Genomic DNA, 57,671 nt, shown 5'->3' with positions numbered 1-57,671 from the left:
GAGCCACAATAGCCTTAACCAAATCCCACAAGCTTGCCTTCTGCACGTCCATCAGCCCCCCCCCTTTTGGCGTATATCATCTGAGTTAAGCCGACCCGCGAAGCGGCTTCGGCTTGAATGTATTATTAGGCGGCAAGCTAGCCACAATCAGCTCCCCCTGGGGAAGAGCATGTCCCAAAACGCCCACGGTAGGCCCAGCATGTAACAAGCGCGATAACAAAAAAACTTTGATTCCGACCCATGGGCCATGGGTATAGCCGTAGACAAATGCCGGAATGAGGGCGACCAGAAGGAGCTATGCCTCGGTCCGCGGAAGTACGCGAAGAACCTGCTTGTTGAGCCATGCGAAGAATGACATTGCTGCCCAAATACCTAATAGTCGGGTCCTGGGTCCGGTATACGACTTATCCACAGCGCACCGCATGGTGGGCTATCTCCTTGATACAGCCCGATCTTAGGGCGACTTGGTCCGGCTAACAAGCCGACGTATAGTTGGGCCTACGGTTAGCGCGCGCCCTTAGGTTTCCCCACATTTTCATGCCGCCAGGGGCGTCTGATCAAGAATGGGCCTTGGCAGGTTGCGTAGTCGGTGCAGCCATCTGGATAGGGGTTCCAGCGGCCATAGTTGGCGTCCAAAACTCGCGCGAGCGATTTGGAGGACATTCATCTACTCAGCCACGCGCCTTATGTGGATGCCCTGTTTGTGGACAAGCGCACGCACGAGAACGTACGGCGTGTCCGGCAGAAGGATCCGAAGGTAGCCGCTTTCCTTCAATCGATCTTGCGAGCGGGGTCGTGGGAAGTGGCGCTGATGCTGGCACTGAGTTCGACACGCCATGTCAAGACCTGAGCAACGAGCAGCATAGACGCCGCAACCGACTACTCGTTCGCTCAAGCAGACTAGACCCGACGGCTGCGATCACCTGCTTTGGGTCGATAACAGACGATTCATCTCGCCGACGCATCGGTCTTTCGGATTCGCCAAAGTTGCCACGACGCATGCCTGTGGAGCCCGGGGTCGGCAGCGTACAAAAACCGACGCGTGCAACGAACTACACGGCGCGGCCGCATAGCCTTATCGGCCGGTTGCGGCTTGCCGCTCACCGCGTCACCGAAAGCAGCGCGCTGCCACTTCTATCGAATCGCCCTAGAAATGGGCACAGATGCCCGCGAAGCTTGCGCCGCGATCGTTATGAGCTGGCACAAATTGGTCTTCGCCGCCGTTCTCGTAGGCCATCCCCTTCAGCTCCCCTCCCTATACTCCAGATCCATGCCTGCCCCGCGCGATCTGGTCGAACTGCGTCCCGAAGGTCTGTACTGCCCCGCCGGCGATTTCCATATCGACCCGTGGCGGCCGGTGCCGCGGGCGGTCATCACGCACGGGCACGGCGATCATGCGCGGATCGGGATGGGCGAGTACCACTGCAGCGCGGGGTCGCTGCCGATCCTGCGTTGGCGGCTCGGCGAGCAGCGCTACCACGTGCATGAGCACGGTGCGCCGTTCGAGCTCGGCGGCGCGCGCGTCTCGCTGCATCCGGCCGGGCACGTGCTCGGATCGGTGCAGGTGCGGATCGAGGCCGGCGGCGAGGTCTGGGTCGCCTCGGGCGACTACAAGCGCCAGCCCGACCCGACCTGCGCGCCGTTCGAGCCGGTGCGCTGCGACGTGTTCATCACCGAGGCGACGTTCGGGTTGCCGGTGTACCGCTGGCCCGACACGCGCGAGGTGGTCCGCGACATCGTCGACTGGCGCGAGCGCTGTGCGGCGCGCGGCGAGGCGGCGGTGCTGTTCTGCTATGCGCTCGGCAAGGCGCAGCGGCTGCTGGCCGAACTGGCCGCAGTGACCGACCGGCCGGCGCTGCTGCACGGCGCGATCGCGGCGGGGGTCCAGGTCTATCGCGATGCCGGCATTGCGATGCTCGCGACCCGTGCGGTGGCCGAGGAGGAGAAGGGCCGCGATTTCGCCGGTGAGCTGATCCTGGCGCCGCCGTCGGCGGCCGGCAGTCCGTGGATGCGGCGCTTCCGCGGCGCGCAGACCGGGTTCGCGTCGGGCTGGATGCGCCTGCGCGGCAATCGCCGACGCCGCAACTACGACCGCGGCTTCGTCGTGTCCGACCATGCCGACTGGCCCGATCTGATGCGCACGGTGCGCGAGACCGGCGCGCGGCGCGTCATCGCCACGCACGGCAGCACCGATGCGATCGTGCGTGCCTTGAACGAGTCCGGCGTCGCCGCCGAGGCGTTTCGCACGAGCTTCGGAGACGAGGAGGCATGAGTGCCCTGCCCGTCCGAACGAGGGTCGCGCGATGAAGCGCTTCGCGGCGCTGTATCGCGAACTCGACCGCAGCACCGGCACGGCCGACAAGCGCGCGGCGCTGGTCGCGTATTTCCGCGAGGCGCCGGTCGAGGATGCAGCCTGGGCGCTGTGGCTGCTGTCGGGCGGCAAGCTGGCGGCGTCGCGCGCGCGCATCGCCAACAGCCGCGAGCTGCGTGCGTGGATCGTCGCCGAGAGCGGCCAGCCGGAGTGGCTGGTCGAGGACTGCTACGACCACGTCGGCGACCTGGCCGAGACGCTGGCGCTGCTGCTCGACGATCCGGCGGCCGAGGATGACGACCGGCCGCTGCATGTGTGGATCGAGCGCGAGCTGCTGCCGCCGGCCGGCGCCGACGAGGCGCTGCGCCGCGACGCCGTCGTGCGCGCCTGGCGCACGCTCGGCTTCGATCAGCGCCTGCTGTTCAACAAGCTGCTGACCGGCGCGTTGCGCGTCGGCGTCTCGCAGCGGCTGGTGCAGCAAGCGCTGGCCGAGATGAGCGGCATCGACATCGCGCGCATCGCGCAGCGCATGCTCGGCGCCTGGACGCCCTCGCCGCGCTTCATGCGCGATCTGTTGACGGTTGAGGAACTGCCCGGCGATCGGCAGCAGCCGTATCCGTTCTTCCTGGCCTCGCCGCTGGAACCGGCGGACGGTATCGAAGTGGCCGCGCGGCTCGGCGAGGTCGGCGACTGGCTGCTCGAGTGGAAGTGGGACGGCATCCGCCTGCAGCTGATCCGCCGCGGTGGCGAGGTCGCGCTGTGGTCGCGCGGCGAGGAGCGCCTGGAAGGGCGCTTCCCGGAGATCGAGGCCGCCGCGGGCGCGCTCGCGCGCGACTGCGTGATCGACGGCGAGCTGCTGGCCTGGGGCGAACGCGAGGATCGGCCGCTGCCGTTCACGGCTCTGCAGAAGCGCATCCAGCGGCGCAAGCCCGGCATCAGGCTGCTCGCCGAGGCGCCGGCGCGCGTGCTGGCCTATGACCTGCTCGAACTGGACGGCACCGACCTGCGTACGCTGCCGCTGCGGCAGCGGCGCGAGACGCTGGCCACGCTGGTCGATCAGCTGGCCGACCCGCGCATCGCGCTGTCGCCACTGGTCGACGCGCGCGATTGGACCGAGGCGGCGCGCCGTCGCGAAGATGCACGCGAGCGCGGCGTCGAGGGCCTGATGCTGAAGCGGCGCGAATCGGTCTATCAGGTCGGCCGCCGCCGCGGCGACTGGTGGAAATGGAAGATCGAGCCGCTGACGATCGACGGGGTGCTGCTCTACGCGCAGTCCGGCCACGGCCGGCGCAGCACGCTGTTCACCGACTACACGTTCGGGCTCTGGGACGGCGAGGCGCTGGTGCCGGTCGCCAAGGCCTACTCGGGCCTGGACGATCGCGAAATCCTCGAACTGGACCGCTGGATCCGCGCGCATACGCTCGAGCGCTTCGGCCCGGTGCGCTCGGTACCGGCCGAGCACGTGTTCGAGCTCGGCTTCGAGGCGGTCAACCGCAGCAGCCGGCACAAGTCCGGCATCGCGGTGCGCTTCCCGCGCATCCTGCGCTGGCGCCGCGACAAGCCGGCCGCGGAAGCCGACCGGCTCGACGCATTGAAGGCGCTGGCGCGGTGACGCATCGCGTCGCCGCCGCCGATGCCGAGCTGACCGCCTGGTCCGCGGCGCGCGGCCGGACGCCGGCCGCGTGCCGGCGCGAGGCGTGGGTCCGCCTAGCGGCGATTGCGTATCCGCCGGGCGCGCCGGCCGAGGTTCGCGGCACGCCGGACTGACCGGTTCGCGGACAGCCGCCCGACACCGGCACCAGGCGGCGCGCCTCACTGCCGTTCGTGCGGATGGACAAGCCGCAGCACCTTGTTCCGCCGGCCATCGATCACCGGCGATCCCGAACGCGGGCGCACCGCAAGGAATGGGACTTTCTGCGATACGATCGCCGCGCCACGGCGCAGGCCGCCCGCGGTGTCCGGAAAGCGCCCTTGAACGCCCCCACGCTCCTGCTCGTCCAGCTGACGTCGATCCTGATCGCCGCGCGCGTTTGCGGCTTTCTGCTCCGGCGGATCGGCCAGCCGCCGGTGATCGGCGAGATGGCGGCCGGTCTGCTGCTGGGGCCGATCGTGTTCGGCGCCTGGCTGCCGGATCTGCACGCGCTGCTATTCGCGCCATCGTCGCTGCCCGCGCTGTCGGGGCTCGGCACGGTCGGCGTCGCGTTGTTCATGTTCCTGGTCGGGCTGGAGCTGCGTGCGCCGGACGGCACGCGCGCGCAGCTGCGTTCGGCGCTCCTGGTCGGCGGTCTCGGCATCGCGGTGCCGCTGCTGCTCGGCCTCGCCGTCTCGCCGCTCCTGCATCCGCGCTACGCGCCGGCCGGCGTACCGTTCTGGCCGTTTGCGCTGTTCGTGGCCGCGGCGCTGTCGGTGACGGCGTTCCCGGTGCTGGCGCGGATCCTGCGCGATCGCAGCCTGACGCGATCGGTGCCGGGCCGGCTCGCGCTGAGCGCGGCGGTCATCGACGATGGCTGCGTGTGGATCCTGCTGGCCTTCGTCGTGGCGCTCGCGCGCGGAGGCGACGGTACGCAGGTGCTGCTCACCGTGTTCGGCGCGGCCGTGCTGGTCGCAGCCGTCTTCGCGGTGCTCAAGCCGCTCTACGCGCGCCTGCTGCGGCCGCGCATCGGCCACGGCGAGCTGCCGGCCGCTGCGTTCGCGTGGATCCTCATCGGCTGCCTCGCCTGCGCGGCGTTCGCCGAGTGGATCGGACTGCATGCCGTGTTCGGCGCGTTCCTGTTCGGCATCGCGCTGCCGCGCGACGACCGCTTGCTCGACGCGCTGACCACGCGCATCGAGCCGGTCGCGGTGGTGTTCCTGATGCCGATCGTGTTCGCGCTGGCCGGCCAGAACACCACGCCCGGCGCGTTCGCCGGCGCCGGCCTCGGCGCGCTGGCCCTGGTGCTGGCCGTGGCGATCGTCGGCAAGATCGCCGGCTGCGCGGCCGGCGCGCGGCTCGGCGGCCACGGCTGGCGCGACAGCCTCGCGGTCGGATCGCTGATGAATGCGCGCGGCCTGATGGAGCTGATCGTCATCAAGATCGGCTTCGACGCCGGCCTGATCGGTGCGGAGCTGTTCACGATGCTGTTCGCGATGACGCTGCTGACCACGTTCATGGCCTCGCCGCTGCTCAGCGCATTTCACCGGGGCGGCGCAGCGCTGCCGGCCGGGCGCGAGACGCACTCCTGATCGCGTAACCGGCCAGTCGCATCCACCTCGAAGCCGAACCTGTTACGCCTCAGATGGCCGGGTCGCATACGACGGGAACACCGTGCAGGCGATCCAATGGCCACGCACTGCGTATCGGCGATCCAGCGAGGGGTTTATCACGAAGCCGGTGCGGCCGTCGTACTCGGGGGACGCAGGTAGCCCACCTCGGCGATCACCGCCTGCACCTCGGGCCGGGCGATCACCGCTTTGCTGCGCTTGTCGCGCGCGGCCCTGCTCGGCGGCTTCTCTACAGCCTTGGAAGGCTGTACTTCGATCAGCGCGTCCGAACGCCACTCGGGATTGCGCAGCCGCTCGATCAGCACTGCGGCTGCCTCGTCGACACGACCCGCATGCATCAGGGCCAGCTGGTAGGTCGCGATGGCGTCTTCGCGGTGATCGCGCATGAAGGCCAGATGCCGCTGCACTGCGGATGCGTCCTCGCGCTGTACCGCCACCATCAGGTACAGCATCTCCAGTCGCATGCGACCGTACGGACTCGTTTCGCCGAGATCTTCGACTGCCTCGAGCGCTTTGTCGGCCTCACCGAGATCGGCGTAATACCAGCCCAGATTGAGCGCCTGACTGACGTTCATGCCGCCTTCTTCCGGTCGCTTTGCCGCTCGGCGTAGCTGGACGATTGCCTCCTCCCATCGGTCCAGCCCCCACAGCGCCTCGGCACGCTGATCGAGTACCCACGGATACTCGTCGTCGAAATCGACGTAGTACCTCGTCCCCTCGGCTTCCGTAATGAGCGCGATCACTGCATCGACGTCGGCCAGCGCAGCGGCGTCGCGACCGTCGTCGAGCAGCCGTCGCTGCAACATCACCCGATGACTCAGCCGAGTCGGTTCCGATTCGACGAGAGCACGTATCCGCTCGATGTCGGCCTCCACGGCAGCGCGAAGCTGGAATCGCTCCGCCGAGTCGACGACGCGATCGAACCTCCGATCGACGTGCATGGCGAGAATCGAACTCGGCGATCCGATCTTGCGCGCGACCGCGCGGGCACGCGCCACGTGATCCTGCTCGAGCGCCAGACGCACCAGCGACAGCCAGAGCGCATCGGGCGGTTCGCCGCCGACGGTGAAACCGGTATCGAACAATGCGTCCAGCAGCTCGCGATGCTCATTGGTCGCGGCGGCCTGCCGCTCCAGTCGTGTCGCGAGCCGTTGAATGGCACGCTCGTCGAGCTCGCGCATGATCGCCGGCCAGCGCCGCGCGAGCATCGTGATGCAGCGGGCCGCATCGGCATCGTCCCCCAGGGCAGCGGAAGCTTTCAGCCGCGTATACCAGACACCGCCCTCGACCTGCGGATAGCCGCTGGCACGGACCAGCAGCGGATGCGCATGCGCCGGATCGCCGAGATCGTCGGCCAGGCCACCGGCCAGAGACAGGACTTCGTACTGCTGGCTCTCGTCGAGCGCATCGAAGCCCGGCGACTCGATGATCGCCTGGAAGCTGCGCCGGGCCGCCGCGAACTCGCGCTCGCGCAACTGCGCGAACGCCGCTGGCAGCGCGGTCCGTGCGGGCTGCGCCACGGCGTCCGCTTCTGCGCCGGCCGGCGCGGGCGGCGGCGCGATCACCGGCTGAGCCACACCCGTGGAAGCCTGCGCCCAGGCCAGCACACCCGCGACGAGAAGACCCCTGATCCGCATCGACCGCTCCTCCGGTTTCGCTGACCGGAACGATCGCCCGGCCGCCGCGACGACCGTACACGGCCGGACTCGCAATCGCCAGCGGCGGCGCCGCTCGACGTGTCCGGCTTGGCCTCGATCCGGTATCGAGAGCGGACGCCGATGCAGCGTTCGATCGGTCGGGTCAGGCCTTCATCGCACCCGGCCACCGCCACCGCACACTCACCGTCAACGCGCTCAGGACGCCGGCGGCGCCTCCGGCCCGCACAGGTCGAAACCCGGCTCGACGCCGGCCGCGGCGAGCATCGCCGCGACGCGGCCGTTGGCATAGGACTCGTCGGCCGGCCGCGTCAGCGCGAGAATCGCATCGGCCTCCGCGCCCCAGGCGCACGCGAATGCGCCGGGCTCCGGATGCGCCGCGACGATCTGCGGCAGCCGGCGCTCGAGCGCATCGAGGGCGGCGACCAGATCGGCGGCGGGCGCGGGCGTGTTCATGGCGCCGATCATGCGCGCGGCTGCTTGACCGGCACCCGAACCGGCGCGCTCGGCCCGGCCGCGCGAGCCCGGCGCCGGATCCAACCGTCCGTCCCGTAAGCCTTGCGCGGCATCCCGCTCGCGGCCTGAAACGCAAGGCCCGGCATCACCCTCGCGGCGCAGCGATGAAGCGCAGGCCGACGCCGGGCTCGGTCGCGATGTAGCGCGGCGCGGTCGCGTCGTCGCCCAGCTTCTGGCGCAGCTTGCCGACCAGGATGCGCAGGTAGTGCGTATCGTCCTGATGGTCCGGGCCCCACAGCTCGCGCAGCAGCTGCGGCTGCGTGACGACGCGGCCGGGGTGCTGCAGCAGCAGCGCGAGCAGCGCGAACTCGCGGCGGCTCAGCACGACGATCCTCCCGTCCAGCCTGACCTCGCGACGGCCCAGATCCACGTGCAGACGGCCGTCGTCGAACAGCGGCATCGCCGCCTCGCTGGCGGTGATGCGCGCACGCAGCAGGCTGCGGATGCGCGCCATCAGTTCCTGCACGCCGAACGGCTTGGTCACGTAGTCGTTGGCGCCGCCGTCGAGCGCGGCGACCTTCTCGGCCTCGCCGTCGCGCACGGTCAGCATGATCACCGGCACCTGCGACCACTGCCGCAGCTCGCGCAGCACGCCGTGGCCGTCCAGGTCCGGCAGGCCGAGGTCGAGCACGACCAGATCGGCGCCGTGCGCGGCCAGTTCGGCGAGGCCGGCGCGGCCGCTGCCGGCCAGCGCGACCGCATAGCCCTGCGCGCGCAGGCTGATGTCGAGGAAGCGCCGGATCTGCGGCTCGTCGTCGATCACCAGGATGCGGGCCGGTGGTGCGGAGGCGGTGGTCGGTGGTGGGCGATCGGTCAAGCCGGTGCCTGCGGCGCGGGGGTCAGCAGCGGCAGGGTAATCCGGATCAGCGTGCCGCGGCCATCCGGCCCCGGCAGCGCCTGCACGCTGCCGCCGTGCGCGCCGACCATGCCGCGGCAGATCGCCAGTCCCAGCCCGGTGCCGGGCCCGCCGCGGTCGCCGCGCTCGACGCTGTAGAACATGTCGAAGATGCGGTCGCGCTCGTCCTGCGGGATGCCCGGGCCGTGATCGCGCACGTCGATGCGCAGCGCGCCGTCGGCCAGCCTGGCATCCACCTCCACCGCCTGGTCCGGCGGCGAGAACCGGGCGGCATTCTCGAGCACGTTGAACACGGCCTGCTCGATCAGCGCCGGATGCACCCAGACCGGCGGCACGTCCGGCGCCACCGTGGTCTGCACGCGCACCTGCGGCTGGTAGCGCTGCAGGCGGCCGACCGCCGAGCCGAGCAGCTCGTCCACGCCGATCCAGTCGCGGTTGAGCTGCAGCCCGCTATGGCCCAGCCGCGTCATGTCGAGCAGGTTCTGGATGTAGCGGTCCAGCCGCTCGCCCTCGTGCTGGATCGTCTCGAGCAGGCTGCGCCGGTCCTCGGCGGCGATCGCGTCCCAGTACGAGGACAGGCTGCTGGCCGATCCGATCATCGCGGCCAGCGGCGAGCGCAGGTCGTGCGATACCGACGACAGCAGCGCCGAGCGCAGGCGCTCGGTCTCGCTGCTGACGCGTGCGTCTTCCAGCTCGGCGACCAGGCGCGTGCGCACGACCGCCTGCGCGACGTCCTCGGCCATCGCCTCGGCCAGCCGCCGCTGCTCCGGCAGCAGACGCGGCGCGCTCGCGTCCCAGCGCAGGCCGAGCACCCCGAGCGCACCGCGGTCGCCGCGCAACGGCAGGAATCCGTACGCGGCGCCGGCCAGCGTGTCGGTATCGCGGCCGGTCGCCTGGCCGTGCTGCAATGCCCAGTCGGCGGCGGCGCGGTCGATCTCCGACAGCGCCGCCGCGGGCGGTGCCTCGTGATCGTCCACGCGCAGCCAGACCTCGGCCGCCAGTGCGCGCGCCAGCGCCTTGCGGCCGGCGGACAGCACCTGGCCGAGGTCGGCCGCGCCGGCCAGCTCACGCCCCAGCGCCTGCAGTGCGGTGGCCTGCGCATTGGCCGCGCGCAGCGCCACCACCTGCATGCGCAGGCGCGAGGCCAGACGCCCGGCGACCAGCGCCGCGACCAGGAACAGCAGTACCGTCACCACGCCCTGGCGCGCGCCGATGTTCAGCGTGAAACGCGGCTCGATGAAGAAATAGTTGTAGGCGAGAAAGCCGAGCACCGCGGCGACCACGGCGGCGCTCATGCGCGTGCGCGCGGCCACCAGCACCACGGCGACGATGAACACCATCGACAGGTCTTCCAGGCCGAGCCAGCGCTCGGCCAGCCAGGCCATGCCGACCGCCAGCAGCGAGGCCACGGCGGCGAAGCCGATGTCGCCGTACAACCAGCCGCGGCGCGGATCGTCCGCGCGGCGCCGGGCACGGGCGCGGGCGCGCGCGCCCGGCGTGCTGATGATGACCAGCTCGTAGTGCGCGCCGCGCTGCAGGATCTGCTGCGTCAGCGTGCGGTTGAACATGCGCGCGAACGGCCGCTCGCGGGTGCGCCCCAGCACCAGGGTGGAGGCGCCGTTCTGCGCGGCATGGTCGAGCAGCGCTTCGGCGATGCGCGCGCCGCGCAGCACCTCGGTGTCGGCGCCGAGTCTTCGCGCCAGCGCGAAGGCCTGGTCGATCTCGCGCTGGCGCGTCGCGTCGACCGCATCGGTCGTCTGCACCGTCACCACGCTCCACGGCGCATCGCGGCGCTCGGCGATGCGCCGTCCCGCGCGCACCAGGTACTCGGACTGCCCGAAACCGTCGATCGCCACCAGCACGCGCCGCCGCAGCCGCAGGCCGGGCAGCCCGCGCGCGGCCTGGTCCTCGCGCAGATCGCTGTCGACGCGATCGGCGGCGGTCTGCATCGCCAGCTCGCGCAGCGCGATCAGGTTGGACGGCGAGAAGAACGCCTGCAGCGCCTGTGCGGCCTGCTCCGGCAGGTAGACCTTGCCCTGGTGCAGACGCTCGATCAGCTCGCGCGGCGGCAGGTCCACCAGCACGATGTCGCGCAGGCGGTCGAACACGATATCGGGCACGGTCTCGGCGACGCGCACGCCGGTGATGCGGTGCACGACGTCGTTGAGGCTTTCCAGATGCTGGATGTTGATCGTCGTGTGGACGTCGATGCCGGCATCGAGCAGTTCGATCACGTCCTGCCAGCGGCGCTCGTGGCGGCTGCCCGGCGCGTTGCGATGGGCCAGCTCGTCGACCAGCGCGATCTGCGGCCGCCGCGCCAGCAGCGCGTCCAGGTCCATCTCCTCGAGCCAGCGGCCCTGATGGGCGACGCGCCGGCGCGGCAGGATCTCCAGGCCCTCGGTCAGTGCCGCGGTTTCGGCGCGGCCGTGCGTCTCGACGATGCCGACGACCACGTCGCGCCCCTGCCGGCGCAGCTCGCGTGCGCGCGAGAGCATCGTATAGGTCTTGCCGACGCCGGGCGCGGCGCCGAGGAAGATCGTCAGCCGGCCGCCCTGCTCGCGTTGCAGATGGTCGATCAAGGCGTCGGCCTGGCGCTCGCGCGGGACGGTCATGGCGATATTGTGCGCTCCGCGCCGCTCGCGTCGAGCGCCAGGTTCAGCTCGAGCACGTTGATGCGCGGCGCGCCCAGGACGCCGAACTGCGGCGCCTCGGTATGCGCGGCGACCAGGCGCTCGACCTCGCCGGCCGGCAGGCCGCGCGCGCGCGCCACGCGGGCGATCTGGATACGCACCGCGGCCGGCGACAGGTGCGGATCGATGCCGCTGCCCGAGGCGGTGATCAGATCGCCGGGCACCTCGGCCGGGGTCACGCCCTCGCGGGCAGCGACCGCGGCGCGCGCCGCGTCGATGCGTGCGCGCAGGTCGGGGTTCGTCCGTGCCTGGTTGCTGCCGGCCAGCGCCATCGCGTCGTAGCTCGCGGCCGAGGGGCGCGGCCGGAAGTAGCGGTCGTCGGCGAACGGCTGCGCGACCAGCGCCGAGCCGATCACGCGGCCGTCGCGCTCGATCAGGCTGCCGGTGGCCTGGGCCGGAAACAGCAGGCGGCCGGCGCCGGCGGCGACCAGCGAGTACAGCAGGCCGAAGCCGAGCAGGACGACCAGGGCCAGCGCCAGCGCAGCGCGCCAGAGGTTCGGGGTCGGGATGGATGTGTTCATGGGCAGTCCTCAGGCGCCGCTGACGGCGGTCAGCAGCAGGTCGATCAGCTTGATCGCGGCGAACGGCAGCAGCACGCCGCCGATGCCGTAGACCAGCATGTTCCGGCGCAGCAGCGCGGTGGCGCCGGCCGGACGGAAGCGCACGCCGCGCAGCGCCAGCGGGATCAGCAGCGGAATGATGATCGCGTTGAAGATCAGCGCCGCGAGCACGGCATTCGCCGGGCTGGACAGCTGCATCACGTTCAACGCGCCCATCGAGGGAATCGCGGCCGCGAACAGCGCCGGCAGGATCGCGAAGTACTTCGACACGTCGTTGGCCAGCGAGAACGTCGTCAGCGCGCCGCGCGTGATCAGCTGCTGCTTGCCGATCTCGACCACCTCCAGCAGCTTGGCCGGGTCCGAGTCGAGGTCGACCATGTTGCCGGCCTCCTTGGCGGCCTGGGTGCCGGAATTCATCGCCAGGCCGAGATCGGCCTGCGCCAATGCGGGCGCGTCGTTGGTGCCGTCGCCAACCATCGCGACCAGCCGGCCGCCGGCCTGTTCCTGGCGGATCCGCGCCAGCTTGTCCTCGGGCCGCGCCTCGGCGATGTAGTCGTCGACGCCGGCCTCGGCGGCGATCGCGGCGGCGGTCAGCGGGTTGTCGCCGGTGATCATGACGGTGCGGATGCCCATCGCGCGCATCTGCGCGAACTTGTGCTTGATGCCGTGCTTGACCACGTCGGACAGCTCGACCACGCCGAGGACGTGGCCGCCGTCGCTGACCACCAGGGGCGTCGCGCCGCTGCGTGCGACCTGCTCGACCCGCGCGGCGAGCTCGACCGGCATGACACCGCCGAGCGCCTGCACGTGCCGCAGGATCGCGTCGGCCGCGCCCTTGCGGATCCGGCGCGGCGTCGCGCCGGAATCAGCGCCGAGATCGACGCCGGACATCCGCGTCTGCGCGCTGAACGCGACGAAAAGCGCCTGCTGCGGTTCCACCGGCTGCGCGCCCTGCTCGCGCGCCAGCCGCACGATCGACTTGCCTTCCGGCGTCGGATCGGCCAGCGAGGCCAGCATCGCCGCATCGCGCAGCCGCTCGCGATCGACGCCGGCCAGCGGATGGAAGCGCGTCGCCTGGCGGTCGCCGTGGGTGATCGTGCCGGTCTTGTCGAGCAGCAGCACGTCGACGTCGCCGGCCACCTCCACCGCCTTGCCGGACTTGGCCAGCACGTTGGCGGCCAGCGCGCGGTTCATGCCGGCGATGCCGATCGCCGGCAGCAGGCCGCCGATCGTGGTCGGGATCAGGCACACCAGCAGCGCGACCAGCAGCAGCGGATCGAGCCGGGCGCCGACGAAGCCGGCGACGAACGGCAGCGTCACGACGACGATCAGGAACGTCAGCGTCATCGTCAGCAGCAGCAGGCCGAGCGCGATCTCGTTCGGCGTCTTCTGCCGGTTGGCGCCCTCGACCAGCGCGATCATGCGGTCCAGGAAGCTGTGGCCGGGCTCGGCGGTGATCCGCACCACGATCTCGTCGGACAGCACCTGGGTGCCGCCGATCACGCCGCTGCGGTCGGTGCCCGCTTCGCGCAGCACCGGTGCCGATTCGCCGGTCACGGCCGACTCGTTGATCGTGGCCAGCCCCCTGACGATTTCGCCGTCGGCCGGAATCTGCTCGCCGGCCGAGACGACGACGTGATCGCCGGGCTTCAGGTCGGCCGCGGGCACGCGGCGCTCGGCGCCGCCGTGTGCGGGATCGACGCAGCGCGCGACCAGATCCTTGCGCGCGCGGCGCAGCGAGGCGGCCTGGCCGCGGCCGCGCGCCTCGGCGACGGCCTCGGCGAAATTGGCGAACAGCACGGTCACCAGCAGCAGCGCGGTCACCGCCCAGCCGAGGCCGGGTGCGGTGGTGCCGGCCAAGGTCAGGCCGGCGGTCAGCAGCGTGCCGAGCCAGACCACGGCCATGACCGGGTTCTTGAACGCGTGCTGCGGCGCCAGCTTGACGAACGCGCCGGCGACGGCGGCCCGCAAGCCGGCGCGGTCGAGCAGGGCCGGCGCGCGGCCGGCCTGATGCGAGGAAACGATGGAAGCGGTCATGTCGAAGGTCTCAGAGCGCGCGCAGGGCCAGGTGGTCGGCGATCGGACCGAGCACCAGCACCGGCATGAACTGCAGCAGGGTCAGGATCAGCACGACGGCGATCAGCGTCAGTGCGAAGGTCGGGGTCTCGATCCGGAGCGTGCCCGGACCGTCCGGCGCGGCGCGCTTGCGCGCCAGCGACGCGGCGATCGCCAGCGGAACGATCAGCGCCGGGTAGCGGCCGAGCAGCAGCGCCAGCGTCGTGCTGAGATTCCACCAGTAGGTCGCGTCGCCGAGTCCCTCGAAACCCGAGCCGTTGTTCGCGAACGCCGAGGTGTACTCGTAGAACACCTGGCTGATGCCGTGGAACGACGGATTGGAGGTGCCGGCGATCGACGGCAGCGCCAGCGTGATCGCGGTGAAGCCCAGCAGCACCAGCGGCTGCAGCAGCACCAGCGCGGCCAGCAGCTTCACCTCGTGGGCCTCGATCTTGCGGCCGAACAGTTCCGGCGTACGGCCGGTCATCAGGCCGGCCAGGAACACGCCGAGCAGCAGGTAGACCAGGAACTGCTGCAGACCGCAGCCGATGCCGCCCCAGATCGCGTTGACCAGCATGTTGCCGATCGTGACCAGTCCGGTCAGCGGCGCCAGCGAGTCGTGCATCGCATCGACCGATCCGTTCGAGGTCTGCGTCGTCACCGCGGCCCACAGCGCCGACGGCGCAGCGCCGAAGCGCACCTCCTTGCCCTCCATCAGCGCGACGTCGCCGGACGTGCCGGACAGGCTCTCCGACCACAGCGCCGCACCCGTCGAGGCCAGCGACATCGTCAGCATCGTGCCGAACACCAGGGCAGTCAGCGCGCGCCGGCCGGTGAACGCGCCGACCATGAACGTGATCGCGACCGGGATCAGGACGATCGCCAGCATCTCGAGCAGGTTCGACAGCGGCGTCGGGTTCTCCAGCGGCACCGCGCTGTTGGGTCCGTACCAGCCGCCGCCGTTGCTGCCGAGCTGCTTGACCGCGACCATCGGCGCGACCGGACCGACCGGGATCTTCTGTTCGGCCATCTGCGCCGAGGCATCGACCGGCACCACCGCCGGGCCGCCGTGCAGCGTCGAGGGCACGCCCTGCCAGGTCAACGCCAGCGACCACAGCAGGCACAGCGGCAGCAGCACGCGGACGGCCGGACGGATCACGTCGGCCCAGTAGTTGCCGAGGTCGGCCGGATCGCGGCCGCGCCCGGCGGCATCCGCGGTTTCGCGCCCGCCGAACAGGCCGCGCAGCGTCGCGGCGAGCAGGGCCAGCCCCATCATCGGCGTCGCCATCTGCAGGCCGACGATGCCGGTCATCTGCGCCAGATGCGACAGCTGCGCCTGGCCCGAGTAGTGCTGCTGGTTGGTATTGGTCAGGAACGAGACCATCGTGTGCAGGGCCAGATCCCAGCGCAGGTTCGGCGCGCCGTTGGGATTGAGCGGCAGCCAGGCCTGCGTCATGAAGACGATCAGGGTCAGCACGCCGACGACGAGGTTGCTGGCAAGGAATGCCCCGGCATACGCCTTCCAGCCCATGCCCTGCGCCGGATCGACGCCGAGCAGACGGTAGATCGGGCGCTCGATCGTGCCGAACGGCCGGTCGCCGCGCATCGGCGCGCCGCGCATCACCGCGGCCAGATAGCGCCCCAGCGGCCAGCCCAGGACGATCGCCAGCGCGAAAACGAGAATGAACTCAGTCATGGATGTCGTCCATCGCGGCGCGCACGCGCCGCGTGATCAGCAGGAACAGAACGGCGGCACCGGCGAGCACGCCTGTCAGCGCCAGCAGCGGATGAAGAAGCGACGTCATCGCGGCGCCCTCAGAACGTGGCCTGCAGCGCCGCCTCGACGCGCGAGCCGGCCAGCCCCGGGAACAGCGTTTTGGCGGCGCTGTCGGTGGCGTGCGCGGTCAGGCGCAGCTCGAACGGCGCCCGAAACGCCCAGACCGCACCGAGCTGCACATGCGCGTAGCCGTCGCCGTCGACACCGTCCAACGCGTAGTAGCCGGCCACGGTGTCCAGACGGACCTGATCGCTCAACGGCCACTTCGCGCCGAGCTGCGCATAGACGCCGGTCTCGCCGCTCGCCAGCGCATCGTTCGAGTAGCCGAGCTGTACCCAGTAATTCTGCTTCCAGGTCAGCAGGCCGATGGCCTCGGTCCAGTCGAGGTCGAGGCTCGCGGACAGATAGCGGTAATGGGTCAGATTGAGGTCGAGCGCCCAGTCCTCGGACAGCGCGCCGCTCCAGCCGAACGTGAGGTCGAGCTCGCTGCTCGCTTCGGTGTCCGCGGCGAACTCCACGGTCGAACCCCACACGGCGCCATACCAGCCGCCGCCGGTGCCGGCCTTGAAGCCGGCCTGCGCGGCCGGATCGCCGCGGCTCTGCGTGGTGCCGCGCCAGACGTAGTCGCTGGTCAATGCGGCCGAGCCGTCGAAGCGGGCGGCCGCGCCGACGGAGCTGGCCGTCAGCAGGGCGGCCGCCGCCACGGAGGAAACCAGTCGCACGGCGCCGGGCCTGCGCGAAAACGGACGAAAGGACATCGGGGCGATCCTGGCGGAAGGGGTTCCGCCGACCGCGAAAGTCTGGTCGCGCCGCGCGTAAAGCCGCCATGCGCAAGAACGCCGGGACCGTCAATTCCGCGTAAAAAGCGCGTCGCAGCGGCGCGCCGTCCGCCGCGATGGGTGCCCAGGCCGCCGCGGGCGGCCGCGAAGCCCGGCTGCCGGCTACCGGCACGCGCCGTGCGCGCTAGACCTGCAGGCCCGCGACGACCGACGCGGCGACGCAGCCGGCCACGATCCAGATCGAGGAGACCCGTGCGAACGCGAGCAGGCCGAAGCCGATCGCGGCGATGACCGCATCGGCCGGCGCGCGCACGCCTTCGGTCCAGACCGGATCGTAGAAAGCCGCCGCGAGCAGACCGACGACGGCAGCATTGATGCCGGCCATCGCGGCGGCGGCCTGGCGCTGCCGTGCCAGCCGCGCCCAGACCGGCAGCACCGCGAGCAGCAGCAGGAAGCCCGGCGCGAACACCGCGATCAGCGCGATCGCCGCACCGACGCCGGCCGGCGCGCCGACCGGAATCTCGGCACCGAGGAACGCGGCGAACGAGAACATCGGGCCGGGCACGGCCTGCGCGACGCCGTAACCGGCGAGGAAGGTATCGGCACCGACCCAGCCGGTATCGACCACGCCGTGCTGCAGCAGCGGCAGGACGACGTGGCCGCCGCCGAACACCAGCGCACCGGCCCGGTAGAACGCGCCGGCGATGCCGGCGGCGGTCGGTGCAGCGGCAGTCGGCGCCAGCGCGGCCAGGCCGAGCCCGGCCAGGAACAGCACCAGACACACCGCGCCGCCGCGAGGACCGTAGCGCAGCGGAAACATCGCGACCGCGGCCGTGCGCAGATGCCGGCACAGCCACAGGCCGAGCACGCCGCCGAGCGCGATCGCGAGAAGCTGCGCCCAGGCGGCGCCGCTCAGGATCACCAGCGCAGTAGCGCCGGCGGCGATCAGGAGCCGCGGCAGGTCCGGCGCCAGTTGCCGCAGCATGCCGAGCAGGCCGTGCGCGACGACGACCACCGCGACCAGCTTCAGGCCGTGCAGCGCCGACGCGCCGATGCCGGCGCCGAGCCGCGGCGCCACCGCCGCGAAGCCGAGCATCAGCAGGGCCGACGGCAGCGTGAAGGCCACGAACGCGGCCAGCGCGCCCGCGGCTCCGCCGCGAAACAGGCCGATCGCGAAGCCGAGCTGGCTGCTGGCCGGTCCGGGCAGGAACTGGCAGACGGCGAGCAGCTGCGCGAAACGCGCCTCGTCGAGCCAGCGGCGACGCAGCACGAACGCGTCGCGCATGTAGCCCACGTGCGCGATCGGACCGCCGAACGAGGTCAGCCCCAGCCTCAGAAACGCCAGAAAGACCTCGCCCGCGGTACCGGGCGGCCGGGTCTTCGTGTCGGCATCGGCGGGGTGCATCGGCGTCGGCATCGATCAGGCCTGGTTTCCGGTATCCGCGCCGCCGCAGCGCACTGGGCCGGGCGATGGCCGCCGTAGCGATCGCGGCGCCGCGCCTGCTCCCGTCACGAACGAGCCGGGGCGGCGCGGCGGTGCGCCAGATCGACCGGTCCGCCGCGCCGGCACCCGCCAATCTACCCGAGGCCGCGGCACGGCGAAATGACAGGCGCCAAACGCGCCGGACGGCACGGCGCGTTCAGCGCCGCGCATGCAGCCGCGCGATCAGCGCCTGCGCGTCGACCGGTGCCCGCACCTTGGCGTCGTTGTCGAAGTAGCAGTAGACGTCGCGGCGTACGCGGCGCGGCGCCGGCGGCGCGAGGCGCCGCGCATCGCCCGGCTCGCGCCCCTGCGCCCAGGCGCGGATCCGCCCGGCCCACCGATCGAGCGCGGCCCCGCCGTAGCCGCTCGTGTAGAGCTCGGCATCGCCGTGCAGGCGCACGTAGACGAAACCGGCGGTGACGTCCTCCAGATACGGCCAGCGTCCGGCCGTGTCGGCCACGACCAGGGCGACGCGATGACGACGCAGCAGCGCGACGAAGTCCGGATCGCAGAAGCTCTCGTGGCGCACCTCCAGCGCGTGCCGCAGCGGCCGCACTCGGTCGATCGCCAGCGCGCTGCGGCCGCGCATGCGCGCGATGTCGCGCCGGCGCGCCAGCGCGAGTGCCTGTCCGCTATCGCGCGGCAGCAGGCGCAGGAACGCATCGAGCTGCGCGGCGTCGTAGCGCAGCGACGGCGGCAGCTGCCAGAGGATCGGTCCGAGCTTGGCGTGCAGGCGCAGCACGCCGGACGCGAAGAAGTTGGCCAACGCCTGCTCGGTATCGCGCAGGCGCAGGATGTGCGTGATGTAGCGCGGCGCCTTGACCGAGAACACGAAGCGCGCGGGCGTGTCCTCGCGCCAGGCGCTGTAGCGCTCCGGCGTCTGCAGCGAATAGAACGAGCCGTTGATCTCGATGCTGTCGAGCCGGCCGGCCGCGTAGGCCAGCTCGCCGCGCTGCGGCAGATCCTTCGGATAGAAGTTGCCGCGCCAGGGTGCATAGCGCCAGCCGGAGATGCCGATGCGGATGCTCATCGGCACAGCTTGGCCGCCGGCGGGTTAATCGCGACCTGCCATGCGGCCGGCAGGGGGTGGTCCGGCGCGGTTCACACGGGCCGGGAACCGCGCGCGAGCTCCGGATCGTGCAGACCGGCGCGACGCGCGGCGCCGCGGCTCGTCGGCGCGCGGCGCCGTTCGCACCGCGCAGACCGCGACCGGTCCGGCTGCGCATCCGTTGGGCCGCGGCAGCGCCGATAGTGGCCGTGCCGGCGCCTGCGCACCGGTGCCGCGCATCGCGGCCGACTCGGGGAGCCCTGCCGTCATGGTCCGAATCAAGCGCATCGTCCGTTTCCTGCTGCTCGCGGCGATCGCCGGCGTCGCCGCGCTGGTGGTCGCGATCCGCTACGAGGCGCCGTGCCCTGCGCCTTCGGCCGACGCCGAAGGGCCCGATACGATGCGCGCCGTGGTCCATGCCTGCTACGGCAGCAGCGAGGTGCTCCGGCTGGCGCGGATCGCCAGGCCGGTGCCGGCCGACGACGAGGTACTGGTACGCGTGCATGCGGCCGCGCTGAACCCGCTCGACGTGCACGAGATGACCGGCAAACCGTACGTGATGCGGCTGTCGTCCGGGTTCGGCCGGCCCGAGGAGATTCGCGCCGGCGTCGACTTCGCCGGCACCGTCGAAGCGGTCGGCCGCGCGGTCACGCGCTGGTCGGTCGGCCAGGCGGTGTTCGGCGCGCGCAGCGGCGCACTGGCCGACTACGTCCTCGTGCGCGAGCAGCGCCTGATCGCGGCCAAGCCGCCGCAGCTGAGCTTCGAGGAAGCCGCCGCGCTGCCGATCGCCGCGACCACCGCGTTGCAGGGACTGCGCGATGCCGGCGGCCTGCGCGCCGGCCAGAGCGTGCTGATCAACGGCGCGTCGGGCGGCGTCGGCAGCTACGCGGTGCAGATCGCCAAGGCGCTCGGCGCCGAGGTGACCGGCGTGTGCAGCACGGGCAACCTCGCGCTGATGCGCGCGCTCGGCGCCGACCACGTGATCGACTACACGCAGAACGACTTCACCGAGCGGCCCGAGCGCTACGATCTGATCCTCGACAACGTCGGCAATCATTCGCTGCGCGACACGCGGAACGCGCTCAAGCCGGGCGGCACCCTGGTGCTGATCGGCGGCCCCAAGCGCGATCCGTGGCTGGGGCCGCTCGGCCGCTCGCTGCAGGCGGTGCTGAGCGCGCCGTTCGTCGAGGCGAACGTGACGACGATGCTGGCCGAGCTCAAGCCGGACGATCTGCGGACGCTGGCCGCGATGGCGGGCGCCGGTAGGCTCAAGCCGGTCATCGACCGCCGCTACCGGCTCGACGAGGTGGCCGCCGCGATCGACTACGTTGCGCAGGGCCATGCGCGCGGCAAGGTGATCGTCACGCTGGAATGACCTCGATCGCCGCGCGAGCGGCGTGCGGGCTCCGGGCTCGCGACTGCGGATCGTCACGGCGCATCGCGTCGATGACCTGCTGCGTCCGGTCGCGCGCACCAGCCGCGTACAGGTGACCGCGGCGCTGCACCGATACAAGGCCGCACGCTGGCGCGCGCGGTGGCCCGGCCTGACGATTCCTGCCGCGGGCCGCGGCGCACCGCGGCCGGCCCATCTCACTCGAACGGATCGACGAACAGGTAGTCGCTCTGGTACAGCACCTGGACCGCGCCGGCGTCGGTCGCATCGGCCTCGTCGTACAGATAGGCACCGATCGCCAGATCGACGCGGCTGTCGTCGTTGAAGTCGCCCGAGGCCAGCGCCGAGCCGAACTGCGTGTTCGGAACGGGCCCGGCGATCCGCAGCGGCGGCTTCGGCAGGATCGGCCGGATCGTCGACGGATCAAGCGAGCTCTCGCCGAGCCGCGGCATGACCAGCCAGACCACGCCGGCCGCGTCGACACCGTCGACGTCGGTGAACGGCGCGCCGATCGCCAGGCTGCGCGCCATACAGACGATGAAGACGCAGTCGTAGGCCAGACGCGCGCTCAGCAGCACGTTGCCGAAACGCGCATCGGACGAGTCGATGCCGGGCCGGACCGGCGGCGTCATGCGCTGGTTGCGCTCCGCATCGAGCCCGCTGGCCGATCCGTAGATCACGTGCACGGCACCGCCGCCGGCCGTGGTCGGCGCACCGATCGCCAGATCGTCGGGCGTTCCGGTCAGGCTGTCGAACTCGCTCGCGGTGAGCGCGTTGCCGAAACCGCCGGCCGTCGCGCAGTCGCCGAGCACGCCGAGCACGCCGGGCCGCCAGATCCGCGTCGCGCTGGTGACCACACCGGCCGCCGACCCGGCCAGCACGACCACGCCGCCGCCGCGATCCGAGCCGTTCGGACAGGTCGCGTTCGGCACGCCGACGGCGAGTTCGTCGTAGCCGTCGTCGTCGAAATCGCCGGCCGCGACCGCCCAGCCGTAGCGGTCGTCCTCGCGCGGCGCGAACGTCAGGCCGTCGTTGCTGCGATCGAACAGGCGCGCGCCGGGCGCGGCAAGCCCGGCCGGCGTGCCGTAGATGACCATGACCGCGCCGGCGCCGTCCTGGCCGGCGACGACCTGGCCGCGCAGGCCGATCGCCAGATCGTCGTAGCCGTCGTCATCGAAGTCGCCGCTGGCCAGCGCATTGCCGAGATGCGCCTGCGCCACCGGACTGCCGGGAAACGTGCCGCCGGCGCGGATCGTCAGCTGCACCGACCAGGTGCCGTTGACGGCGCGGTCGAGCACGTAGACCGTGCCGGCGCCGGCGGACCCGCCGACGTTGACGAACGGATGGCCGACCGCGATCTCGTCGCGGCCGTCGCCGTCGAAATCGCCGCGCGCGAACACGCCGGACTGAAACGGCGTCGTGATCGTCGAAGGCAGGAACGGAATCACCGGCTGCGTCGTCGACAGAGTCCAGGGCGTGCCGAGCGCGACGCGCAGACGCGTGCTGCCGCTCTCGGCGATCGCCAGGTCGTCGATGCCGTCGCCGTCGAAATCGCCGCCGACGATGCCGCGGCCGAAGCCGGCGCCGGCTGCGTCCACATACGGATTGCGCAGCAGCAGATTGCGGTACGAGCCGACCTGGTCGGCGGCCGACACCGGAGCGGCGAACAGCGCTACGGCGAGCCACGCCCCGCTGCGCCGCAGCCGGACGGCGGATAGGATCGTTGCGATCGACATCGGAAGCTCCTGTGGACAGCGGATGTCGTATCCACGCCAAACGCCGCGCGCAGGGGCCACGCGACACGGACCGGGGACGATCGGCCCGGCTCGGCGCCGATCGAGGACCGCGTGCACGCCGCCTCGAGCGGCACGCGCGCGACTCCCGATGCGTCAACTTCTGTGTCTTGATCTGCTCGCCGCGAGCAAGCGTGACGGACCCGGCACATCGCCTGATGCGGCCTCTCTACGATGCGCACCGGCCGCCGCCCTGCACGACGGCCATCGGTTTCATCGCATCTGCCGTATCGAGGTATCCGCCGCGTGAAGTTTGCGGTCACGACCACCAAACTGTTCTACGACAGCGCCGAGGAGATCGAGCGACTCTCCCGTCTGGGTTTCCACTTCCAGCCGGCCCTGGCGCACGCATCCGATGCCGATACGCCGGGACCGATGCGCATCAGCGGACGGCCGACGATCAAGCTGACCGCGCTGGCGGCCCTGATCGCGTTCGCGCGCGAACATGGCGGGCGCATCACGCTCGATGCGCAGGAGCGCGAGATCATGCTGTTGAACGGCGGTTGACCGGCCCGCATCGTCCGCGGCAGACACTGCGCCGGCAGCTTCGGCCGCCGCCGGTCGCGATCGAGCGCTCGCGCTGCAGCGGCGGCGGCGTGGTCTCAGCTCAGCCAGGCCTGCAGATTGTCGATCGCCCGTTCGCGCGCGTACGGACGGTCGCCGGACGGCGCGTAGACCGTGCCCTGGTAGTCGACGATCAGATCACCGAGCTCGCCTTCGACGTCGTCGGTCTCCTCGATCACGATCTCGAGCGTCTCCAGTGCCTCGTCGACATCGGCCGCCGGGACCGGCAGCTGCAACAGCGCGACCCAGCCGGTGCTGCCGGCGGCCTGCGCCTCATCGCGGGCCTGTGCCTCGATCGCGGCCAGGCGTGCGGCATAACGTGCCTGCGCCGGCCCCTGCGCGGTGAACACCGCGACCGAATCGCCGGGCTGCTGCAGGTCCTTGCCGTTCGCGTCTTCGTGGCTGGATACGACGACGAAGGTCATGGCGAACGCTCCCGCGAATAAGAAGCCGCCAGCCTAACCGGATCGCGCGCGCTTGCCGAGCGCGGCGATCGGCGGCCGTGCCGCCGCCGTCGCGTATCGATCGGGCCCGTCATGCCGGACTGCGCCGCCGCTGCGACCGGCCCGCGCCTGACCTACAATGCCGCCCCTTCGAAAAGCCGGGCCTTCGATGTCGTCCATCGCTCCGATCGCCGCCGGCCGGCCGCGGATGCCCGCGCGTCCGGCGTACCGTTGCGGCGCGCGGGCATGAGCAGCGCCGATCTCGACGCGATCGTGCTCGGCGCCGGCGCGGCCGGGCTGATGTGCGCGATCGCAGCCGGCCGGCTCGGCCGCCGCGTGCTGGTGCTCGATCATGCCAACAAGCCCGGCAAGAAGATCCTGATGTCGGGCGGCGGCCGCTGCAACTTCACCAATACCGGCACCTCGCCGGCGCAATATCTCGGCGCCAATCCGCATTTCTGCAAGTCCGCGCTGGCGCGCTACACGCCGCAGGACTTCATCGATCTGGTCGACCGCCACGGCATCGCCTGGCACGAGAAGGAACTGGGCCAGCTGTTCTGCGACGACTCGTCCAGGCAGATCGTGCGCATGCTGCTCGACGAATGCGAGGCGGCCGGCGCGCGCGTGCAGGTCGCCTGTCCGGTCGAGCGCGTGCGGCACCACGGCGACCACTTCCGCGTCGACACGGCCCAGGGGCCGTATCGCGCACCGGCCCTGGTCGTGGCGACCGGCGGCCTGTCGATTCCGAGCATGGGCGCGTCGGGCTTCGGCTACGCGCTGGCGCGCCAGTTCGGCCATGCGGTGCGCGCGACGCGCGCCGGCTTGGTGCCGCTGACGCTGAGCGGCACGCACCAGACGCATCTGGCCGATCTGGCCGGCGTCGCGCTGCCGGTCGAGGCGCGCTGCAACGGCGCGGCGTTCCGCAATCAGCTGCTGATCACGCACCGCGGCGTCAGCGGCCCGGCGATCCTGCAGATCTCCTCGTACTGGCAGCCCGGCGACGATCTGCGGCTGGACCTGCTGCCCGATCGCGATGCGGCGCGTTGGCTGCTCCAGATGCGCCGCGAACGGCCGGCGGCCGAACTCAGGACCGTGCTCGCCGAGGTGATGCCGCGCCGGTTCGCGCAGCGCCTGTGCGAGGTCTGGCTGCCGAGCCGGCCGCTGCGCCAGTACGGCGAGGCGCAGCTGCGCGAGACCGCCGCCGTGCTCGCCGCCTGGCCGCTGATCGCCAGCGGCAGCGAAGGCTACCGCACCGCCGAGGTCACGCTCGGCGGCGTCGACACCGATCAGCTGTCGTCGAGCACGATGCAGTCGCGCCTCGTCGAGGGCCTGTACTTCGTCGGCGAAGTCGTCGACGTCACCGGCTGGCTCGGCGGCTACAACTTCCAGTGGGCCTGGGCCTCGGGCCACGCGGCGGGCCTGGCGCTGGCCGCTCGCGCCGGGTGAGTCCCGGCGCTCGACGTGCCGGTCTGCGGCGGCGGCCGAGGTGCGGGCGGCGGCGCAGACCTCGACCGCCGCACGCCGGCTGCGGCGCTCGTCGAGACCGCCGCGCAGCAGCGACCCGCAGCGCGCCGCCGGCCTCGGTCTATTCCTCGAAATCGTCGCAGAACAGCGCCTCGGCGATCAGCCGGTAGGCCAGCAGACGCCGCTCCCCGCTCTGGCTGTTGCGCACCGCGCTGCCGACCAGCACGCTGCCGCCGTCGGCGAACGCGCGCACCACCAGGTCGACGCTCGGCGTCGCGCCGCCGACGTGGCTGGTGTGGTCGATCGTCACGCGCCCGTTCTGGCCGAAGCAGCGATCGCGCGCCAGGCCCGCGGTGAGCCGCAGCAATGTGTCGTCGGCACTGCCGGTCGAGGTGCCGACTTCGAGAAACGGTGCGCCGGCACCGCCATGGGCGTGCGCCTGCCGGGCGGCGTAGCCATCCACCGCGACCATGATCGGCTCGGGCGCCGAGACCGTATAGGTGCGCGGCGCGCGGGTCAGCGTCGCCACCGCGTAGCTGCCATCACCGATCGGCGTGAACAAGCCGGGCGACAGCAGCACGTCGTCGAAGAACACCTGGTCGGCGCGCGCGGCCGGCACGACGAGGGTGATGCGCTGGTCGGTCGCCAGGCCGAACGGCGGCACCGACAGCACCACGTGCTGGCGCGCGGACCATTGCCGCGTCGCCGGCAGCAGCACCATGTCCGGATCGCCGTAGCAGTCCGGCAGACCGTGCACCGCGCAGCTGGGCGCGAGCTTCGCCGCGGCCGCCGGCCGGCTCGTCGTCACCACCGCCGGCGCGCTGCGCAGCACGTCGTAGGTCGCGCCGGCATCGAGCGTCGCCACCGCCACGCCGTCGAGCCAGACGCGGGTGTCACCCTCGTGCGCCAGCACGCGCAGATGCTCGCCGCCCGGCAGCAGCGGACTCGGCGTGAAGACGAAGCGCGTGCCCCAGCCGTCGACCGGCTGCTGCTGTTCGGCGGCGAGGTCGCAGAACTCGATGCCGGCCGGCACCTGCGCGCAGGTGTGCCCGCCGAGCACCGCGATCGGCTTGTCGCCGACGATGTGGGTGCCGGTCAGATCCTGACCGCTGTTGTTGATCCACAGATGGTAGGTCTGGCCGCGCTGCAGCGTGACCGCATAAGGCACGCCGGCGGCATGGCCGGCGACGGCGACCGCCGGCGTGATCCAGACCGTGGTCGCGTTCTCCACGGCCGTGACCACCAGCTGGCTGCCGGGCCCGAGGCCGTCGCCCCAGGCCATCAGCCGGTACTCGCGGCCGAGGCGCTCGGTCGGCGTCGCGACGAAGCTGTCCAGCGAATAGCGGCGGCCGTTCATCACCACCACGCTGACCGGCGCCTGCGCGGCGACGCGGACCGCCAGCGGCAGCGGCAGATCGTGGTCCGGGTTCTGCAGCGCGATCGGCAGCGTGATCTCGGTGGTGGCATCGGCCACCGTCGCGAACGGGATCGCGATGCCGAGCGCGGCATTGCTGATCGTGCCGGTGGTCGCCAGGCCGCTGCTGATCAGCAGCTTGACGAACTGCTGCTCGGGCTCGGTATCGGCCGTTCGCGGGAAGCCGATCCAGAAGTCGGTGCCGGTGTCGGTGATCGCGTCGGGCTGCCCGGTGACCTCGCGCGCGGCGATCAGCGCACGGCCCATGCCGTCCAGTTCGAGCGAGGCCAGCGTGGCATTCGCGCCGAGCGTACCGTCGACGTCCTCGACGCGCCGGCCGCCGCTGCCGACGCCGCCATCGGGCGAGCCGTCCGGCAGCACGCCGGCGAGCAGCGCGACCGTCATCGGCGGATCGGTCAGCGTCGCATCGCCCAGCGCCAGCAGCCGTCCGTCCGGACGCAGCACCAGATCGCGGGCGCGGTCGGCGTTGTCGGCGCCCAGATCGAACGCGAACGTGCGGATGCCGTTGCCGTTGAACGCGGCATCGAGCCCGCCGGTGGCGTCGAACTGCACCAGGCCCAGTTCGTGGTCCAGGGCGTTGCCGCTCGACAGCAGGAACTGGCCGAGCACAGCGATGCGCCGGTCCGGCCGCACGACGAGCGCCTCGTAGTGCTGGCTTGCGATGCCCGGCAGCGGCAGCGGCGCCGGCACCAGGCCGGTACCGCCGCCGAAACCGGCGTCCGGCACGCCGTCGGCGGTCAGGCGCGCGACGAACGGACGCTCGGATATATCGGCTGCCGTGCAATTGCCGACCACGGCGATCATGCCGTCCGGCGCGATCGCGGCGTCGGTGACGCGGCAGACCTCGTCGGCGGCGGCCAGCACGCGCAGCGTGCGGCAGCCGTCGCCGTCGAAGCTGACGTCGAGATTGCCCGCGGCCGCCAGACGGCAGACGATCGCCGGATAGGCACCGGTCTCGCCGGGTACGGCGCGCAGACCGCCGAACACGATCGGCTTGCCGTCGGCCTGCAGCACCGCGCCATCGAGCACCAGCGCCTCGGTCTGCGCGATCAGGCCCGCCGGCAGCACCGTGCGGCGGCGGCCGTCGCCGCCGGGTCCGAAGCTGCCGTCGGGCTGGCCGGCGCTGTCCAGGCGCCCGATGAACAGCGCGGCCGGATCGTCCGGCGCGTCGCCGAACAGCCACAGACGGCCCTGCGGGCTGCGTGCGAACGCGCGCAGCTGGACCTGATCGGTTTCGGCGAAGCCGAACGAGCGGCGGCCGGCGTCGCCGAAGGCGGCATCGAGTCCGCCGTCGGCGGCGAGGGCGGATGCCGATGCGCAGCAGGCGATCAGCACGAGGGACGACAGACGCATGGTCGGGCTCCGTAGGGGGTCCCTCCCACATACGGCGCCGGAGCCGGCCGGGGATCATCGTCCGATCGATGCGCGCGGCGGACGCAGCGAGCGCGCCGCGTACGCCGCGGCAGCGGGCCGCGGCGCGCGGCGCGCCGACGGCCTCAGTCGAAGCCGTCGGCGAACAGGCCGTCGCGGTCGAACGTCAGCACCGCGCCGTGCAGCGCATAGTCGGCATCCATGCCGTTCAGCAATACGTGGCGGCCATCGGTCGAGACCGAGTTGGCGACCAGCTCCCAGCCCTCGCCGCCGAACGCGTAGCCGGCCGCGGCGATGCGCTCGATCAGGCTTTCGGCGCCGCCTTCGCGCGTCCAGCGGAACGGCTTGTTGACGACGACGATGCCGAACGGCGTCTCGGTCTGCTCGGTATAGGTGCCGACGATCACCGCGCCGTCGGCACTGATCGCCATCGCGTAGTACGGCGCCATCGCGCCGGCCGGCAGGCCCGAGGTGTCGAGGTAGACCGCGCCTTCGGCCTCGGTCCAGTACCAGGCGCGGCCGCGGTCCGGGTGCGGGTCCGGCTCGCCGCCGTAGCCGCCGCCGATCAGCACCGTGCAGTCGGCATTGCAGGCGACGACCTGGCCGAGCGTGTGGCCGCCGCCGTCCTCGAGCAGCTCGATCGCGCCGTCGACCCAGCGCGCGCCATAGAGATAGCGGGTCGGCCAGCCCCATTCGTCGGTGCCGAGCACCGAGACGTGACCCCCGACGATGCGGCCGTCGTCCGAGGCGGCCCAGGCCTCGCCGCCGTCCATGCCGGCCGGCACCGGCAGCATCCGTTGGCCGCGATCGGCATCCCACTGCCACGGCTGGAACGGCAGGTCCGGATCGCCGCCGTAGCCGACGACCTGGCTGCCGTCGCGGCTGAGGCCCATCGCCAGTGAGCTGATCTGGTCCATGCCGGACAGGATCGTCCAGCCGAAGATGCCTTCGTAGACGCGCGGGTTGGAGACCAGCAGCTTGCCGTCCTCGCGCATGTAGTTGGCGACGACCGTGCTGCCGTCCGGATTGGCGAGCGGCGTGACGTTGATCAGGCCGAAGGTCGGGCCGCCGCCCAGATCCTCGGCGGCCGCGGCATCGGGCAGCCAGCGCAGCGTGTTGCCGCTGGTCATGTCGGCGCCGTAGACGGTGCCGTCGCCGGTGACCCGCGACGGCTGCGGTGCGCCGAGGCCGGCGTACGGCAGCTCGCGAAGCAGCAACGGCGCCTCGGCGGCGGCGGTCCCGGCCAGGCCGAGCGCCAGTGCGCAGGCCAGCACGGCGATCGCGGGTGATACGGGTCGGCACGCGGGGAATGGCGGTCGGAGCATGGAAGAGTCCTCGGACGGGGCCGGTCCCGCGGACCGGCGAGGCCGTGACGATCGCGTGACGGCGCCCCCGGCGCATTCGCATCGCGCTCCAAACCCAGCCGAAAACCATGCCTGCCCGATCGACGTCATGCCGACGCCCGCAGCGTGACGCGCATCGGTCCGGTCCGCGGCCGCGCTGGCGCCTATGGCGTCCCGGCGACCGGGATCGGCGACGTTGCCGCCGCGATTCGGCATTTTTCGGCGAAGAAGCGCGCACGCCGACTTCGCGCCGCGGCATCCCGTCCCTGCCCGCAAGCGGACACAGCGCTCGATTTTCGTCCACGGATCGTCCACGGCGCGCCGGCGATGCGCCGCAACCGGATCGCGCTGCCTACACTCCGCGCCGTTGGTCGCCATCCGCGCTCGCCGCGGATCGAAGACGAACCGCCATCGCATCGCCGGCGAATGCGGCGGGCCGCCCCGGCCGCCATCATCCGCCGGTTCCGACGTCCCGATCGGACACCCACCGCTCCACGATCCGCTCGCCGATGAACCCGACGACTCTCCGAACTCCGCCGCCGCGCTCCCCTGGCACAGCGGCATCCCTGCGGCCACGCGCCGCGATTCGACGCGCCAGCACCGATCCGCCGACCGGCTGAGGGCGTACCCGCGGCCGCTCCGCCGATCCGGCCTCCGCGCGGCTGCCCGCAGCCGCGGCGGCGAGCCGCGCCCGGCCGGCACACGACTTTTCTGCAACCCCGAAGGACCCGAGATGACCACGATCCCCCTGCCCTCCACCGGACGCCGGCTCGCCCTGGCGGCCTCCGCCCTGCTTGCCGTGCTCGCCGGACCGGCGCTCGCGAACAAGCCCGGCTACGTCGAAGCGCGGCGCGGCGACGCGCCGGCGATGACGACGATCGCCGGCAGCCCGCTGACCGTGCTGGTCGGCGCCGAGCATTCGTTCCAGATCGTCAACGACCAGGTACCCGGCTCCGGCCAGATCTTCCCGTCGCAGACCACCGGCCTGGCCGACATGGGCTGGATGGTCCGCGCCGGCGGCACGCTGTACACGCCGGACTTCGGCAGCCATCCGGCCGGCACGGCCACCTCGGGCCTCGGCAGCGTCACGCCGTACGCCGCCGGCACGATCAGCGGCCCGGCCGGCAGCGGCTCGGAGGCCGATCCGTTCGTCGTGACCGTCGAGGCCGCGCTCGGCGGCTCGGGCCTGACCAGCCGCCAGGAGGTGCGCTACGTCAACGGCAAGAACTTCTTCACGAAGCGCTTCACGCTGACCAATACCGGCGCGGCGCCGCAGACGGTGCAGATCTACCTCGGCGGCGACATCTACCTGGCCGCCAGCGACAGCGGCATTCCGTATCGCGAGGCCGCCTCGGGCAGCCCGGGCGGCAGCGACTGCGGTTCGCCGGCCAGCTACTACATCCTCTACATCCCGCAGACGCCGGCCGACCGCTACACCGGCAATGGCTACAGCACGGTCTGGTCGCAGATCGGCAGCGGCGATCTGGACGGCGCGCTGGCCAGCCCCAGCTGCATGGACAACGGCGCCGCGCTGCAGTGGAACCGTACGCTGGCCGCCGGTGCCAGCGTGACGATCCTGGCCGCGACCTCGTTCGGCGAGATTCCGTCGATCGCGCAGTTCGACGTCAGCAGCGTCACGCCGGCCAGCGGCGCGCAAGGCGCGACCGTGCCGGTCACGATCCGCGGCATCGGCTTCGCCGACGGCATGTCGGTCGCGTTCGGCAGCGGCATCAGCGTGGCCGACCTCGACGTCGTCGACGCCGCCACCGCCACCGCGACGCTGACGATCGCCGCCGACGCGACGGTCGGTCCGCGCGACGTCACCGGCACCAACGCCGGCGGCACGCTGACCGCGACGCTGCGCAACGGCTTCCAGGTCACCGGCAGCGGCGGCCCGCCGACCGATCCGTTCACGCTGACGCGGGTCACCCCGGCGGCCGCCCTGGTCGGCGCGACGCTGCAGGTCACGCTGCAGGGCACCGGCTTCGCGAGCGGCATGACGGTCGCGTTCGGCGACGGCATCACCGTGTCCAACCTCGCCGCGACCGGCGCGACCACCGCGACCGCGACGCTGGCGATCGCCGCGGACGCGGTGCCCGGCCCGCGCACGGTGACCGGCACCAACGCCGCCGGCGATCAGAACGCCAGCCTGCCGAACGGCTTCACGGTGCTGGCCGGCAGCGGCGAGCCGCCGGCCGCGCAGGCGGTGCCGTCGCTGGGTTTGTCGGGCCTGATGCTGCTGATGCTCGGCCTGGCCGCCGCGGCCTGGACGATCTTCCGGCGCTGAGATCGCACGGCGCGGCGCCGATGAGGCGCCGCGCACGGCTCGAACGGGGGAGCGGCCACGCCGCTCCCCTTTTTCGTTCAGGATCTCCGTACGCGAGCGTCTTCAGCGACTTGCAGCGATTCTTCAGCGCAGCTTCCGGCACTTCATTCGGCGCACGGCTCTACTGCGGGCTCCTCGTCCCCGCTCCGGAGCCTTCGATGCGCCTGCACCTGACCTTCCTGCTCGCCGCCCTGCTGCCGTCCGCCGCCGCCGCGGCCGACTACGCCGTGCCGGACCGCAGCGACGACGGCTGGGCCGTCGCCGACGCGCGCTCGGCCGGCTGGGATCTGGCCCCGTTCGCAACCGCCGAGCGCAACATCGCCGACGGCACCTGGAAGGGCGTCACCAGCCTCCTCGTCGTCCATCGCGGCGCCCTGGTCTACGAGCGCTACTTCAACGACGGCGCGCGCGACCGCCTCAACGACACGCGCTCACTGACCAAGAGCCTGACCGCGCTGCTGGTCGGCGCCGCGATCGACCGCGGCCTGATCCCCGATGCGCAGACACGCGTCGCGACCTACTTCGCCGACCGGCGCCCCTTCGGGCATCCCGACCCGCGCAAGGACGCGATCACGGTGGAGGATCTGCTGACGATGAGCTCGCTGCTCGAGTGCAACGACGAGAATCAGTTCTCCAGCGGCAACGAGGAGCGCATGTACGTCAGCGAGGACTGGATCGGCTTCGCGCTCGGTCTGCCGATCAAGGGCTTCGCGCCGTGGGAGAGCAAGCCGGCCGACAGTCCGCACGGGCGCGCGTTCTCGTACTGCACGGCCGGCTCGTTCCTGCTCGGCGCGCTGGTCGAGCGCGCGACGCATCAGCCGCTGCCGGCGTTCTCGCGCGAGGCGATCGAACGGCCGCTCGGCATCGCATCGGTGCAGTGGAACTTCGCGCCCGACGGCACCGCGATGGGCGGTGGCGGCACGCGCCTGCGCAGCCGCGATCTGGCCAAGCTCGGCGAACTGCTGCGCGCCGAGGGCCAGTGGCACGGCAAGCCGGTGATCTCCAGGGCCTGGGCGCGCGCGATGCTGACCGTGCGCGCGCAGGCCCGCGACGACGCCGACTACGGCTACCAGATCTGGCGCTTCCGCTTCCCGCACGGCGACAAGCAGCAGCCGGCCTGGGCGATGTCCGGCAATGGCGGCAACTACGTGTTCATCGTGCCGGAGCTCGATCTCGTCGCGGTGATCACCAGCACGGCCTACAACCAGCGCTTCGCGCATCCGCAGTCGCAGGGCATCTTCCGCGACGTCGTGCTGGCCGCGCTGCCGGCGGCGGCGCGCTGACGCATGCGCCGGGCATGTCGCAGCGACCGGCCCGAGTCTGCGCCGACTCGACGGCCGGCGGCCGCCGCCACCTGACGTTGGACGGCTGATCGCGGATCGCTCCGCTCCGGTCGATCCGCAACCGGAGCGCCGCTTCGTGCGGCGCTCCGCTCAGGGCGCGCGCGCCGGCAGCGCCGACAGCAGATCCGGCGGCAGCCAGTCCGCCGCGAGCACGCGCGTGCGCTCGGCCGCGACGTGGCGGCCGACCGCATCGATCGCGGCCGCGAATCGCGCCTCGCCGGCCAGCGGCCGCAACAGCGGCGAGTTCTGCAGATAGGCCCGGTCGCTGAAGCCCGCTGCGATCGCGGCCTCCAATGCATCGAGCGCGGCGGCGTGGTCGCCGGCGGCGAGCTGCAGTACGACGATTTCCATCTGCGTCTCCGGCCAGCGGTCGCCGGCGTCGATCTCGGCGCGGATCGAGGCGAGCCGCTTCTCGCGCCAGGCCGGATCGACGCGCCCGCCGGCATGGATCTGCGCGAGCACGGCCGGCCAGCCGGCATGCGGGCGCAGTCCGGCGGCGCGCGTGAACGCGGCCGCGGCGGGCTCGGTCTCGCCGCGCAGCAGGGCGAGCTCGCCGGCGAGCACGTACAGATCCGGATGCAGCGGCCGGCGCAGCGCCTCGTCGAGCGCGGCCTGCGCCTCGGCGTAGCGGCCCTGCAGGAACAGGCTGCGCGGATAGGCCACGTTCGCGAACACGTTGTCCGGATACAGCCGGAACACCCGCGCATAGCGCGCCTCGGCGACTGCGGTGAAGCCGAGCAGCTCGAGGTTGCGCGCGATCTGGATGTCGAGGAAGCGCAGCCGCGACGCCGCGACGCCGACCGCGAGATTGGCCTCGAGCGCCTCGGCGAGCCGGCCCTTGACCGCCAGCAGATGCGCGGCCGAGGCTAGGCTCGCGGCGCGGCCGCGCGGATCGAGCGCATACGCGCGCCGGTAGCCGGCCAGTGCCGCATCGATGCGGCCGCGGCAATCCTCCGCGTAGGCCAGTGCATTGACCGCTGCCGCGTCGCCCGCATCGCGCGCGATCGCCGCGCGCGCCAGCGCCTCGGCGCGGCCGGCCGGATCCGGCGCGCCGTTGTAGAGGCATACGCGCGCACTCAGCGCGAGGCTGAGCCCGACCTGCGCATCGGCATTGCCGGGCTCGCGCGCGAGTACGTCCTCGTACAGCGCGATCGCGCGCTCGTTGTTGTCGTGCTGGCCGATGCCGGCGTAGTGCTGCGCGCGTGCCAGCGCGTCGTCGGGCGGCGCCGCCACGCGTTCGCGCGCGGCCAGCCACACGGCCAGCGCACCGCCGATCAGGACGAGCGCGCCGGCGGCGGCGAGCTGCCGCGCACGGCGTCGCGGCGGCGGCGGCAGCGTCACCGGCTCCGGCTCCGGCGCCGATGCCGCACCGGCCGCCGGCAGCGGCTCGGCCGCGCGACACAGCTGGTAGCCGATGCCGCGCACCGAACGCAGATAGCGCGGCTGGCGGCCGTCGTCGCCGAGCGCCTGACGCAGCAGCTTGACGCGCTGGGTGACGGTGTCCTCGCCGACCACGGCCGGCGCCCAGACGCCATCGATCAGCGCGTCGAAGCTGACCACGCGATCGCCCTGCTCGAGCAGGAACGCGAGCAGCCGGAAGCTCAATCCGGCCACGTCGAGCGGCACGCCGTCGCGCTCGACGCGCTGGCGGTCGAGGTCGACGACCAGGTCGTCGAGCCGATAGCGCCGCACGGCGGCTGGAGGATGCGTCATCGGGCGGGACAATCGGTTCCGGGAAGCGCGGACAGCGGCAACGGCGCACGCCGCGCGGCGATTGTAAGCGCAGGCGCCACGCCGCCGCCCGCGCCGCGAGCGAGCCGCCGCGGCCGGCGCTAGCGCAGGACGCCCGCACCGCGCCACGCGCGGACGGAGCGATCGCGGCAGCGGCGTCGCCTCCGTCCGCGGGCCGCGGGCGCGGCCGCTGTCACCGAGGGCCAGCGGCGCGAGCGGGCCGCCCCACGCAGTCGTGCACTCAGCGCTGCTGCATCGCCTTGAACTGCTTGCGCGTCGGTTCCGGCACCACGTCGACCTGCCGCTCGCGTTCGAACGCGGCACGCTGGCCGGCCGCCAGCTGGCAGTTGCGCGACAGCGTCGCGGCGCCGTCGGCATGGCGCGCGGTCACGTCCTGCACGTGGACCACGACGGCGAGCGTATCGCCGAGCGGTTCGAGCGCGACGCAGACCCTGTCGATCGTCGTCTCGCTGCGATGCGCGGCGCCGTCGACCATGACCGCCAGATGCGTGCGGTCGAGCCAGACCGCAGACCGCACGCCGTCGACGCCGCGTGCCGCCGCGCGCGCCGATTCGCGATCGATCGGACGCCTCGCATCGGGCACGCGCGCGCTGCGCAGGACGTCGCTGGCCATCGCGTCGACGTGCTGCGCGGCGATGTCGGGACGGCCGGCCGCGGCGGCCAGCTGCGCCGCGGCGCGATGGCCGATCAGCGCCAGCGGATCGAGCGGCTGACCGGCCTGCTGCGGACGCGGTTCGGTCGAGGTCGAGGTCGAGGTCGAGGTCGAGGTCGCGGCAGCGGACGTTGCCGCCGGAGCGGGCGCGCTGCGCGTCGCGGCGCCGGCGTCGATCGACGCGACGCGCCACTGCGCGGAACCGGTGATGCTGCGCGCCAGCGCGACGACGATCGCGACGCCCGCGGTCAGTACCAGCAGGGCGCGCAGCAATGCCCACAACGGCGCGGCAGGCGATGCGCGCGGCCGGGTCCGCGGCCGATAGCCGGTCTCGGCGGCGAGCCGCGGCACCGCTGCCGCGCGTTCGGCGGGCGCCTCCGGCAGGCCGAGCATCGCCCGCACCGCGACGCCGTCGACCAGTTCGATGCGGCCGCTCTTGCGCGCGGCCTCGATCGCGGCGGCGGTGAACTCGCCGCTGGTCACCAGGATCGCGTCGTCGGCGCCTTCGGTCAGGACCAGGCCGAGCAGTTCGTGCACGGCGTTGTGCGGCACCTGGAAGGCGTTCCAGCGCTTGCACTGCACCAGGCGGCAGGTCGCGTCGCGGTACAGCCGAAGATCGATGCCGCCGTCGTAGCGGCGGCCGGTCGCGTCCGCGCCGACGTGCTCGACACGGTAGCCCGCACCGCGGTAGTACGCGGCGAGCAGCGCCTCGAAGCGGGTCGGGTCGACCTGCGCCAAGGCGTCGTCCCAGTGCCTGCGGTTGCGTCGATACCCCATGCCATCGACCGTCGTTGGTGTCCCCGTCGCTGTCGACGTCCCGACCAGCCAAGCAACAATGGGGCCAGCGCGCCGGCCGGCCGGCGATCGCGTCCACGCGCCGCGCCGGGTACCGGCCGGCCGGCGCGGGTCCGGGGCGCTGTCACAAGCTGACACGGCCGGACAGGTCCGGTCGAATACGCCGGCGTATCGGGATCGCCGGAGGCGCGCGCGGCGGGCCGCAGCCTGCGCCGGCGGCTGCTCAGCCCTCGGGCAGCGCCGGGATCGCCAGGCTGCGTGCGGCATCGCCGCTGGCGCCGGTGCGCAGCGTCGGCGCCAGATGGCCGACGTCGCCGACCGCGATCACCTTGTAGCGGCCGTCCGGCTCGATGCGGATCCGCGTGATGCTGGCGTGGCCGACCGACATCTCGAGCCAGGCCGCGGTGTCGACACCAAGCGCACGCGTCACCAGATAGCGGATCACGTTGCCATGGCAGACCAGCAGCCGGCGCCGGTCGCCGCCGCCGGCCGGCTTGAAATAGCGCGCGAACACGCGATCGAGCTGCGCCCTGCAGGCGGCCAGCGCCTCGGGCGTCTCCTCGGCGGTGACCTCGGTCCGCCGCGTCGGCGGCGTGCATTCGCGCAGATCCTCGACGACCGCGAAGCGCGCGTCCGGCATCTCCTGACCGATCGATGCGGCCGTGTCGCGCGCGCGCTGCATCGGGCTGACCAGCAACGTATCGAACGGCGCCTCGCCGCGCAGCCGCGCACCGGCCAGGCGCGCCTGCGCGACGCCGATCGGCGACAGGCCCGGGCCGAGCTGCGCATCGGCCTTCGGATCGGCGTCGTAGTGGCCATGGCGCACGAGCACGATCTCGGCCAGGACCGGCGGCTCGGCTCGCGCGGCGCCGGGCGGTGCGAAAGCGGATGCGAGCAGCAGGGCGAGCGTCGAGAGGATGCGCATGGCGCCAGTATCGCGCAGCCATGCCGCCGCCGCAGCCCCGCGCGGAACATCGACAGGCCGCTCATCCGCGTGAAGCGTCACGGCACGTAGGCGCCAAGCCGCGAACCGCCTTCTCGTACCCTGAGCTCGATCGGCGAATCGAACCGATCGCCGGACGGCTCGCGGCCGACCCGCTCCCGCAGCGCGTCGCCGACCGCGTCGAGCACCGGGGCCAGCGTGCGCACCTTCGACACGCTCAGGATCGAGAACGGCTCGCGCGCGAGCCGATCGTGTGCAGCGCGCCGTCGGGCCTGACCACGGCCATGCCGAAGCGATCGGCCGGCACCGCCGCGCGCCAAGCCGCTCAGCGCCGGCCGCGCACGGCCAGCACGCCGTCGAGCGCGGGCTGTGCACGAAAGCCGGCGCGCTCCAGGCGGCGGATCACCTCGCGCGGCAGGTCGCGGCCGCTGGTCAGGCGATTGGGCATGCCGGTGTAGTGGAACAGGCGCCCGCCCGGCCGCAGCACGCGCGCGAGCTGGTCGTAGAACGCCTGCGCGTAGAGCTCCCCGGCGATGCCGAAGCGCGGCGGATCGTGCAGGATCGCGTCGAACGATCCCTCGCCGATCGACCCGATCTCCACGGCGACGTCAGCGTGACGCAGCTGCAGCCGGCCGGCGTGCTCGGGCGCGTCCGGATCGGGCGACCACGGATCGAGCGTGCGCAGCCAGAGCACGTCGGCGTTCTTCTCGAACGAGACGATCGCGGCCGCGCCCGCTTCGAGGCAGGCCGCGGCGAAATAGCCGAGCCCGCCGCAGGTGTCGAGGATGCGCTTGCCGCGCGGCTCGATCAACGCGACCTTGCGCCGCGCATCCTCGAACGGCGACACCTGCGCGGTCGGCAGCATCTTGATGCCGTCGATCTCGAACGTCGGCGCACCCCAGTCGGTCGGCACCAGCTTGATCAGCGAACCGCCGTAGCGCGCCGCCGGCACGAAGCCGCCGCCGTCCCAGACGTAGATCGTGCGCGGCTTGAGCGCATCCGGATACGGATACTCGACCTCGCGCCACGCCCAATGCTCCGGTTCGATCCGCGCCGGCTGCTGCGAGCGGCCGAGATCGAACGAGCCCTCGCACGACGCCAAGCCGGCATCGCGAGCGGCCAGCAGCGCCTCGGCGAGCGGGCGCGTCAGCAGAGGTCCGGCGTAGTGCGGCACGTGCGCTCCGGCGGCAGGGCCACGGCATCGCGACGGCCGCGGCGTGGAACGGAGCGGCATCGTAACCCGAGCGGCGCGCGGCGCAGCGATCGGCAGCCGCACCGGCGTCGTTCAAGCCTGCTCGCGCTCGCGCAGCCGCTCGATCAGGGCCAGCGCATCGGCGCTGGCGTGCCCCAGCGCGGTGTTGTCGAAGATGCACCAGCGCGTACGGGTGCGCGTGGAGGCGCGCGCCAGCCGAGCGGCGAGCGCATCCAGCGCCGCCGGCGAATAGGCGTCGTAGTAGATCCGCGGCGCGCCGTGCAGGCGCAGATACTCGATGCGGCGATCGGCCGCCGGCAGCGCCGCGCGCGGCACCCGCGCCGGATCGGCGGCGACGCGCGCGATGTGGTGCTCGCGCAGCAGCGCCGTCGCGGCGGCCTCGAACCACGACGCGTGGCGCGGCTCGCACGCCACCGGCCCGGCATGGCGCGCCCGCAGCGCGTGGAGGAATCGCCCGACGACCGCCGCATCGAAGCGCAGGCTCGGCGGCAGCTGCAGCAGCAGCGCGCCGAGGCGGTCGCCGAGCTCGGCGACCGCCTCGAGGAACGGCGCCAGCGCGTCCTCGGCCGGTGCGCGCAGGCGATGCTCGTGGCTGATCGAGCGCGGCATCTTGACCGAGAAGTGGAAGCCGGCCGGCACCGAGCCGGCCCAGCGCCGGTACGTCTGCGGCCGGTGCGGGCGATAGAACGAGGAATTGATCTCGACCGCGTCGAACACCTCGGCATAGCGCGTCAGATGCGTGCCGGCGGCCGGAAAGCGCTGCGTCTGCGCGGCCGGGATCGACCAGCCGGCACAGCCGATGCGGAGTGCCGGCCGCCGGGCCGGCGCTGTCGACACCATCGTCGAGTCCTCGCAGCGACGCCGCAATGGCATCGGAGCGGCGATCCTACGCGGCGCCGATGCAACGCGCGGCAACGGCGCCGCGGCCGTCAGTCGAAGCCGTCGGCGAACACCCGATCGACGCCGCGGCGGACGTCCAGGACGAAACCCTCGTCGGTGCGGCCGACGATGTCCACCTGCAGCGCATCGCCGGGCGCGGTCCAGCTTTCGCCGACGACGAACATCGAACCGGCGTTGTTCGCGACGTCGGCCGGCGGCTCGTCGGCGTCGACGCTCCAGGCCGGTTCGGTACGCGTGCCGTCGACCTCGGTGATGATCACCGCGTCGCCGGCCAGCGCGCCCTCGTACAGCGGCGTGCGCAGGCGCGCCTCGATCAGATAATGGTGCGAGGCCGGTTCGCCGGGGATCGTCACCTTGATCATCTGCACGTTCGGCGAGTCGGCCAGGCTGGCGCGGTCGAGCACAATGCCTTCGTGGATGCCGGTCGCGGCGATCACCAGCTGGCGTTCGGCATCGATCCAGCCCAGATGGTCGCGTGACCAGATCCCGATGTGCTGCGGCTGCCAGCCGAAGGTCGCATCGAACGTCACGTTGTACCAGGCACCGCTCATGACGTCCCATGGATTGTCGTACGGGTCGTCGTCGCGGTCGGAGTTGTTCGCGTGCGGCAGACCGAAGCCATGGCCCATCTCGTGCGCGAGCGGCGCCTGGTTCGCATAGCCCCACGGCGGCTCCCAGGTCACGTACCAGCTGCGTGCCGGCCCGTCGAGCCCCGCCCACAGGCTGCCGCCCCAGGCGCAGCAGTCCAGATCGGCGTTGTACATCGTGTTGATGCCGACGAAGTTCGAGAAGTCGACCGTGGCGTCGGCGACACCGGTGCAGTCCTGGAACAGCGCGATCAGGTCGGCCGATTCGCCGTCCGGGATGTAGTGGCTGCGCGGATGCGGCAGCGTGAACCAGCCGAACACCGCACTGCCGGCGATGTCGACCTTGCCGTAGGACACCGTCTGCCAGTAATGATCGAGGCGCCCTTGCGCATCGGACATCAGCGTCTGGAAGTAACCGATCGGCTGCGGCTCGTCCGCCAGGTCGGCGAAGCGGCACAGCAGCGTCGCCCACGGCCTGGAACCGGTGACGCCGCCGGCCGGCAGCAGAGGGCCGTGCGGCACGATCGTCTCGGCATGCAGCTTGCCGTCCCGGACGCCGTCCTCGGCGACCGTCACGGTGACCGGGCGGCCGATCTGGCGGTACAGGTCGCCCGACGCGCGCAGCGCACTGCCGGCGTCGATCGCGTGCCGCCGGCCGCCGGCGTCGACCACGGTGACCTCGAAGCGCGCAGCCTCCACGCTGCCGGGCGGCGGATCGCCCCAGCGCATCTCCAGCGTGCCGCTGACCGGTGCGGCCGCGATCGGCAATGCGGCGAACCCGGCCGCCAGGATGACCGTTCGGATCATTCGCTTGTGCCCCCTTCTTCGTGACGGACTGCGTCGATCGCGGCGAACCCGCCCACATGGCCGCATCCGGACAGGCCTCGCCCTGCCGCAGGGCACGATACCCGACCTGCGACAGCGCCGCGCACGCCATCGGTCACGGAGCTGGGCTGGCGCGCCGATCCGATCAAGCGACGTCGGCGCCGACCGGCGCGGCCGCACCGGGCCGGCTCGGCACCGGCGAGATGCCGGCCTCCCGCACATGCGCCGCTTCGGCGAGCAGCGCCTCGTAGACCGCAGTGCGCCGGTGCACGATGGCCAGTTGCCAACCCGTCAGATAGACCAGCAGCAGCGCACCGATCAACAGCGCCTGCAGCAGGTTCACGTCGGACAGCCGCGTCCAGTCGCCCCAGCGCCAGTCGCGGAACTGCAGATAGAGCACGCCGATCACCGGCAGGATGCCGAGGCGCTCGAGGCCGCCGGTGAACAGGCTCAAACCCTGCTGCATCGACTGGCGCCGCGTGCGCAGATAGCGCAGGCGCGCCTCGAGCTGCGCGTGCGGGAAGCGTCGCAGCGCCGCCACCAGACGGCGGTAGTGGACGAAATCGGCATCGAGCTCGTGCGCGAACGTGCGCGTCGGGTGCCGGAACGAGGGCCAGTGCCGCCGCACCGAAAGCCAGCTCGAGATCCCGAGCGTCACCAGCTCGATCACGACGCAGACCAGTACCAGCACGGCGCCGGCGGCGCCCGGCACGATCTGACGTACGGTCACGGCCAGCACCGCAGCGGCCAGGCCCGCCAGCAGCAAGCCGCGCTCCCAGCGCCCGGCCTGCTCGTGCGCCGCAGCCGGCAGCGACCGGATCATCGCCTCGATCCGCTCGAAGCCGAGCCGATCCGCGTCCACGCCTGCATGCCGCTGCCGACCGTCCATCGCCGCCCCTCCCTCGCGTCCGTCGCCGCCACGATACGCAAGCCGGCGCCGATTGCCAGCAAACGGCGCACACGCTCACAAAAAAGCGGGCGGCACTCGGGCCGCCCGCAAGCGCAGCGGGGCACCGGCGCGCGGCCGGCTTCCCGATCGGGCCGCTGGGGTTAGCGGCGGCCGATCGCCCACGCGGCGCCGAGCACGCCGAGCATCATCAGCAGCAGACCGGCCGGGCTCAGCGCCGGCACCGGCTGCGCGACCGGCGGCTCGCCGGTCGATCCGGCGATCACCAGGAAGCCGGCCGGCAGCGCCGCGCTGAGCTTGCCGCCGAGCGAGGCGACCACATCGCGCGGACCGGGCACCGCATCGGCGGCAATCGCCAGCGTCAGCGTCGCCGCAGTCGGTCCGGTGACGACCAGGTTGGAGACGGTCACGCCGTCACCGAGCGTCACCGTCATGCCCGGCTGGAAACCGGTGCCCTGCAAGGTCGCCTGCAGCGTGGCGCCGACGAGACCGCTGGCCGGCACGATCCGCGTCAGCGTGAACGGATCGGGCTCGCCGGCGCTGGTGACCTGGAAGCCCTGCGCCAGAGTCGCGGTCAGGTTGCCGCCGGCCGCGATGCCGACGACGTCGCGGAAGCCGATCGGCGCGTCGGCGGCGATCGTCAGCGTCGCGGTTGCGGTGCCGGCGTCGACGACGGTCAGCGCGTCGACGGCGATGCCGTCGCCGAACGAAACCGTCATCCCGTTCGCGAAGCCGATGCCGCGGATCGTCACCGGCACGATGGCGCCCTGCGCGCCGGCGCCCGGCGTCACGCTGGTGATGTCGAACTGCGCGATCGACGGAATCTCGCCGAACGAAGTCGTCGCCAGGATCGTCACGCTGGCGCCGGCGGCGAGCGTGCGGTTCCATTGCAGCGCTGCGCCGTTGTCGATGCAGTCCGGCGGCGCCAGGACGCCGTCGAGATCGCCGCTGCCGATCTGCGACCAGACGCTGCTGTAGCCGGTGCCGGTGTAGCGGTCGGCCGGCGTCTGCGGGATGTAGAGGATGTAGTAGCCGTCGTTGTTGCCGCGCGGACCGCCGCAGTCGCGGCCGCCGGGGCTCTGCGAGGCCGGCTCCAAGTACGGGATGCCGCTGTCGCTGGCGGCCAGGTAGATGTCGCCGCCGAGATAGATCGACACGCTCTGCGGCTCGGCGCCGGCATTGGTCAGCGTGAAGCGCTTGCTGAAGTAGTTGCGTCCGTTGACGTAGCGCACCTCCTGCCGTGCCTGCAGGCCGCCGGCCAGCGGCGCGGCGACGACGACCAGGTACGGATCGGCCTCGCTACCGCTGCCCGACACCGCGCTGACGCTGCCGGCGCCGTACGGCGTCACCGTGCCGAGACCGCCGGTCGCCGTGCCGGCCTCGTGGTTCTGGAAGTCCGGCCCGTACAGCACGCCGCCGGCGCGCACGATCCAGCCCATGTCGGCCAGTCCGGTCCCCTGCGACGGATAGAGCTGGCCGGTGCCGGGCACCTGATCGTTGAGGATCTGGAACGAATGGTCGGCACCGGCGAGGATCGTCAGCGGGCTGCCGGCCACGGTCGCGTGCGCGGGCTCGCTGCCGCCACGGGCGGGCAGCTGGCCGGCCTTGTCGGCCGCGGCCGGTCCGGCCAGCGCCGCGATCAGCACGGGAATGCCCAGCATCGCGGTCAAGCGCGGCCGGCGGGAAGGTTGGGAACAAGATGACATCGGATTCGTCCTCGGGTCGTGGAAACGTCGTCACACGCGTCGTGCCTTCCCCCTAACGTAAAACGGCAGGGAAAAACGGAAATCCGCCCGGTCAGGCGGCATCGACCGATCAAACCCGGTCCGGCGCCCGGTTCCGCCAGGGCTGTCGATCCGGCATGCACTGGTTCGTCGCGGTACCCGAACGGCGCCCGTCGCGCCGCCCCCGTCGCATCCCAGGAGTGTCCATGCCGCTCGAACTGTTCGCCCACCCGTTTTCGTCCTACTGTCAGAAGGTGCTGATCGCGCTCGAAGAGAACGCCGTGCCGTTCCGCCTGCGCCTGCTCGATCCGTCCGACCCGTCCGGTCCTGACGCGCTGGCCGAATTCGCCGCGCTCTGGCCGATCCGGCGCTTTCCGCTGCTGCGCGACGGCACACGCACGCTGCCGGAGTCCAGCGTGATCATCGAATACCTGCAGCAGCACCATCCCGGCCCGGTGCGGCTGATCCCCGACGATCCGGACGCCGCCTTGACGGTGCGCATGCTCGATCGCTTCTTCGACCACTACGTGTCGACGCCGCAGCAGAAGATCGTGTTCGACGCGCTGCGCGAGCCCGATACGCGCGACCCGCGCGGCGTCGCCGAGGCGCGGGCGATGCTCGACACCGCTTACGCGTGGCTCGACGCGCATCTGGCCGACGGCCGGCCCTGGGCCGCCGGCGAGGCATTCACGCTGGCCGACTGCGGTGCCGCGCCGTTCCTGTTCTATGCCGACTGGACCCATGCGATCGGCGCGCGCCATGCGCAGGTACAGGCCTATCGCCAGCGCGTGCTGACCCGCCCTTCGGTCGTACGCGTGGTCGATGCGGCACGGCCGTACCGGTCGTACTTTCCGCTCGGCGCGCCCGATCGCGACTAGCGCGGGCGCTGTCCTGACCGTTCCGCGCGCCGGCGTTCAGTGCGGCGCCGGCGCATCGCTCAGCTTCGTGCGCTCCTCGAGCGTGAGCTCGCGCACGTGGCGGATCGGCCGGCCGGACGTGTCGAAGAACGCCGCCGGCGGCTCGCCGCGCAGCCGCGCCGCGGTCATGCCGGCGACAATGCGCAGGCCGCCGAGCGCGAATCGCCAGCGCGTCGGGGCGACGTCGCCGCGGGCGCTGCCGGCATGGATCACGAGTGCACCGCGCGGTCCCAGTGCCGCGTCCAGTGCCTCGGCCGGCACGTCGAATGCGCTGGCGAACACGCCGACGTACGGTGTCTGCGCCTGCCGCGGCGTATTGGCGATCGGCGCGCGGCAGCAGGCGGCGTACCAGCGCAGCAGGCCACGCGGTCCGAGCGAGACGCAGGCCAGCGCTTCGAGTCCGGCGATCAGGCGCAGGCCGGCCGGCGCGATCGGCACGAGATCGGTGCCGCCGTGCGCGTCCAGCACGTCGGAACCGCCGAGGAAGCGCGCATAGGCGCGGCAGTCCCGGCAGTAGCAGGTGGCCCGCGTATACGCGCGCTCGGTCCGCGCCGCGCCGCGCACCTGGCCGCAGCGGCATCTCACCGTCATGTCCATCTCGTACGCTCCCTGTTGGCTGCTGATGCCCCATTGCGCGGTGCCGCAGGCCCCGCGCGCGATGATGGTACACCCGCGCCATACGCTGCCGTCCGGTCCGGCGTCACGGTCCGGCATGGACGATCCGCGATCGGCGTACAGGGGCGCCCGGCGCCTGCCGCCGGCGCGCCGGGCGCGCCCTCGCCGTCGGCCCGACGCAGCGCGCGCGTGATTGAGCCAGCTCGGGCCGTTCGCGCCGGCCGCGAATCCTCAGGCCGCGCCGCCGGCACCGTGCGGCCGATCCGACCGCAGCCACGCGCGGCTTACGCGGTCGCCGCGGCACGGCGCCAGGCACGTGGCGGCAGACCGGTCTGCGCCTTGAACGCACGCGAGAACGCCGCCTCGCTACCGTAGCCGATCTCGGCCGCGATCGCCTTGAGCGGCGCGCCGCGGCGCATCGCCTGCTGGGCGAGGCCGATGCGCCATTCGGCCAGGTACTGCGCCGGTGTTCGCCCCATCGCCTCGCGGAACGCGGCCGCGAAGACGCTGCGCGACATGCGCGCCGCGGCGGCCATGCGCTCGAGCGTCCACGGCTCGGCCGGCGCCGCATGCACGGCCGCCAGCGCATGGCGCAGGCGCGGATGGCCGAGGCCGGCGAGCAGCCCCGCCGGCATCCGCCCGCTTTCCATCAGCTGACGCAGCAGCTGGATCAGCACGACCTCGAACAGCCGGTTGACCAGCGCATGGCGTCCGCAGCGCTCGGCGAAGGCCTCTTCGAACAGCAGCGTCAGCACCGGTTCGGCACCGGCGATCCGCGCCAGCGGCATCGCGACGAAGTCCGGCAGCGCCGCGCGCAGCGGATGGCCGCGGCCGCCGTCGAAACGCAGGTTCGCACAGGCGAGCTCGGCGCCGCGCTCGGCGTCGGTCACGAAGCGGTGCGCGAGCGGACGCGCGTATAGCAGCAGGCTCGGTTCGTCGACCTGCACGACGTCCCGGCCGTGGAACACCTCGACCGGACCGCGCCGCACCAGATGCAGCTGGCCGCGGTCGCCCTCGCCGTCGATCGCGTGGATGCCGCACAGCGCGCCGGCATGGAAGACCTCGGCACTTACCGGATAGCGCTCGAGCAGCCCCGCCAATCGATCGACCATCGCATACGCCTGATCAAGTTTTCAGGACTATAACGCGCCTATCGTGCCAGGGATGCGCGGATAGTGCGCTCACCGGCCGCAACGGCCGCCTCCCTACAGACTCGAAAGGAACCGCCATGTCGCTCGACACGATCCTCTACACCGCCACGGCCACCGCCACCGGCGGCCGCGAAGGCCAGGCCACCTCGTCCGACGGGGCGCTCGACGTCAGGCTGTCGACGCCGCGCGCGCTCGGCGGCGCCGGCGGCAGCGGCACCAATCCTGAGCAGTTGTTCGCGGCCGGCTATTCGGCCTGCTTTCTCAGCGCGCTGAAGTTCGTCGCCGGCAAGCAGAAGATCGCGCTGCCGGCCGAAACGACCGTCACCGGCGAGGTCGGCATCGGCCCGCTGCCGACCGGCTTCGGCATCGCCGCGGCGCTGACGATCCGCGTGCCCGGCCTGGCGCGCGATCAGGTCGAGTCGCTGGTCGAGCAGGCGCACATCGTGTGTCCCTACTCGAACGCGACGCGCGGCAACATCGACGTCACGCTGACGGTCGCCTGAGTGCACCGGCGGCGGCGATCGGCGCCGCCGCCGCTCGAGACCAACGCCAGCGTACGCATCGCCGTCGCGACGAGAGCGGCAGCGTCCGCGCTCGCCGCGCTCAGTGCGCCAGCGCAAAGTCGATCGCGGCGGCGACCGCCGCGACCTGGGCGGCATTGCACTGCTCGGGCGTCGCGCGCGGGCTGTCCGGATAGACCTCGGTGGTCGTCGTGAACGGCGCGTCGGTGATGCCGGCGCACAGGCCGAGCTCGCGCACCGGATACAGAATCACGCCCGGCGCGACCATCGGCGAGCCGATGATCGCGCCGTCGCGGTCGGCCGGCGCGATATGCGTGACCTCGGCCACCGCCGCGATCACCGCCTGCTGGAACGCCAGCTGCGGGCGTTCGCTGTCGCCGACGACGTAGAAGCCGTCCGGAATCTCGCCCGGCTCGTGGCGCTTGCCGTCGCGCGCGGCCAGGGCCGGCCGGAATTCCGATTCGTCGCTGTCGGTGGTCTCGTGCAGGTCGACGTGTACGCGCACCCGTCCGCGCCACGGCGCGACCAGCTCGATCAGCGCCGCCGACTCGGCGGCCGGACTATCGGGCCGGAACGACCGGTTCGGATCGACCGCCAGCGGATTCCAGCGATGGATCCGCTCGTAGGCCCAGGGACTGACGCAGGGCGCGACCAGCAGGTTGACGCGCCCGGCGTAGGCGTCGGCGCGGCTTTCGAGGAAGGCCAGCGCGCCATGGACGCCGCTGGTCTCGTAGCCGTGCACGCCGCCGCTGACCAGCACGATCGGCCGGTCGTCGTGCCAGTCGCGGCTGCGCAGCGCCAGCAGCGGATAGACGTCGGGCGCGTAGTCGAGCTGCCCGTACTCGAGCACGTCGAAGCGCGCGCGCAGGCGTTCGATCACGCTGAGCACGTCGTCGGCGTAGCTGCGCCGGCGCGTCTGCTGCGCGCGCCAGGCGGCTTTCTCTGCCGGCCCCCACGGCTGGCCGGGGATACCGATCGGATGGAACGTAGGCGATGACATCGGGCTGGCTACTCGAAACGGAGATGAATTCGGCCGCCGCATCGGCGAACGCGGCGGATGGCGTGCTGCGCATTGTCGCGCAGCGCGCCGCCCGGCGCGCGCTGCATTGGGTACCGCGACGCAGTGGACGCGAGACGCGTCCGCCGCGGCTCGACGCCGCTGGGAGCGCCGCATCGGCCGCGCCCCTCTTTGCGGGCGCTGGCACGAGCGTGCACCGCAACATGGCCCGATCGACCAGCGGGGCCGCGCCCTCGCGAACAATGTGGAAAGATGAACGAGAACCGGTTCCGTTCTGGGGGACCGATCACGCTCCACGCTGGCGCCGGCTGTTAGCGTCGGCCTCGTCATTCTCGACAGCGGGGAGCTCTCGATACCGACTTTCCATCGCACGCCTGCCGGCGGCGCGATGGCTGCGCCGTCCGCGCGCGTACCACCCCCAGCCAGGAAAAGGAGGATAAGGACCATGTTCGCTCGACCTTTGCCCAGCCCCACCGCGTACCGGCCGCACGCCGGCCTGCTCGTCGCGCTGCTGACCACCGGCATCGCCGCCTCGACCGGCTTCGCGCAACCGGCCGCGTTGAAACCCGACCCCTTGCCGATCGCCGAGACCGTCTCGATCACCGCGCTGCCGCGCCCCTCCGACCAGGGCCACACGGCCCGGCTCGACGTCCGCTACGAGAAGGGCCAGCGGCTGCCCGAGCGCATCGAGATCCAGGTCCAGGACCGGCCGGTCTACCTGCAGCGTGATCCGCGGGATCCGGACGTCTATGCCGGCACGGTGCCGTTCGACTTCGACCGGTTCGTCGCCGAGCAGGCGCGCCGCAAGAACCTCGCTGCGCAGGGCAAGGCGCCGGTCTTCCACGGCCGCGAGATCGTCGACCATCGCCCGGTGGCGTTTCTCGATCCCGCCACGCTGACGCGGCAGATCGGCTCCGGCACACCGATCCGCATTCCGAAGGACGTCGTCACCGGCACCGCCGGCCTGCTCAGCGCCGAGCGCTCGCTGATGGTCGTGCATCCGCTGGTCGTCGAGGACCCGACGCGCACCTTCGACGCCTGCACGAATACCGGCAATCCGACCGGCGTGTGGACGTTCGCGCACCTGATGTCGGAGATGGCCAACCAGCCGCTGACCGGCATCGATCCGGCCGACTTCGTCGAGGACTGGCTCAAGAGCTGGGTCAATACCACCTTCGTCAATTCGTTCGAGATCACCGAGCGCGACCTCATCATCAACTCGGTGATCAATCCGTGGCCGCGCGACGGCTCGGGCCGGCTCAAGCTCGAGCAGTCGCCGATGCGCCTGCTGGCGATCGTCAATCGCGTGGATCTGCGCAAGAACGCCGTCTACGGCGGCGGCAGCGCCGGCGAGGGACGCTTCGTGTTCGGCATCATGCGGCGCCTTCCCGGCGGCGGCTGTGCGCTGATGCGCTCGACCGTGATCCTCGAATACGGCGTGCCGATCCGCGGCTGCACCGCGGTGCAGGACTACGGCACGCAATGGCATGCGCTGGACGGTCTGCCGCTCGGCTCGCTGGCGTACAACGCCGCGCTCGAGGACATCACCGAGCAGTTCACCAAGGCCAATGCGGCGCCCGGCAAGCCCAACGGCAGCGCGATCAACCAGATCCGCACCAACGAGAACGCGCTCGATCCGCTGTGGGAGCTGCGCGAATTCGGCCTGGACGGCTCGAGTCATCTGCTGGTGCTCAAGTCCACCGAGATGACGCCGCACCGCCCCACCTACAATCCGTTCCCGGCGCCGCACACGACGACGCTGCTGGCCGATTTCATCAACACGAACGAGGCGGCGATCCTCGCCGGCACCTATACGGTACCGGATACGTTCCTCGGCCAGCCGTTCCTGACCGGCTCGTCGTTGAATCCGAGCACGTCGCCGAGCTTCGTCTGGAAGCATCCGGGCGTCAGCAACAACGAGGCGCGCCATCTGTTCTCGCTCAATACCTGCGATTCGTGCCACGGCGGCGAGACCGGCACCACGACGTTCCTGCACATCGAGCCGCGCAGCATGGGCTCCGAGGCCGGCCTGTCGCGCTTCCTGACCGGCAGCCCCGGTTCGGTCGCGAGCCCCGGCACGTTCACGATGCCCGACCCGGTCTCCGGCGTGCCGCGCACGTTCGGCGATCTGCTGCATCGCGAAGCCGATCTCGACGCCCTGGTCAGCATGAGCTGCCCGTCCGGCGGTCTGGTCGGCGGACTGTTCGCGACGGCGACGGCCGCCAAGACGCACTAGCGCGCCGCGGAGCGCAACGCGCACGGATCCACGGACGGATACCGCAGCGGAACCCATCGCAAGCACGATGGGTTCCGCTGGCGGGTGCGCCGACAGCGTGCGCCGCGCGACGCTGCGGCCGCAGCCTGCACCGGATCGTACCCAATCGGCCTGGGCCGGCCAGGTCGACAGCGCCTGTCCGGCATTGCCGACCGGCGCCACGGTGATCGCCGCTGCGGCGCAGATACGGTACGGGACGGCATTGCATTCATTGCATTCGGAACGACGGCCCCGTCCGCACAAATGACGGGGTATTGGCATTCGGGCCGATATCGAATCGCCATTCGCCTCCATTCCCGATCGGCTCAATTGACATAAGCCGATTCAATTTGTGTACTATTTCACAATTGATCCGTAATTCGACTGTTAGCTTCGATCGGACCAGGGGACACGCAATACGGGGAAAACCAGTAGGACTCGTCTTTTCGCAGGCCAGTGGCCGGCGATGGACGCGCTGTCGCGCTCGCAAAAACCCATTCAGCCAGGAAGAGGAGGAAGAGATGCGCATGCTCGAAAAACCCTTGCCCAGCCACGCCACCCGCCGCCGCGCCGCACTCGTGCTCGCCGCGATGCTGATGACCGGCATCGCCGGCCAGTCGGCGATCGCGCAGGATCCCAAGCCCGATGCGATGGTCGCGTTTCCGCCGACCGAGAAGATCACGCTGACCGCGCTGCCGCGCGTCACGCCCGAGGGCAATACCGCGCGGATCGAGGTCCGCTACGAGAAAGGCCATGAGCTGCCGTCGGCGATTCCGCTGCGCCTGGCCGGTGGCTCGATCGCGCTGCGCCAGGATCCGCGAAATCCCGATGTCTTCTTCGCCGAAGTGCCGTTCGATTTCGAGGCCTTCGTCGCCGAACAGGCGCGCCGCAAGGAACAGGCGTTCGAGCTCGACAAGCAGCCGGTCTTCGACGGCCGCCATATCGTCGACCACCGCCCGATCGCCTATCTCGATCCGGAGCTGCTGACCCGCCTGATCCGCGAAGGCGCGCCGATCGACATACCCGAGGACGTCACCGCAGGCGCTGCGGCGCTGATCAGTGCACCGCACTCGCTGATGGTCGTGCATCCGCGCGTCGTCGAGGACCGGGACCGCACGTTCGACGCCTGCTCCGGCTTCGGCAATCCGAACGGCGTGTGGACGTTCAACCGCCTGATGACCGACATGGCCAACCAGCCGCTGACCGGCATCCATCCGGCCGAGTTCGTCGAGCAATGGCTCAAGAGCTGGCTCGACACGCAGAACGTCAACACCTTCGACATCGACAAGCGTCCGGAGATGTTCGACCAGGTCCTGAAGTTCTGGCCGCGCGACTCCAAGGGCCGCCTGGACCTCAAGCGCTCGCCGATGCGCCTGCTCGCGATCGTCAACCGCCTCGACCTGCGCAAGAACCTCGTCTACGGCGGCGGCAGCGCCGGCGAAGGCCGCTTCGTGTTCGGCGTGATGCGCCGTCACGAGGACGGCAGCTGCGACGTCATGCCGTTCACGGTGATCCTCGAGTACGGCGTGCCGCTGAACAAGTGCGAGGACGTACGCACGTACGGGCAGAAGTGGAAGGACCTGGACTCGCTGCTGCTCGGTTCGAGCGCGTACAACGCGGCGCTGCAGAACCTCACCGACGTGTTCGCCACCGCCAACGCCGCGCCCGACAAGCCCAACGGCAGCGCGATCAATCAGGTGCGCACCAACGAGAACGCGCTCGATCCGCTGTGGGAGCTGCGCGAGTTCCATCTCGGCGACACGCCCGGTCAGCTCGAGACCGCGTCCACCGAGCTCACGCCGCACCGGGCCACCTACAATCCGACGCCGCTGCCGCACACGACCACGCGGCTGGCCGACTTCATCAACCTCAACGAGGCCGACATCCTGGCCAATACCTACGATGTGCCGGAGATCTTCATGGGCCGGCCGTTCCTGACCGGCGCCGCGCTCAATCCGGACACCTCGGCCTCCTCGGTCTGGGATCATCCGCTGGTGACCAACAACGACGCGCGCCACATGATGTCGCTGAACACCTGCGACTCGTGCCACGGCGGCGAGACGCAGACCAAGTTCCTGCACGTCGAGCCGCGCAATATGGGCTTCCAGGCCGCGCTGTCGCGCTTCCTGGTCGGCGATCCGGGCACGGTGGCCACGCCCGGCACGTTCACGATGCCCGATCCGGTATCCGGCGTGCCGCGCACGTTCGGCGACCTGCTGCATCGCCAGGCCGATCTCGACGCACTGGTCGGATCCAGCTGCGACGCCGGCGGTCTTGCCGAAGCCCTGTCCAAGCCGGTGGCGGCGCCGCGAACGCACTGAAGCGGCGGCAATCGCCCTGCGAGCCCGGCGCCATGCCGGGCTCGCTTTTTTGGGGCCCCTTCCGCGCCCCGCATCGCATCGCTTCCGCGTACGCCGCACCGTTCGCTGATCGATCGCTCGGTCGCCGGGCACGCGTTCAAGTGAATGCCGGCCTTCCGTCACAGCCGAGGATTGCAGCCGCGTTCACGGCCGAATGTCTAGAACGGCGTCCCGCGCGTCGCACGACGCATTCGACGGAGACTCCGCCATGGCGACACCGCAGGAACTCGAAGCCAGGCTCTGGAAGGCACTCAAATCCGACCGCACGCTGATGCTCGGCGTCGACGGTGTCGAGGATGGACATTCGCGCCCGATGACCGCCCTGGTCGAAGGCGAGTCCGGACCGATCTGGTTCTTCACCGGCCTGCCCAATGCCGTTGCCGAACACGCCAGGCGCGACGACGCCCGCGCGATCGCGGCTTTCAGCTCGAAGGGCCACGACCTGTTCGCGAGCATCCACGGCACGCTGAGCCTCTCGCGCGACCGCGACGTGATCGACCGGTTGTGGAATCCGTACATCGCGGCCTGGTTCGAAGGCAAGAACGACCCCAAGCTGGTGCTGCTGCGCTTCGATCCGGAGCGCGCCGAGGTCTGGCTCAACGAGTCGAGCCTGCTGGCCGGCGTGAAGCTGCTGTTCGGCGTCGATCCCAAGCGCGATGCGCAGGACAAGGTGGCGACGGTCGATCTGCGCTGAGGCGCCCAGATCGCCATCGGCGTGGCGGGGCCGCTTCGCGCGGCCTCTTCACGCCGAACACGCGTCGACGCCGTTGACGTGCCCAGTTTTGAAAAGGGAAGCAGCCAGTCTCGATACGTCGAGCTCAGGCTGGGCGATCAGTCCGATGAGCTGCGCGGTTCTCGAGTCGACCGCGACGTACCTGCTGCGAGGCTGCGTCCGCCTCGGCGGGGTACACGTCCGCGTTCTGTCGCTTCACATGCGCTCGCCCGGCAGCCGGCTGGCCTGGCGCACCCAGTCGACGAAACGGGTCTCGTCGATCGGCTCGTCTTCGCGGATGTCGAGGTAGCGCGTGTCGGCGCTCTTCGACTGACCAGGCGGCGGCGGACGCAGCCGCGCGCCGCGGAAGAACGACACCTTGACGTAGTGCGTATAGCAGTGGATGCCGAGGAACCAGCCCTGCCCTTCGACGCCGTACAGCGGCGAGTTCCATTTGACGGCCTTGGCGACGCCGGGCACGGCGCGCACGATCAACGCATCGAGCTGCCGGCCGATGGCGCGCTTCCAGCCCGGCATCGCGTCGATGTAGGCCTGCACCGGCGCATCGCCGTAGCCCTTGGCGATCTGCGGATTGCCGCCGGCGAGCAGGACCGGCCCGGCGGGCGCCGGCTCGATGAGGGGCGATCCCGATGCCGGCTTGCGCGCGGCGGCCGGTCCAGTACCGGCTTTCGGCGTTGCGGTGTTCCGGGAGGCGGCCTTCTTCGCGCGGCGGTCGGCCGTCTGCGGCCTTGGCGCTGTCGCCGCAGCGTCGGAGTCCTTCGCCGATGAACTGCGCCGGGCGGTCTTGCCCGCCTTGGCCGTCCCGACGTTCAAGCCTACGGCCGCGCGCAGCAGCGCCTTGAACGCCGCTGCGTCGATGGTGTCGCCTTCATGCAGATCGATCGCGCGCCGCGTGCCGCCGTCGAGGCTGGCGTTGAAGAGACCCGCCGGATCTTCCAGCGCCGCGCCTTTCGCGAACGTCAGCTTGAGGGTGGTCTTGTAGGTCTCGCCGGTGCACAGGATGCCCGCATGCGACCATACCGGCACGCCGCGCCACTTCACTTCCTCGACGACCGCCGGATCGGCCTCGTGCACGAGCGTGCGGACGCGCGCGAGCATCGCGCCGCGCCAGTCGCCGAGCGCCGCGATACGCGCGTCGATCTGCTGCGAGGCGGTGCCGGCCGCCGCATCTGCGCTCTCGCCGGAACGATCGCCGGCTGTCGGACCGGAGCTCGCCGATGTCTTCTTCATGAGAATCCTCGCGCGGATCGGGCTGTGCTACCGCGAACGGCGACAGCGCAAGCGGGCTGCCGATGGTTCAACGGCAAGGACGAATGCGCAAGACGCGGCGCGGCAGTGCGCCGGGCGCGCGCGGCGACCCGGCGCCGAGTCCGTCGGCCCCCGCTCAGACGCGACGCAGACGCCGCTCGAACAGCGCCAGGGTGCGCTTCCAGGCTTCCTTCGCGGCCGCCTCGTCGTAGCGCGGCGTGGTGTCGTTGTGGAAACCGTGCTGGGTGCCGGCCGGCTGGTACAACGCATAGGTCACGCCGGCCTGGTCGAGCGCGGCCCGGTACGGCGGCCAGCTCGCATTGACGCGCGGATCCTCGCCGGCCAGCACGATGAACAGCTCGGCCTTGATCTTCGGCACGCTCTCCACGGCCGGCGCCGCGCCGTAGAACGGTGCCGCCGCCGCGACGTACGGCAACTCGGCCGCGAGGAAATTGGTCATCGCGCCGCCGTAGCAGAAGCCGACCACGCCGAGCCGGCCGCTGCCGCCGTCGATGCCGCGCAGGAATGCCGCCGCAGCCAGGAAGTCCTCGCGCGTCCTGGCCTGGTCGAGCTTCGGAAACAGCTCGCGCGCCTTGTCCTCGTCGCCCGGATAGCCGCCGAGCGGATGCAGCGCATCGGGCGCGAACGCGATGTAGTTCTTAAGCGCCAGGCGCCGCGTCACATCCTCGATGTGCGGATTGAGACCGCGGTTCTCGTGGATCACCAGCACGGTCGGCAGCGGCCCTTTTGCCTTGGCCGGCCGCGCCAGATAGCCGCGCGCCTCGCCGTAGCCGTCGGGCGATTCGAACTGCCGATAGCTCGTCGAGAGCCGCGCATCGTCCGGCGCGACCTGCTGCGCGGCGGCGAAACGCGGGCTCAGCGCCGCGAGCAGGCCGGCCGCGGTCGTCGCACCGGTCGCGAAGCGCGCGGCCCCGGTCAGAAAGCCACGCCGATCGATCAGCCCGTGCACGTACTGGTCGAACAGCGCCAGCACCTGCGGATCGAAATCGGCGGCGGTCGGTTTGCGCGGTGGCGTCATGGTGGGCCTCGGATGGCGGCAGAGGGAGTCGCGTCACCTTAGCGCAAGTCCTGCCCGGCATCGCGGCCGCCGCACGATCCGGACGCAGTCATGCGCCGTGATCGATCCTTCGATCGCGCCTGCCTGCGAGACGATGCGTCGCATCCACGGCACTCGGATGCGGGCGGAGGTCATTCGGCGCCCCTGAGCCGCTGCGGGCGAACGCCGCCGCACGACCGACGCGGCGCGGAACCGGTCGCGCCGTCAGCGCGCCGGCTCCAGCCGATGCCCCGACACGCCGAGGTCGCGCTCGGGGTCGAAACTGCCGTCATTGGTCATGAACTGGCGGCCGTCGCCGAGCTGCCAGGCATGCGCGTAGTGGATCGGCAGGTCGACCGCGCGGCCCGACGCCGGGTCGCGCCAGGGCTGTACCTCCTGGATCGCGTCGATCGTCGCGGCATGGATGCGCGCATCGGTGGCGCCGGTGTCGGCGACGATCTGCTGGTTGATCCGGCCGATGTCGGCGATCGTATCCATGCGGATCCGGTGCCGGGCCGCCATGCCGGCCAGCGAGATCTCGTTCATGCGGCGCGCATGCCACTGCTGGATCGACGCGACCTGGCGCTGGTTGACGCGCTCGACGTGCTGCGCCGACCAGGCCGTCATCCGCTCGGCCCAGGCCTGCTCGTAGCGTCCGGAGCGGCGCATGCGCTCGAGCAGCGCCTCGTCGAGCAGGCCGTCCGGCGCGCGCAGCGCGATGCCGGTCTCGGACCACGCGGCGATCGTGCCCTGCAGCTCGGAGAACGTCACGCTGGCGACGATCGACTCGCGCATCTCCTGTCCCTGTAGGCGATAGCCGATCAGCAGTTCGCCCGATTCGTGGCGCAGGCGCGTCGGCGACGCCTGGCCGCTCTGCCGCGCCGCGGCCGCCTGCTGCGCGACCAGATCGGGGCGGTCGCGATAGCCGAGCACGCGCGCGTCCGGCCGCGCGCTGCGCGTCAGCTGCTCCAGGTAATCGCGCACCGACACCATCGGCGCGGCCGGGCACGGATTGAGCGGCACGACGCCGCCCGGTGCCGACTGCACCTGCCAGGACAGCTTCGGCAGCAGCGAGACCTCGTACAGACCGTCGGGCGAGGCGGCGCTCCAGTCGAATGCGTGCGTATTACCGATGCATTCGACCTCGCGCCGCCAATCGACGCCGCCGCGTGCGATCCAGCCGGCCGGCACCTCGATCGTCAGCGCCGGCAGCGGCTCGCCGAAACCGGCCGTATCGATGACCTGCACGCGCTCGAGCCGGTCGACCGAGGGCTTCGACGCCTGCGCGCGGCGCTGCGTCTCGCGATCGATCGACGCGCGGTCGAAGAACAGACCCTTGGCATGCGTCTGGACGATGCGGCCGGCGGCCGGCCCGGCCATCCCATGACCGGCCCCGTCGGGCGCCGCGGCAGCCATGGCCGCTGCGAGCGGCGGCGCCTGCGCGGCATCGCCGCCCGGGTGCGAGCATGCGGCCAGCGCAGCCAGCATAGCCCACGTGAATACCTGAATAGAGGTGCGCTTGGACATGGTTCGGCGGCTCCCGGCCGGTGATCGGCCCGTTCCGATCGCTATGCGCGAAGCGGCGCAGAACCGGCTCGCGGCGCACCGATGCCGGCATCGACACGCGCCCGCTCGCAACAGCCGAGGCGATCCGCGGCTCACACCTGCGCCCGCCGATCGCGTCTAATCCGCGCATGAGGCCTCCACCCCGACGACCGCCCGCCACGCGCAGCGCTGCCGTGCGCCCAGCGTTGCATCCGCGCAACCGCCATCCGGGCCGCTACGACTTCGCGCGGCTGACGCGCGCCTGCCCGGCGCTGAAGGCGTTCCTGATCCGCACGCCGGCCGGCGATACTAGCATCGACTTCGGCGACGCCGCCGCGGTGCGCACGCTGAACCGCGCGCTGCTCGCGGCCGACTACGGCATCGCGCACTGGGCGCTGCCCGACGGCTATCTATGCCCGCCGATTCCCGGCCGCGCCGACTATCTACACGGACTGGCCGACCTGCTCGCCGAGAGCGAGGGCGGCGAGGTGCCGCGCGGACCGGCGATCCGCGTGCTCGACATCGGCGTCGGCGCCAGCTGCATCTATCCGCTGCTCGGCCATGCCGAGTACGGCTGGCACTTCGTCGGCAGCGAGATCGACGCGACGGCGCTGCAGGCGGCGCGCGCGATCGTGCAGGCCAACGGCCTCGATGCGGCGATCGCGCTGCGGCAGCAGCCCGCGCGCGACCGGCTGTTCGCCGGCGTGGTACGCGCGGACGAGCGCTTCGACCTGACGATGTGCAATCCGCCGTTCCATGCCTCGGCTGCGGAGGCCGCCGCCGGCAGCCGCCGCAAGTGGCGCAACCTCGACCGCGCGCCGGCACGCGGCACCCGGCAGCCCGCGCTGAACTTCGGCGGCCGCGCCACCGAACTGTGGTGCCCGGGCGGCGAGGCCGCGTTCGTCGGCCGCATGATCGAGGAGAGCGCCGGCTTCCGGGATCGGGTGCGCTGGTTCAGCAGCCTGGTCGCGAAGTCCGAGCACCGCGCCGCGCTCAAGCGGCGGCTGCATCAGGCCGGCGTGCAGGACGTGCGCGAGGTGCCGATGGCCCAGGGCAGCAAGCAGAGCCGGTTCATCGCCTGGACGTTTCTGGACGCTGCACAGCACGAAACGTGGCGCGCTCGCTGAAGCCCGGTTACGCCGGACCGCGCAATGCGGACCGATGCGCGCGCCGATCTCGGCCAGACGCAGCGAGCCGTATGCGCCGACCGGCGTGCCGCGACGCCGCGCGTCACAGCGCGTCGATGTCGCCGAGCAGGCGGATCAACCGGCGCGCCCGCTTGTCGGGGCGCTGCTGCGGCGGCTGATAGCCGGCGCGCGCGGCACGCAGATCGGCCAGACGCGCCTCGCGCGCCTGGCGCGATGCCTCCGACTCGGTGTACAGCAGGCGCGCGCCGGCGGCCGGCCCGCGCGTATCGGACAGGCCCGCCACGCCGATCTCGAAGATCTCCTCGCCGCGCACGATGCGCAGTGCGTCGCCGATCCGGAC

General features: G+C 71.7%; 45 protein-coding genes and 1 pseudogene (2 of these 46 cut by a window edge). 14 read left to right on the top strand and 32 right to left on the bottom strand.

Features of this window, described 5'->3' with window-relative positions; genetic code table 11:
* On the bottom strand, positions 1–52 hold the start of the coding sequence (locus tag VMR06_RS03610) for a hypothetical protein (protein ID WP_325373081.1). 791 nt of this gene lie to the left of the window's left edge; the window shows 52 of its 843 coding nt (coding positions 1–52); it begins with the start codon at positions 50–52; its stop codon lies beyond the left edge, outside the window.
* Positions 53–1,270: 1,218 nt separating this feature from the next.
* Between VMR06_RS03610 and VMR06_RS03605 the strand changes: the two genes are divergently transcribed.
* From VMR06_RS03605 to VMR06_RS03595, 3 genes are all read left to right on the top strand, one after another.
* Positions 1,271–2,272 (top strand): ligase-associated DNA damage response exonuclease, encoded by a 1,002-nt coding sequence (locus VMR06_RS03605; protein WP_325373079.1) that lies wholly within the window; start codon positions 1,271–1,273, stop codon positions 2,270–2,272.
* A 31-nt stretch (positions 2,273–2,303) separates the two neighbouring features.
* Positions 2,304–3,923: an ATP-dependent DNA ligase gene (locus VMR06_RS03600; protein ID WP_325373077.1), complete on the top strand. Its 1,620-nt coding sequence runs from the start codon at positions 2,304–2,306 to the stop codon at positions 3,921–3,923.
* 359 nt (positions 3,924–4,282) lie between these two features.
* On the top strand, positions 4,283–5,533 hold the full coding sequence (locus tag VMR06_RS03595) for a cation:proton antiporter (RefSeq protein ID WP_325373075.1): 1,251 nt from the start codon (positions 4,283–4,285) through the stop codon (positions 5,531–5,533).
* A gap of 137 nt (positions 5,534–5,670) precedes the next feature.
* Here the strand turns inward: VMR06_RS03595 and VMR06_RS03590 are convergent, their stop codons facing one another.
* The 10 genes from VMR06_RS03590 to VMR06_RS03545 form a co-directional block, all read right to left on the bottom strand.
* Complete coding sequence (locus VMR06_RS03590) at positions 5,671–7,209, bottom strand: hypothetical protein (RefSeq protein WP_325373073.1); 1,539 nt, start codon at positions 7,207–7,209, stop codon at positions 5,671–5,673.
* Positions 7,210–7,425: 216 nt separating this feature from the next.
* On the bottom strand, positions 7,426–7,683 hold the full coding sequence (locus tag VMR06_RS03585; protein WP_325373071.1) for a hypothetical protein: 258 nt from the start codon (positions 7,681–7,683) through the stop codon (positions 7,426–7,428).
* A 145-nt stretch (positions 7,684–7,828) separates the two neighbouring features.
* Complete coding sequence (locus VMR06_RS03580; protein ID WP_325373069.1) at positions 7,829–8,560, bottom strand: response regulator transcription factor; 732 nt, start codon at positions 8,558–8,560, stop codon at positions 7,829–7,831.
* Complete coding sequence (locus VMR06_RS03575; RefSeq protein WP_325373067.1) at positions 8,557–11,211, bottom strand: sensor histidine kinase KdpD; 2,655 nt, start codon at positions 11,209–11,211, stop codon at positions 8,557–8,559. Before VMR06_RS03575 ends, VMR06_RS03580 begins: the two co-directional genes overlap by 4 nt.
* Positions 11,208–11,810: a potassium-transporting ATPase subunit KdpC gene (kdpC, locus tag VMR06_RS03570; protein ID WP_325373065.1), complete on the bottom strand. Its 603-nt coding sequence runs from the start codon at positions 11,808–11,810 to the stop codon at positions 11,208–11,210. The genes VMR06_RS03575 and kdpC overlap by 4 nt, the downstream gene beginning before the upstream one ends.
* Positions 11,811–11,819: 9 nt before the next feature.
* Positions 11,820–13,886 (bottom strand): potassium-transporting ATPase subunit KdpB, encoded by a 2,067-nt coding sequence (kdpB, locus tag VMR06_RS03565; protein WP_325373063.1) that lies wholly within the window; start codon positions 13,884–13,886, stop codon positions 11,820–11,822.
* A 10-nt stretch (positions 13,887–13,896) separates the two neighbouring features.
* Positions 13,897–15,600 (bottom strand): potassium-transporting ATPase subunit KdpA, encoded by a 1,704-nt coding sequence (gene kdpA / locus VMR06_RS03560; RefSeq protein ID WP_325373061.1) that lies wholly within the window; start codon positions 15,598–15,600, stop codon positions 13,897–13,899.
* 119 nt (positions 15,601–15,719) lie between these two features.
* Complete coding sequence (locus tag VMR06_RS03555; RefSeq protein WP_325373059.1) at positions 15,720–16,439, bottom strand: TorF family putative porin; 720 nt, start codon at positions 16,437–16,439, stop codon at positions 15,720–15,722.
* Between the two features lie 205 nt (positions 16,440–16,644).
* The gene (chrA, locus tag VMR06_RS03550) at positions 16,645–17,865 is read right to left on the bottom strand and encodes a chromate efflux transporter (RefSeq protein WP_325373057.1); all 1,221 of its coding nucleotides are present in this window, start codon (positions 17,863–17,865) and stop codon (positions 16,645–16,647) included.
* A 235-nt stretch (positions 17,866–18,100) separates the two neighbouring features.
* The gene (locus VMR06_RS03545) at positions 18,101–18,973 is read right to left on the bottom strand and encodes a DUF72 domain-containing protein (protein WP_325373055.1); all 873 of its coding nucleotides are present in this window, start codon (positions 18,971–18,973) and stop codon (positions 18,101–18,103) included.
* Positions 18,974–19,259: 286 nt separating this feature from the next.
* Here VMR06_RS03545 and VMR06_RS03540 point away from each other — a divergent pair, with 286 nt between their 5' ends.
* Entirely contained in the window at positions 19,260–20,366 is a 1,107-nt protein-coding gene (locus VMR06_RS03540) for an NAD(P)-dependent alcohol dehydrogenase (protein ID WP_325373053.1), read from the top strand.
* A gap of 215 nt (positions 20,367–20,581) precedes the next feature.
* On the opposite strand, the gene VMR06_RS03535 is transcribed toward VMR06_RS03540, so the two are convergent.
* Positions 20,582–22,120, bottom strand: a complete 1,539-nt coding sequence (locus tag VMR06_RS03535) for an FG-GAP repeat protein (RefSeq protein ID WP_325373051.1) — start codon at positions 22,118–22,120, stop codon at positions 20,582–20,584.
* 303 nt (positions 22,121–22,423) lie between these two features.
* Between VMR06_RS03535 and VMR06_RS03530 the strand changes: the two genes are divergently transcribed.
* Positions 22,424–22,684, top strand: coding sequence for a hypothetical protein (locus VMR06_RS03530; protein WP_325373049.1), 261 nt, complete (start codon positions 22,424–22,426; stop codon positions 22,682–22,684).
* 95 nt (positions 22,685–22,779) lie between these two features.
* Here VMR06_RS03530 and VMR06_RS03525 read toward each other — a convergent pair whose 3' ends face one another.
* Positions 22,780–23,166, bottom strand: coding sequence for a hypothetical protein (locus VMR06_RS03525; protein WP_325373047.1), 387 nt, complete (start codon positions 23,164–23,166; stop codon positions 22,780–22,782).
* A gap of 264 nt (positions 23,167–23,430) precedes the next feature.
* On the opposite strand from VMR06_RS03525, the gene VMR06_RS03520 reads away from it, so the two are divergent.
* The gene (locus VMR06_RS03520) at positions 23,431–24,630 is read left to right on the top strand and encodes an NAD(P)/FAD-dependent oxidoreductase (RefSeq protein ID WP_325373045.1); all 1,200 of its coding nucleotides are present in this window, start codon (positions 23,431–23,433) and stop codon (positions 24,628–24,630) included.
* A gap of 139 nt (positions 24,631–24,769) precedes the next feature.
* Here VMR06_RS03520 and VMR06_RS03515 read toward each other — a convergent pair whose 3' ends face one another.
* Together VMR06_RS03515 and VMR06_RS03510 are read right to left on the bottom strand one after the other, a co-directional pair.
* On the bottom strand, positions 24,770–27,436 hold the full coding sequence (locus VMR06_RS03515) for a hypothetical protein (protein ID WP_325373043.1): 2,667 nt from the start codon (positions 27,434–27,436) through the stop codon (positions 24,770–24,772).
* Between the two features lie 143 nt (positions 27,437–27,579).
* Positions 27,580–28,779, bottom strand: a complete 1,200-nt coding sequence (locus VMR06_RS03510; RefSeq protein WP_325373041.1) for a hypothetical protein — start codon at positions 28,777–28,779, stop codon at positions 27,580–27,582.
* A gap of 751 nt (positions 28,780–29,530) precedes the next feature.
* Between VMR06_RS03510 and VMR06_RS03505 the strand changes: the two genes are divergently transcribed.
* Entirely contained in the window at positions 29,531–31,084 is a 1,554-nt protein-coding gene (locus VMR06_RS03505; protein WP_325373039.1) for a hypothetical protein, read from the top strand.
* Positions 31,085–31,281: 197 nt separating this feature from the next.
* Positions 31,282–32,406: a serine hydrolase gene (locus VMR06_RS03500; protein ID WP_325373037.1), complete on the top strand. Its 1,125-nt coding sequence runs from the start codon at positions 31,282–31,284 to the stop codon at positions 32,404–32,406.
* Positions 32,407–32,556: 150 nt separating this feature from the next.
* Here VMR06_RS03500 and VMR06_RS03495 read toward each other — a convergent pair whose 3' ends face one another.
* The 9 genes from VMR06_RS03495 to VMR06_RS03455 all read right to left on the bottom strand — a co-directional run bounded on the left by VMR06_RS03495 (position 32,557) and on the right by VMR06_RS03455 (position 42,746).
* Complete coding sequence (locus VMR06_RS03495) at positions 32,557–34,179, bottom strand: winged helix-turn-helix domain-containing protein (RefSeq protein ID WP_325373035.1); 1,623 nt, start codon at positions 34,177–34,179, stop codon at positions 32,557–32,559.
* A gap of 259 nt (positions 34,180–34,438) precedes the next feature.
* The gene (locus tag VMR06_RS03490; RefSeq protein WP_325373033.1) at positions 34,439–35,647 is read right to left on the bottom strand and encodes a restriction endonuclease; all 1,209 of its coding nucleotides are present in this window, start codon (positions 35,645–35,647) and stop codon (positions 34,439–34,441) included.
* A gap of 241 nt (positions 35,648–35,888) precedes the next feature.
* Positions 35,889–36,590, bottom strand: coding sequence for a histidine phosphatase family protein (locus VMR06_RS03485; RefSeq protein ID WP_325373031.1), 702 nt, complete (start codon positions 36,588–36,590; stop codon positions 35,889–35,891).
* Positions 36,591–36,667: 77 nt separating this feature from the next.
* Positions 36,668–36,928, bottom strand: a complete 261-nt coding sequence (locus VMR06_RS03480; protein ID WP_325373028.1) for a glutaminase — start codon at positions 36,926–36,928, stop codon at positions 36,668–36,670.
* Positions 36,929–36,933: 5 nt separating this feature from the next.
* Positions 36,934–37,842: an SAM-dependent methyltransferase gene (locus tag VMR06_RS03475; protein ID WP_325373026.1), complete on the bottom strand. Its 909-nt coding sequence runs from the start codon at positions 37,840–37,842 to the stop codon at positions 36,934–36,936.
* Positions 37,843–37,893: 51 nt separating this feature from the next.
* Positions 37,894–38,661: a DUF72 domain-containing protein gene (locus VMR06_RS03470; protein ID WP_325373024.1), complete on the bottom strand. Its 768-nt coding sequence runs from the start codon at positions 38,659–38,661 to the stop codon at positions 37,894–37,896.
* 89 nt (positions 38,662–38,750) lie between these two features.
* Positions 38,751–40,115 (bottom strand): hypothetical protein, encoded by a 1,365-nt coding sequence (locus VMR06_RS03465; RefSeq protein WP_325373022.1) that lies wholly within the window; start codon positions 40,113–40,115, stop codon positions 38,751–38,753.
* Between the two features lie 163 nt (positions 40,116–40,278).
* Positions 40,279–41,022: a hypothetical protein gene (locus VMR06_RS03460; protein WP_325373020.1), complete on the bottom strand. Its 744-nt coding sequence runs from the start codon at positions 41,020–41,022 to the stop codon at positions 40,279–40,281.
* 161 nt (positions 41,023–41,183) lie between these two features.
* Complete coding sequence (locus tag VMR06_RS03455; RefSeq protein ID WP_325373018.1) at positions 41,184–42,746, bottom strand: hypothetical protein; 1,563 nt, start codon at positions 42,744–42,746, stop codon at positions 41,184–41,186.
* Positions 42,747–42,970: 224 nt separating this feature from the next.
* On the opposite strand from VMR06_RS03455, the gene VMR06_RS03450 reads away from it, so the two are divergent.
* Positions 42,971–43,642, top strand: a complete 672-nt coding sequence (locus VMR06_RS03450) for a glutathione S-transferase family protein (protein WP_325373017.1) — start codon at positions 42,971–42,973, stop codon at positions 43,640–43,642.
* Between the two features lie 36 nt (positions 43,643–43,678).
* Here the strand turns inward: VMR06_RS03450 and VMR06_RS03445 are convergent, their stop codons facing one another.
* On the bottom strand, positions 43,679–44,272 hold the full coding sequence (locus tag VMR06_RS03445) for a DUF6151 family protein (protein ID WP_325373016.1): 594 nt from the start codon (positions 44,270–44,272) through the stop codon (positions 43,679–43,681).
* A gap of 308 nt (positions 44,273–44,580) precedes the next feature.
* Positions 44,581–45,408, bottom strand: a complete 828-nt coding sequence (locus VMR06_RS03440) for an AraC family transcriptional regulator (protein ID WP_325373015.1) — start codon at positions 45,406–45,408, stop codon at positions 44,581–44,583.
* Positions 45,409–45,524: 116 nt separating this feature from the next.
* On the opposite strand from VMR06_RS03440, the gene VMR06_RS03435 reads away from it, so the two are divergent.
* Positions 45,525–45,950, top strand: a complete 426-nt coding sequence (locus VMR06_RS03435) for an organic hydroperoxide resistance protein (protein ID WP_325373013.1) — start codon at positions 45,525–45,527, stop codon at positions 45,948–45,950.
* Between the two features lie 100 nt (positions 45,951–46,050).
* On the opposite strand, the gene VMR06_RS03430 is transcribed toward VMR06_RS03435, so the two are convergent.
* Complete coding sequence (locus tag VMR06_RS03430; RefSeq protein WP_325373011.1) at positions 46,051–46,968, bottom strand: M14 family metallocarboxypeptidase; 918 nt, start codon at positions 46,966–46,968, stop codon at positions 46,051–46,053.
* Positions 46,969–47,431: 463 nt separating this feature from the next.
* Between VMR06_RS03430 and VMR06_RS03425 the strand changes: the two genes are divergently transcribed.
* The 3 genes from VMR06_RS03425 to VMR06_RS03415 all read left to right on the top strand — a co-directional run bounded on the left by VMR06_RS03425 (position 47,432) and on the right by VMR06_RS03415 (position 52,294).
* Positions 47,432–49,222: a hypothetical protein gene (locus VMR06_RS03425; RefSeq protein WP_325373009.1), complete on the top strand. Its 1,791-nt coding sequence runs from the start codon at positions 47,432–47,434 to the stop codon at positions 49,220–49,222.
* 539 nt (positions 49,223–49,761) lie between these two features.
* Entirely contained in the window at positions 49,762–51,561 is a 1,800-nt protein-coding gene (locus tag VMR06_RS03420) for a hypothetical protein (RefSeq protein WP_325373007.1), read from the top strand.
* A 247-nt stretch (positions 51,562–51,808) separates the two neighbouring features.
* The gene (locus tag VMR06_RS03415) at positions 51,809–52,294 is read left to right on the top strand and encodes a pyridoxamine 5'-phosphate oxidase family protein (RefSeq protein ID WP_325373005.1); all 486 of its coding nucleotides are present in this window, start codon (positions 51,809–51,811) and stop codon (positions 52,292–52,294) included.
* Positions 52,295–52,528: 234 nt separating this feature from the next.
* Here VMR06_RS03415 and VMR06_RS03410 read toward each other — a convergent pair whose 3' ends face one another.
* From VMR06_RS03410 to VMR06_RS03395, 4 genes and pseudogenes are all read right to left on the bottom strand, one after another.
* Positions 52,529–52,849, bottom strand: coding sequence for a DUF1801 domain-containing protein (locus VMR06_RS03410; protein ID WP_325373087.1), 321 nt, complete (start codon positions 52,847–52,849; stop codon positions 52,529–52,531).
* Positions 52,850–53,125: 276 nt separating this feature from the next.
* Positions 53,126–53,563, bottom strand: a pseudogene (locus tag VMR06_RS03405) (DUF1801 domain-containing protein); the annotation flags it as partial.
* Positions 53,564–53,717: 154 nt separating this feature from the next.
* Positions 53,718–54,620: a dienelactone hydrolase family protein gene (locus VMR06_RS03400; RefSeq protein ID WP_325373003.1), complete on the bottom strand. Its 903-nt coding sequence runs from the start codon at positions 54,618–54,620 to the stop codon at positions 53,718–53,720.
* Between the two features lie 243 nt (positions 54,621–54,863).
* Entirely contained in the window at positions 54,864–56,165 is a 1,302-nt protein-coding gene (locus VMR06_RS03395) for a hypothetical protein (protein WP_325373001.1), read from the bottom strand.
* 212 nt (positions 56,166–56,377) lie between these two features.
* Between VMR06_RS03395 and rlmF the strand changes: the two genes are divergently transcribed.
* Positions 56,378–57,310 carry a 23S rRNA (adenine(1618)-N(6))-methyltransferase RlmF gene (rlmF, locus tag VMR06_RS03390; protein ID WP_325372998.1) on the top strand — a complete coding sequence of 311 codons (933 nt, stop codon included), beginning with the start codon at positions 56,378–56,380 and terminating at the stop codon, positions 57,308–57,310.
* 103 nt (positions 57,311–57,413) lie between these two features.
* On the opposite strand, the gene VMR06_RS03385 is transcribed toward rlmF, so the two are convergent.
* A protein-coding gene (locus tag VMR06_RS03385) for an RNA-binding S4 domain-containing protein (protein WP_325372996.1) crosses the window boundary here: on the bottom strand, positions 57,414–57,671 show its 3' portion. It continues 162 nt past the right edge of the window; only the last 258 of its 420 coding nucleotides appear in the window; its start codon lies beyond the right edge, outside the window; its stop codon occupies positions 57,414–57,416.

The sequence above is a fragment of the Dokdonella sp. genome, from assembly GCF_035511235.1.
Classification (GTDB): Bacteria; Pseudomonadota; Gammaproteobacteria; order Xanthomonadales; family Rhodanobacteraceae; genus Dokdonella.
The sequence above is the reverse complement of the archived record's forward strand: the minus strand, read 5'-3'. Positions and strand labels throughout refer to the sequence as shown.

Excerpts from the sequence above, each read along its gene's own strand:
- VMR06_RS03455 (WP_325373018.1), bottom strand. The coding sequence starts at position 42,746 with ATGTCATCTTGTTCCCAACCTTCCCGCCGGCCGCGCTTGACCGCGATG.
- VMR06_RS03460 (WP_325373020.1), bottom strand. The coding sequence starts at position 41,022 with ATGGACGGTCGGCAGCGGCATGCAGGCGTGGACGCGGATCGGCTCGGC.
- VMR06_RS03575 (WP_325373067.1), bottom strand. The coding sequence starts at position 11,211 with ATGACCGTCCCGCGCGAGCGCCAGGCCGACGCCTTGATCGACCATCTG.
- kdpA (WP_325373061.1), bottom strand. The coding sequence starts at position 15,600 with ATGACTGAGTTCATTCTCGTTTTCGCGCTGGCGATCGTCCTGGGCTGG.
- VMR06_RS03505 (WP_325373039.1), top strand. The coding sequence starts at position 29,531 with ATGACCACGATCCCCCTGCCCTCCACCGGACGCCGGCTCGCCCTGGCG.
- VMR06_RS03600 (WP_325373077.1), top strand. The coding sequence starts at position 2,304 with ATGAAGCGCTTCGCGGCGCTGTATCGCGAACTCGACCGCAGCACCGGC.
- VMR06_RS03585 (WP_325373071.1), bottom strand. The coding sequence starts at position 7,683 with ATGAACACGCCCGCGCCCGCCGCCGATCTGGTCGCCGCCCTCGATGCG.
- VMR06_RS03605 (WP_325373079.1), top strand. The coding sequence starts at position 1,271 with ATGCCTGCCCCGCGCGATCTGGTCGAACTGCGTCCCGAAGGTCTGTAC.
- VMR06_RS03400 (WP_325373003.1), bottom strand. The coding sequence starts at position 54,620 with ATGACGCCACCGCGCAAACCGACCGCCGCCGATTTCGATCCGCAGGTG.
- chrA (WP_325373057.1), bottom strand. The coding sequence starts at position 17,865 with ATGCACCCCGCCGATGCCGACACGAAGACCCGGCCGCCCGGTACCGCG.
- VMR06_RS03420 (WP_325373007.1), top strand. The coding sequence starts at position 49,762 with ATGCGCATGCTCGAAAAACCCTTGCCCAGCCACGCCACCCGCCGCCGC.
- VMR06_RS03510 (WP_325373041.1), bottom strand. The coding sequence starts at position 28,779 with ATGCTCCGACCGCCATTCCCCGCGTGCCGACCCGTATCACCCGCGATC.
- VMR06_RS03440 (WP_325373015.1), bottom strand. The coding sequence starts at position 45,408 with ATGGTCGATCGATTGGCGGGGCTGCTCGAGCGCTATCCGGTAAGTGCC.
- VMR06_RS03520 (WP_325373045.1), top strand. The coding sequence starts at position 23,431 with ATGAGCAGCGCCGATCTCGACGCGATCGTGCTCGGCGCCGGCGCGGCC.
- VMR06_RS03545 (WP_325373055.1), bottom strand. The coding sequence starts at position 18,973 with ATGAGCATCCGCATCGGCATCTCCGGCTGGCGCTATGCACCCTGGCGC.
- VMR06_RS03425 (WP_325373009.1), top strand. The coding sequence starts at position 47,432 with ATGTTCGCTCGACCTTTGCCCAGCCCCACCGCGTACCGGCCGCACGCC.
- VMR06_RS03415 (WP_325373005.1), top strand. The coding sequence starts at position 51,809 with ATGGCGACACCGCAGGAACTCGAAGCCAGGCTCTGGAAGGCACTCAAA.
- VMR06_RS03540 (WP_325373053.1), top strand. The coding sequence starts at position 19,260 with ATGGTCCGAATCAAGCGCATCGTCCGTTTCCTGCTGCTCGCGGCGATC.
- VMR06_RS03395 (WP_325373001.1), bottom strand. The coding sequence starts at position 56,165 with ATGTCCAAGCGCACCTCTATTCAGGTATTCACGTGGGCTATGCTGGCT.
- VMR06_RS03445 (WP_325373016.1), bottom strand. The coding sequence starts at position 44,272 with ATGACGGTGAGATGCCGCTGCGGCCAGGTGCGCGGCGCGGCGCGGACC.
- kdpC (WP_325373065.1), bottom strand. The coding sequence starts at position 11,810 with ATGAACACATCCATCCCGACCCCGAACCTCTGGCGCGCTGCGCTGGCG.
- VMR06_RS03435 (WP_325373013.1), top strand. The coding sequence starts at position 45,525 with ATGTCGCTCGACACGATCCTCTACACCGCCACGGCCACCGCCACCGGC.
- VMR06_RS03410 (WP_325373087.1), bottom strand. The coding sequence starts at position 52,849 with ATGCCGGGCTGGAAGCGCGCCATCGGCCGGCAGCTCGATGCGTTGATC.
- VMR06_RS03430 (WP_325373011.1), bottom strand. The coding sequence starts at position 46,968 with ATGTCATCGCCTACGTTCCATCCGATCGGTATCCCCGGCCAGCCGTGG.
- VMR06_RS03525 (WP_325373047.1), bottom strand. The coding sequence starts at position 23,166 with ATGACCTTCGTCGTCGTATCCAGCCACGAAGACGCGAACGGCAAGGAC.
- VMR06_RS03535 (WP_325373051.1), bottom strand. The coding sequence starts at position 22,120 with ATGTCGATCGCAACGATCCTATCCGCCGTCCGGCTGCGGCGCAGCGGG.
- kdpB (WP_325373063.1), bottom strand. The coding sequence starts at position 13,886 with ATGACCGCTTCCATCGTTTCCTCGCATCAGGCCGGCCGCGCGCCGGCC.
- VMR06_RS03465 (WP_325373022.1), bottom strand. The coding sequence starts at position 40,115 with ATGATCCGAACGGTCATCCTGGCGGCCGGGTTCGCCGCATTGCCGATC.
- VMR06_RS03500 (WP_325373037.1), top strand. The coding sequence starts at position 31,282 with ATGCGCCTGCACCTGACCTTCCTGCTCGCCGCCCTGCTGCCGTCCGCC.
- VMR06_RS03485 (WP_325373031.1), bottom strand. The coding sequence starts at position 36,590 with ATGCGCATCCTCTCGACGCTCGCCCTGCTGCTCGCATCCGCTTTCGCA.
- VMR06_RS03555 (WP_325373059.1), bottom strand. The coding sequence starts at position 16,439 with ATGTCCTTTCGTCCGTTTTCGCGCAGGCCCGGCGCCGTGCGACTGGTT.
- VMR06_RS03515 (WP_325373043.1), bottom strand. The coding sequence starts at position 27,436 with ATGCGTCTGTCGTCCCTCGTGCTGATCGCCTGCTGCGCATCGGCATCC.
- VMR06_RS03470 (WP_325373024.1), bottom strand. The coding sequence starts at position 38,661 with ATGGTGTCGACAGCGCCGGCCCGGCGGCCGGCACTCCGCATCGGCTGT.
- VMR06_RS03495 (WP_325373035.1), bottom strand. The coding sequence starts at position 34,179 with ATGACGCATCCTCCAGCCGCCGTGCGGCGCTATCGGCTCGACGACCTG.
- VMR06_RS03475 (WP_325373026.1), bottom strand. The coding sequence starts at position 37,842 with ATGCCGCTCCGTTCCACGCCGCGGCCGTCGCGATGCCGTGGCCCTGCC.
- VMR06_RS03490 (WP_325373033.1), bottom strand. The coding sequence starts at position 35,647 with ATGGGGTATCGACGCAACCGCAGGCACTGGGACGACGCCTTGGCGCAG.
- VMR06_RS03590 (WP_325373073.1), bottom strand. The coding sequence starts at position 7,209 with ATGCGGATCAGGGGTCTTCTCGTCGCGGGTGTGCTGGCCTGGGCGCAG.
- VMR06_RS03450 (WP_325373017.1), top strand. The coding sequence starts at position 42,971 with ATGCCGCTCGAACTGTTCGCCCACCCGTTTTCGTCCTACTGTCAGAAG.